The 57,671-nt window shown below is 39.7% G+C and carries 48 protein-coding genes, 2 tRNA genes and 3 rRNA genes (2 of these 53 running past the window's edge); 21 read left to right on the forward strand and 32 right to left on the reverse strand.

What is annotated here, in order from left to right; translation table 11 throughout:
* Both ACSYTE_RS00785 and ACSYTE_RS00790 read right to left on the reverse strand, forming a co-directional pair.
* Positions 1 to 376 carry the 5' portion of an MDR family MFS transporter gene (locus ACSYTE_RS00785; RefSeq protein WP_491716831.1) on the reverse strand. Its footprint begins 800 nt before the window's first position, so only the first 376 of its 1,176 coding nucleotides appear in the window; it begins with the start codon at positions 374 to 376; its stop codon lies off the left edge, out of view.
* 85 nt (positions 377 to 461) lie between these two features.
* Positions 462 to 1,226, reverse strand: a complete 765-nt coding sequence (locus ACSYTE_RS00790) for an Ig-like domain-containing protein (protein ID WP_491716832.1) — start codon at positions 1,224 to 1,226, stop codon at positions 462 to 464.
* Between the two features lie 269 nt (positions 1,227 to 1,495).
* Between ACSYTE_RS00790 and zwf the strand changes: the two genes are divergently transcribed.
* The 3 genes from zwf to ACSYTE_RS00805 all read left to right on the forward strand — a co-directional run bounded on the left by zwf (position 1,496) and on the right by ACSYTE_RS00805 (position 6,227).
* A complete protein-coding gene (zwf, locus tag ACSYTE_RS00795) occupies positions 1,496 to 2,971 on the forward strand; it encodes a glucose-6-phosphate dehydrogenase (RefSeq protein WP_491716833.1) in 1,476 nt (491 codons plus the stop codon).
* Between the two features lie 130 nt (positions 2,972 to 3,101).
* Positions 3,102 to 4,526, forward strand: coding sequence for an NADP-dependent phosphogluconate dehydrogenase (gnd, locus tag ACSYTE_RS00800; protein ID WP_491716834.1), 1,425 nt, complete (start codon positions 3,102 to 3,104; stop codon positions 4,524 to 4,526).
* 156 nt (positions 4,527 to 4,682) lie between these two features.
* Entirely contained in the window at positions 4,683 to 6,227 is a 1,545-nt protein-coding gene (locus tag ACSYTE_RS00805; protein WP_491716835.1) for a multicopper oxidase family protein, read from the forward strand.
* 533 nt (positions 6,228 to 6,760) lie between these two features.
* Here ACSYTE_RS00805 and ACSYTE_RS00810 read toward each other — a convergent pair.
* From ACSYTE_RS00810 to ACSYTE_RS00835, 6 genes are all read right to left on the reverse strand, one after another.
* Positions 6,761 to 8,035 carry a dicarboxylate/amino acid:cation symporter gene (locus ACSYTE_RS00810; protein WP_491716836.1) on the reverse strand — a complete coding sequence of 425 codons (1,275 nt, stop codon included), beginning with the start codon at positions 8,033 to 8,035 and terminating at the stop codon, positions 6,761 to 6,763.
* A gap of 156 nt (positions 8,036 to 8,191) precedes the next feature.
* A 5S ribosomal RNA gene (rrf, locus tag ACSYTE_RS00815) occupies positions 8,192 to 8,308 on the reverse strand.
* 71 nt (positions 8,309 to 8,379) lie between these two features.
* Positions 8,380 to 11,294 (reverse strand): 23S ribosomal RNA (locus ACSYTE_RS00820).
* Between the two features lie 177 nt (positions 11,295 to 11,471).
* Positions 11,472 to 11,544, reverse strand: a tRNA-Ala gene (locus ACSYTE_RS00825).
* A 39-nt stretch (positions 11,545 to 11,583) separates the two neighbouring features.
* A tRNA-Ile gene (locus ACSYTE_RS00830) sits at positions 11,584 to 11,657 on the reverse strand.
* 86 nt (positions 11,658 to 11,743) lie between these two features.
* Positions 11,744 to 13,319 (reverse strand): 16S ribosomal RNA (locus ACSYTE_RS00835).
* Together the 16S, 23S and 5S rRNA genes with 2 tRNA genes alongside form the textbook arrangement of a ribosomal RNA operon.
* Positions 13,320 to 13,780: 461 nt before the next feature.
* Here ACSYTE_RS00835 and ACSYTE_RS00840 point away from each other — a divergent pair.
* The 5 genes from ACSYTE_RS00840 to ACSYTE_RS00860 all read left to right on the forward strand — a co-directional run bounded on the left by ACSYTE_RS00840 (position 13,781) and on the right by ACSYTE_RS00860 (position 19,920).
* Positions 13,781 to 14,947, forward strand: coding sequence for an acetyl-CoA C-acetyltransferase (locus tag ACSYTE_RS00840; RefSeq protein ID WP_491716837.1), 1,167 nt, complete (start codon positions 13,781 to 13,783; stop codon positions 14,945 to 14,947).
* A gap of 92 nt (positions 14,948 to 15,039) precedes the next feature.
* Positions 15,040 to 16,617 (forward strand): Ppx/GppA phosphatase family protein, encoded by a 1,578-nt coding sequence (locus ACSYTE_RS00845; protein ID WP_491716838.1) that lies wholly within the window; start codon positions 15,040 to 15,042, stop codon positions 16,615 to 16,617.
* A complete protein-coding gene (locus tag ACSYTE_RS00850) occupies positions 16,605 to 18,749 on the forward strand; it encodes an RNA degradosome polyphosphate kinase (protein ID WP_491717265.1) in 2,145 nt (714 codons plus the stop codon). Before ACSYTE_RS00845 ends, ACSYTE_RS00850 begins: the two co-directional genes overlap by 13 nt.
* Positions 18,750 to 18,752: 3 nt before the next feature.
* The gene (locus tag ACSYTE_RS00855) at positions 18,753 to 19,736 is read left to right on the forward strand and encodes a Ppx/GppA phosphatase family protein (RefSeq protein WP_491716839.1); all 984 of its coding nucleotides are present in this window, start codon (positions 18,753 to 18,755) and stop codon (positions 19,734 to 19,736) included.
* A complete protein-coding gene (locus tag ACSYTE_RS00860) occupies positions 19,729 to 19,920 on the forward strand; it encodes a hypothetical protein (RefSeq protein WP_491716840.1) in 192 nt (63 codons plus the stop codon). Before ACSYTE_RS00855 ends, ACSYTE_RS00860 begins: the two co-directional genes overlap by 8 nt.
* A 34-nt stretch (positions 19,921 to 19,954) precedes the next feature.
* On the opposite strand, the gene ACSYTE_RS00865 is transcribed toward ACSYTE_RS00860, so the two are convergent.
* Together ACSYTE_RS00865 and ACSYTE_RS00870 are read right to left on the reverse strand one after the other, a co-directional pair.
* The gene (locus tag ACSYTE_RS00865; protein WP_491716841.1) at positions 19,955 to 20,551 is read right to left on the reverse strand and encodes a L,D-transpeptidase; all 597 of its coding nucleotides are present in this window, start codon (positions 20,549 to 20,551) and stop codon (positions 19,955 to 19,957) included.
* A 109-nt stretch (positions 20,552 to 20,660) separates the two neighbouring features.
* Positions 20,661 to 22,124: a sucrose-6-phosphate hydrolase gene (locus tag ACSYTE_RS00870; protein ID WP_491716842.1), complete on the reverse strand. Its 1,464-nt coding sequence runs from the start codon at positions 22,122 to 22,124 to the stop codon at positions 20,661 to 20,663.
* Positions 22,125 to 22,247: 123 nt separating this feature from the next.
* Here ACSYTE_RS00870 and ACSYTE_RS00875 point away from each other — a divergent pair, with 123 nt between their 5' ends.
* Positions 22,248 to 23,228 carry a biotin--[acetyl-CoA-carboxylase] ligase gene (locus ACSYTE_RS00875; protein WP_491716843.1) on the forward strand — a complete coding sequence of 327 codons (981 nt, stop codon included), beginning with the start codon at positions 22,248 to 22,250 and terminating at the stop codon, positions 23,226 to 23,228.
* Positions 23,229 to 23,309: 81 nt separating this feature from the next.
* The gene (locus ACSYTE_RS00880; RefSeq protein ID WP_491716844.1) at positions 23,310 to 23,867 is read left to right on the forward strand and encodes a biotin transporter BioY; all 558 of its coding nucleotides are present in this window, start codon (positions 23,310 to 23,312) and stop codon (positions 23,865 to 23,867) included.
* Positions 23,868 to 23,898: 31 nt separating this feature from the next.
* Here the strand turns inward: ACSYTE_RS00880 and ACSYTE_RS00885 are convergent, their stop codons facing one another.
* From ACSYTE_RS00885 to ACSYTE_RS00905, 5 genes are read right to left on the reverse strand one after another with little or no spacing between them, the layout of a single operon-like run.
* Entirely contained in the window at positions 23,899 to 24,360 is a 462-nt protein-coding gene (locus tag ACSYTE_RS00885) for a hypothetical protein (RefSeq protein WP_491716845.1), read from the reverse strand.
* Positions 24,361 to 24,379: 19 nt separating this feature from the next.
* Positions 24,380 to 28,135 carry a helicase-exonuclease AddAB subunit AddA gene (gene addA / locus ACSYTE_RS00890; RefSeq protein ID WP_491716846.1) on the reverse strand — a complete coding sequence of 1,252 codons (3,756 nt, stop codon included), beginning with the start codon at positions 28,133 to 28,135 and terminating at the stop codon, positions 24,380 to 24,382.
* Positions 28,122 to 31,709 carry a PD-(D/E)XK nuclease family protein gene (locus ACSYTE_RS00895; protein ID WP_491716847.1) on the reverse strand — a complete coding sequence of 1,196 codons (3,588 nt, stop codon included), beginning with the start codon at positions 31,707 to 31,709 and terminating at the stop codon, positions 28,122 to 28,124. Before ACSYTE_RS00895 ends, addA begins: the two co-directional genes overlap by 14 nt.
* A gap of 51 nt (positions 31,710 to 31,760) precedes the next feature.
* The gene (locus ACSYTE_RS00900; RefSeq protein ID WP_491716848.1) at positions 31,761 to 32,114 is read right to left on the reverse strand and encodes a hypothetical protein; all 354 of its coding nucleotides are present in this window, start codon (positions 32,112 to 32,114) and stop codon (positions 31,761 to 31,763) included.
* Positions 32,114 to 32,701: an NAD(P)H-binding protein gene (locus ACSYTE_RS00905; RefSeq protein WP_491716849.1), complete on the reverse strand. Its 588-nt coding sequence runs from the start codon at positions 32,699 to 32,701 to the stop codon at positions 32,114 to 32,116. Before ACSYTE_RS00905 ends, ACSYTE_RS00900 begins: the two co-directional genes overlap by 1 nt.
* A gap of 143 nt (positions 32,702 to 32,844) precedes the next feature.
* On the opposite strand from ACSYTE_RS00905, the gene ACSYTE_RS00910 reads away from it, so the two are divergent.
* The 5 genes from ACSYTE_RS00910 to ACSYTE_RS00930 all read left to right on the forward strand — a co-directional run bounded on the left by ACSYTE_RS00910 (position 32,845) and on the right by ACSYTE_RS00930 (position 38,069).
* Positions 32,845 to 33,795, forward strand: coding sequence for an aldo/keto reductase (locus ACSYTE_RS00910; RefSeq protein ID WP_491716850.1), 951 nt, complete (start codon positions 32,845 to 32,847; stop codon positions 33,793 to 33,795).
* 124 nt (positions 33,796 to 33,919) lie between these two features.
* The gene (locus ACSYTE_RS00915) at positions 33,920 to 35,230 is read left to right on the forward strand and encodes an NCS2 family permease (RefSeq protein WP_491716851.1); all 1,311 of its coding nucleotides are present in this window, start codon (positions 33,920 to 33,922) and stop codon (positions 35,228 to 35,230) included.
* Between the two features lie 298 nt (positions 35,231 to 35,528).
* A complete protein-coding gene (locus ACSYTE_RS00920; protein ID WP_491716852.1) occupies positions 35,529 to 36,269 on the forward strand; it encodes a metal ABC transporter ATP-binding protein in 741 nt (246 codons plus the stop codon).
* On the forward strand, positions 36,266 to 37,102 hold the full coding sequence (locus ACSYTE_RS00925; RefSeq protein ID WP_491716853.1) for a metal ABC transporter permease: 837 nt from the start codon (positions 36,266 to 36,268) through the stop codon (positions 37,100 to 37,102). The genes ACSYTE_RS00920 and ACSYTE_RS00925 overlap by 4 nt, the downstream gene beginning before the upstream one ends.
* A 22-nt stretch (positions 37,103 to 37,124) precedes the next feature.
* A complete protein-coding gene (locus tag ACSYTE_RS00930; RefSeq protein WP_491716854.1) occupies positions 37,125 to 38,069 on the forward strand; it encodes a metal ABC transporter substrate-binding protein in 945 nt (314 codons plus the stop codon).
* 58 nt (positions 38,070 to 38,127) lie between these two features.
* On the opposite strand, the gene ACSYTE_RS00935 is transcribed toward ACSYTE_RS00930, so the two are convergent.
* On the reverse strand, positions 38,128 to 38,535 hold the full coding sequence (locus ACSYTE_RS00935; protein ID WP_491716855.1) for a DUF2000 family protein: 408 nt from the start codon (positions 38,533 to 38,535) through the stop codon (positions 38,128 to 38,130).
* A 127-nt stretch (positions 38,536 to 38,662) separates the two neighbouring features.
* Between ACSYTE_RS00935 and ACSYTE_RS00940 the strand changes: the two genes are divergently transcribed.
* Positions 38,663 to 39,541 (forward strand): LysR family transcriptional regulator, encoded by an 879-nt coding sequence (locus ACSYTE_RS00940; protein WP_491716856.1) that lies wholly within the window; start codon positions 38,663 to 38,665, stop codon positions 39,539 to 39,541.
* A gap of 39 nt (positions 39,542 to 39,580) precedes the next feature.
* On the opposite strand, the gene ACSYTE_RS00945 is transcribed toward ACSYTE_RS00940, so the two are convergent.
* Together ACSYTE_RS00945 and pnuC are read right to left on the reverse strand one after the other, a co-directional pair.
* Positions 39,581 to 40,201, reverse strand: coding sequence for a deoxynucleoside kinase (locus tag ACSYTE_RS00945; protein ID WP_491717266.1), 621 nt, complete (start codon positions 40,199 to 40,201; stop codon positions 39,581 to 39,583).
* A gap of 31 nt (positions 40,202 to 40,232) precedes the next feature.
* Positions 40,233 to 40,955: a nicotinamide riboside transporter PnuC gene (pnuC, locus tag ACSYTE_RS00950; RefSeq protein WP_491716857.1), complete on the reverse strand. Its 723-nt coding sequence runs from the start codon at positions 40,953 to 40,955 to the stop codon at positions 40,233 to 40,235.
* 257 nt (positions 40,956 to 41,212) lie between these two features.
* On the opposite strand from pnuC, the gene ACSYTE_RS00955 reads away from it, so the two are divergent.
* The 3 genes from ACSYTE_RS00955 to ACSYTE_RS00965 all read left to right on the forward strand — a co-directional run bounded on the left by ACSYTE_RS00955 (position 41,213) and on the right by ACSYTE_RS00965 (position 43,757).
* Complete coding sequence (locus ACSYTE_RS00955) at positions 41,213 to 41,398, forward strand: hypothetical protein (protein ID WP_491716858.1); 186 nt, start codon at positions 41,213 to 41,215, stop codon at positions 41,396 to 41,398.
* A 123-nt stretch (positions 41,399 to 41,521) separates the two neighbouring features.
* The gene (locus tag ACSYTE_RS00960; RefSeq protein WP_491716859.1) at positions 41,522 to 42,682 is read left to right on the forward strand and encodes a DNA cytosine methyltransferase; all 1,161 of its coding nucleotides are present in this window, start codon (positions 41,522 to 41,524) and stop codon (positions 42,680 to 42,682) included.
* A gap of 16 nt (positions 42,683 to 42,698) precedes the next feature.
* The gene (locus tag ACSYTE_RS00965) at positions 42,699 to 43,757 is read left to right on the forward strand and encodes an HpaII family restriction endonuclease (protein WP_491716860.1); all 1,059 of its coding nucleotides are present in this window, start codon (positions 42,699 to 42,701) and stop codon (positions 43,755 to 43,757) included.
* Between the two features lie 99 nt (positions 43,758 to 43,856).
* Here the strand turns inward: ACSYTE_RS00965 and ACSYTE_RS00970 are convergent, their stop codons facing one another.
* On the reverse strand, positions 43,857 to 44,207 hold the full coding sequence (locus tag ACSYTE_RS00970; RefSeq protein WP_491716861.1) for a fluoride efflux transporter FluC: 351 nt from the start codon (positions 44,205 to 44,207) through the stop codon (positions 43,857 to 43,859).
* Positions 44,207 to 44,587 (reverse strand): fluoride efflux transporter FluC, encoded by a 381-nt coding sequence (locus tag ACSYTE_RS00975; RefSeq protein WP_491716862.1) that lies wholly within the window; start codon positions 44,585 to 44,587, stop codon positions 44,207 to 44,209. The genes ACSYTE_RS00970 and ACSYTE_RS00975 overlap by 1 nt, the downstream gene beginning before the upstream one ends.
* Positions 44,588 to 45,038: 451 nt before the next feature.
* Here ACSYTE_RS00975 and ACSYTE_RS00980 point away from each other — a divergent pair, with 451 nt between their 5' ends.
* Positions 45,039 to 46,049, forward strand: coding sequence for a zinc-dependent alcohol dehydrogenase family protein (locus ACSYTE_RS00980; RefSeq protein ID WP_491716863.1), 1,011 nt, complete (start codon positions 45,039 to 45,041; stop codon positions 46,047 to 46,049).
* A 24-nt stretch (positions 46,050 to 46,073) separates the two neighbouring features.
* Complete coding sequence (locus ACSYTE_RS00985) at positions 46,074 to 46,469, forward strand: VOC family protein (RefSeq protein WP_491716864.1); 396 nt, start codon at positions 46,074 to 46,076, stop codon at positions 46,467 to 46,469.
* A gap of 51 nt (positions 46,470 to 46,520) precedes the next feature.
* On the opposite strand, the gene ACSYTE_RS00990 is transcribed toward ACSYTE_RS00985, so the two are convergent.
* From ACSYTE_RS00990 to ACSYTE_RS01045, 12 genes are all read right to left on the reverse strand, one after another.
* Positions 46,521 to 47,318 (reverse strand): transporter substrate-binding domain-containing protein, encoded by a 798-nt coding sequence (locus tag ACSYTE_RS00990; RefSeq protein ID WP_491716865.1) that lies wholly within the window; start codon positions 47,316 to 47,318, stop codon positions 46,521 to 46,523.
* A 1-nt stretch (position 47,319) separates the two neighbouring features.
* Positions 47,320 to 48,081: an amino acid ABC transporter ATP-binding protein gene (locus ACSYTE_RS00995; protein WP_491716866.1), complete on the reverse strand. Its 762-nt coding sequence runs from the start codon at positions 48,079 to 48,081 to the stop codon at positions 47,320 to 47,322.
* 24 nt (positions 48,082 to 48,105) lie between these two features.
* Entirely contained in the window at positions 48,106 to 48,777 is a 672-nt protein-coding gene (locus tag ACSYTE_RS01000) for an amino acid ABC transporter permease (RefSeq protein ID WP_491716867.1), read from the reverse strand.
* The gene (locus ACSYTE_RS01005; protein WP_491716868.1) at positions 48,767 to 49,339 is read right to left on the reverse strand and encodes a GNAT family N-acetyltransferase; all 573 of its coding nucleotides are present in this window, start codon (positions 49,337 to 49,339) and stop codon (positions 48,767 to 48,769) included. Before ACSYTE_RS01005 ends, ACSYTE_RS01000 begins: the two co-directional genes overlap by 11 nt.
* Complete coding sequence (locus ACSYTE_RS01010; protein ID WP_491716869.1) at positions 49,340 to 50,674, reverse strand: MmgE/PrpD family protein; 1,335 nt, start codon at positions 50,672 to 50,674, stop codon at positions 49,340 to 49,342. It lies immediately after the preceding gene.
* Positions 50,664 to 51,749 carry a glutathione S-transferase C-terminal domain-containing protein gene (locus tag ACSYTE_RS01015; RefSeq protein ID WP_491716870.1) on the reverse strand — a complete coding sequence of 362 codons (1,086 nt, stop codon included), beginning with the start codon at positions 51,747 to 51,749 and terminating at the stop codon, positions 50,664 to 50,666. Before ACSYTE_RS01015 ends, ACSYTE_RS01010 begins: the two co-directional genes overlap by 11 nt.
* 15 nt (positions 51,750 to 51,764) lie before the next feature.
* A complete protein-coding gene (locus tag ACSYTE_RS01020; protein ID WP_491717267.1) occupies positions 51,765 to 52,910 on the reverse strand; it encodes an amidohydrolase in 1,146 nt (381 codons plus the stop codon).
* A 515-nt stretch (positions 52,911 to 53,425) separates the two neighbouring features.
* Positions 53,426 to 54,625, reverse strand: a complete 1,200-nt coding sequence (locus tag ACSYTE_RS01025) for a GH25 family lysozyme (RefSeq protein WP_491716871.1) — start codon at positions 54,623 to 54,625, stop codon at positions 53,426 to 53,428.
* 22 nt (positions 54,626 to 54,647) lie between these two features.
* The gene (locus ACSYTE_RS01030) at positions 54,648 to 55,289 is read right to left on the reverse strand and encodes a hypothetical protein (RefSeq protein ID WP_491716872.1); all 642 of its coding nucleotides are present in this window, start codon (positions 55,287 to 55,289) and stop codon (positions 54,648 to 54,650) included.
* A 72-nt stretch (positions 55,290 to 55,361) separates the two neighbouring features.
* A complete protein-coding gene (locus ACSYTE_RS01035) occupies positions 55,362 to 56,159 on the reverse strand; it encodes a metal ABC transporter permease (RefSeq protein WP_491716873.1) in 798 nt (265 codons plus the stop codon).
* Positions 56,159 to 56,821 carry an ATP-binding cassette domain-containing protein gene (locus tag ACSYTE_RS01040; protein WP_491716874.1) on the reverse strand — a complete coding sequence of 221 codons (663 nt, stop codon included), beginning with the start codon at positions 56,819 to 56,821 and terminating at the stop codon, positions 56,159 to 56,161. Before ACSYTE_RS01040 ends, ACSYTE_RS01035 begins: the two co-directional genes overlap by 1 nt.
* Before the next feature lie 2 nt (positions 56,822 to 56,823).
* Positions 56,824 to 57,671, reverse strand: the 3' portion of a protein-coding gene (locus ACSYTE_RS01045; RefSeq protein WP_491716875.1) for a metal ABC transporter solute-binding protein, Zn/Mn family. Its footprint extends 58 nt past the window's final position; the window shows 848 of its 906 coding nt (coding positions 59-906); its start codon lies off the right edge, out of view; its stop codon occupies positions 56,824 to 56,826.

The following is a 57,671-nucleotide window of genomic DNA, read 5'->3' on the forward strand; positions in this document are numbered from 1 at the left end:
ACTTAATCGTCGTGGCGTAAGAATTGATCAAGGTCAAGCTGCCCCCATCCCCCAGTCCATGGATGAGCAATAAAATTGCAAACATTGGCCAACCGTGAAAGAAGACCAACGTAACAATCGATGCTGTTGAAATAAAGATACTGATAAGGGCGGTTTTATAAGCCGACCAGTTATCGAATAAGAACCCACCAATATAATTTCCTAATATCATAAAGGCTGACATTAAAAATAAGATCAACCCGGATTCAGTTAAAGAGCGATGTAAGTAATCGTGCATATACATGGTTGTTAGCGGCCACAAACATGATGAACCTGCGTTTAACAGCGTTGAATAAATCAATACTGATTTCATTCCAACTTCTTTTGGCTTTCCCATTATCTCACCCCATTCCACGTTAAAACCCATTCTAACAAAAAACCACCCTCGCGTTTACTAGGGTGGCCAAAAAGATTAAAATTAATTATTTAATTTTAGTGAACGTATAAGTAGCAGCCGGTGCTGATCCAAACTTAACCTTAGCTAACTTATTATCACTGGTTACCAAGTAGAATTTATTCTTACTTACTAACCGAATGTACATTGTACTGGTCTTCTTAATGCCTTTACCACGATAAGTTAAGGTAATTACGTTCCCATTGACGTTTTTAACGTTAAAAACGGCGTTGTTAAGCAATTTACTATCATAGGTCTTGCTCTTGTATAGGGTTTGATTTAAACCAGTTTCATTATTAAATACCCAGAGTTGTGTGTATTTACCACTGGCACTGGACTTCCAACTGCCCATTAATTCATTGACCTTTGCTGTATTGACACTACTTGAAGAAGTTGAGCTACTAGTAGTCGAACTTGATGAACTAGTGGTTGAACTACTAGTATCCGTAGATCCATCCTTAACAGTTACGATTCGGTAAAAGTAGTTATATGCATTGGATGCCTGGGCATAAACGTAAAGTTTAGTATTAACTGCATACTTTTTAGGAAGTTTGATCGTGTAATTACCCTTACTATCAGAGGTAGTTGAGGCAACCTTTTTACTATTATTCAACTTAACATAAACATTGACGTTCTTAGTAGCAGTTCCTGAGATTTCATTATCTGAAGTAGTAACAGTTGGCACTGTAATTGAAGGTTCTTTAGTATTGACCTTAGCAGCGTTTGCGCCATTCCCAAATGCAAAGAAAGCTAGGAACAGTGCGCCAATTGCAAAAAATAATGGTTTTTTCATGATGGTTCTCCTTTTTGTCATTCGTGACTAGTATATACTTTTATTATATATTAATCATTTTAGAAATTAATAGCAATATAAAAATGGCAAAATCGTTCTTATATTATGTAAATTTAATTAATTTTACTTCCCCTTATTATTTAAGATAGCGTTTACATATTATTAGTGTAAACTCTTTCTTTGATTTTGCATGTGGTATATAATAAGCAACGTGTATTCTGTATGATAAATATTGAATTAATAATTTAAATCTAGGGAGTGTGACAGTATTGGCAACTGAACAAACTGCTTTGCTAACGCTTTTTGGTGCAACTGGTGACTTAGCTTCACGGAAGTTGTATCCTGCCCTTTTCAATTTATATAAAAAGGGAGAAATTAAGGAACATTTTGCATTAATCGGTACTGGTAGAAGAGAATGGGATGATGATAAGTTTCGTTCCGTTGTTTCTGATTCAGTTAAAGGCGCTGCTGAAAATGATCAACAAGTAAGTGACTTTGCTAGTCATTTTTATTACAAGGCACACGATGTTACTAATCCTGAACACTACAAGGTATTAAAGGGATTAGCAGATCAATTAGATGCTAAGTACGACTTAAAGGGTAATCGGATTTTCTACATCTCATTAGCCCCTCGTTTCTTTAGCTTAGTTGCTAACAACTTAAAACAACAAGATGTTTTCTCAGATAATGGTTTTAACCGCCTCATTATTGAAAAGCCATTCGGACACGACTTTGAATCTGCTCAAGAACTAAACGATTCATTGAGTTCCGCTTTTGATGAAGACCAAGTATTTAGAATTGACCATTACTTAGGGAAGGAAATGGTTCAAAACATCGCCGCCCTTCGTTTTGGTAACCCAATGATCGAATCAGTTTGGAACAACCAATTCATCGATAACGTCCAAGTGACCCTTGCTGAAAACATGGGGGTTGGTGAACGGGCTGGATACTACGATACTTCAGGAGCCCTTCGTGATATGGTGCAAAACCACATCATGCAAATCCTAAGCCTATTGGCAATGGACGAACCTAACAAGTACAAGGATACTGAAATCCGTGCTCAAAAGGTGAAGGCATTACAATCACTTCATATTTACGATGAAGAAGAAGTTGCTAAAAACTTTGTTCGTGGCCAATACGGTTCTAAGGGTGACCAAAAGGACTACCGTCATGAAGACAACGTTCCAGAAGACTCCAACACCGAAACATTCGTTGCTGGAAAGCTTGAATTCCAAAACAATCGTTGGGCTGGCGTACCATTCTACGTTCGGACTGGAAAGCTATTAGCTGATAAGTTCGCACGAATCGACGTTGTATTTAAGAAACCTGCATTGGATGACTTTGCACGCGCAAATGGCACTGATCCTCAATTGGTACCAAGTGTAATTACGATTAAGATCGAACCAGACTCTGGTTTTGAAATGCAATTAAACAAGAAGCACGTTGGCCAAGGTTACACGACCGACAGCTTCAAGTTCACTCATGATCTTACTGATGATGAAATGAAGGAAGTTCCACTTCCATACGAACGACTGATCAACGACGCAATGAAGGGTGACCACACTAACTTCGCTAGTTGGGCTGAAGTTGGTCAAGCTTGGAAGTTCGTTGATCAAATCGAAAAGCTTTGGAACAGCACTAAGGCTGATTTCCCTAACTACACACCAGGGACAATGGGCCCTAAGGCTGCTGAGGAATTACTCACCCGTTCCGGTCGGAATTGGGCATTCAGAGCTGAAGATTAATGATTTGAATAAGTTAATTCACTTTTAACGCTCTAAATGTTAAAATAGAGTTGTATTAAAACAAATAATCATATCAAAGTAAGCGTTTACGTTACTTGATGAATTCTTTTATAAAGGAAGGTTTATTTCAATGGCTGATCAAAAAGCAAATATTGGTGTTGTTGGGATGGCTGTTATGGGTAAAAACCTTGCCCTTAACATTGAAAGCCGCGGCTACACTGTAGGTATCTACAACCGTACTGGTGCAAAAACTGAAGAAGTTATGAAGGACCACAGTGACAAGAAGTTAGTTCCAAGTTACTCAGTGGAAGACTTCGTTAAGTCACTAGAAACTCCACGTCGGATTCTTATCATGGTTAAAGCTGGTAAGGCTACTGATGCTGTTATCGATGAATTATTACCACTTCTTGACAAGGGTGATGTTTTAATCGATGGTGGTAACACTAACTTCCACGACACTATGGCTCGTAACGCTCGTCTAGACAAATCTGGTATTAACTTTATCGGAATGGGTGTTTCAGGTGGTGAACTTGGTGCATTGCACGGTCCATCATTGATGCCTGGTGGTCAAAAGTCAGCTTATGACTTAGTTGCCCCAATCTTGGAAAAGATCTCTGCTAAGGCCGAAGATGGCAAGCCATGTGTTGCTTACATCGGACCTAACGGTGCAGGTCACTACGTAAAGATGGTTCATAACGGTATCGAATACGGTGATGAACAATTAATCGACGAAAGTTACGACATTTTACGTCGAGTTGCTGGAATCGATGTTGATGAACTTTCAAACATCTTCAAAGAATGGAACAAGGGTGAACTTAACAGTTACTTAATCGATATCACTGGTGATATCTTAAGCCGTAAGGATGACCTTGGTTCAGGTAAGCCAATCGTTGACTTAATCTTAGATGAAGGTGCTAACAAGGGTACTGGTAAGTGGAGTTCAGAAGATGCTTTAGCATTAGGTGTTCCTCAATCAGTTATCACTGAATCAGTTTACGCTCGTTTCATCTCAATGCTTAAGGATGAAAGAGTTGCTGCTTCTAAGGTTCTTCCAAAGCCAGGTCTTGAATTAGACTTTGACAAGAAGGAACTTGTTGAAAAGGTTCGTGAAGCACTTTACTTCGGTAAGGTTATGAGTTACGCACAAGGATTCGAACAATTACGTTTCGCTTCCGAAGAATACGACTGGGCCCTCAAGTTTGGTGAATTAGCTCAAATCTGGCGTGAAGGTTGTATCATTCGTGCACAATTCCTACAAAACATTACTGATGCCTTTGAAAAGGATCCTAAGTTAACTAACTTACTATTAGACCCTTACTTCACTGACATTGCTAAGAAGTACCAAGACTCAGCTCGTGAAGTTGTTGCACTTGCTACTAAGGCTGGTATTCCAGTACCTACCCTTTCAGCAGCTGTATCATACTACGACTCATACAGAACTGAAGTTCTTCCTGCTAACTTACTACAAGCTCAACGTGACTACTTCGGTGCTCACACTTACAAGCGTGTTGACCGTGAAGGTACTTTCCATTACCCATGGTACAAAGAACAATAAAATTAATTTATTAATTTTAAAAAAGATCTCATCTCTGATGGGATCTTTTTTTTATGCATTTATCTAAAGTATTTCTTAATTTATAAGCATTATAAATTAAATTTCAGCGCAAAGGGTGTAAAATACAGTTGAACCCAAATTGAAAGGATGATCAAAATGAGTGACAGACAATTATTTACTGATTATTTTTACAATAAGGAAGATTATGACACCCAAGATGGTGGCTACGTTCCTTTAGAAGAACCTAAAGTTCCTCAACAAAAATTGAAAATTCCTGAAGTATTAGCTCCTGACAAGGAAACTGATACTGATATGTACTACACCGTCGTTTCTCAAACTGGTGAAGTTCAATTATTACCAGGGGAAAAGACTAAGACGTGGGGTTACAATGCTCCCCTTCTTGGTAAAACAATTATTTTCAAACGTGGTAAGCATATCCATATTACATTGAAAAATGAATTACCAGAACTAACTACATACCATTGGCATGGTTCTGTAATTCCTGGGGTTGCTGACGGTGGTTGTCACACCCCCGTTTACCCTGGTGAAACCAAACAAATTGATTTTGATATCGATCAACCAGCTGCTACCCTTTGGATGCACGCCCATCCATGTCCATCCACTGCCGAACAAGTTTGGCACGGTTTAGCTACCGCTGTCGTGGTTAAGGATGAAGAAGAAGCTAAGCTCCCATTACCACGGAACTACGGTGTTGATGACATTCCTTTGATTTTACAAGACCGTCGTTTCCACGAAGATAACCAATGGGATTACCAAGCTGATTATGATCCAGATGGTGTTGCTGGACCAACCCCAATGATTAACGGAACCATCAATCCATACTTTGACGTTACTACCCAAAAGGTTCGTCTGCGGGTTCTTGATGGTGCTAACCGAAGAGAATGGAGACTCCACTTTAGTGATGATTTGAAATTCACCCAAATTGCAGGGGACGGTAGCTTGTTACCCCACCCCGTTGACTTTACGAAGGTTTTAATTGGTTGTGCTGAAAGAATGGAATTTGTTGTTGACTTTGGTCAATACAAGCCTGGTGATGAAGTCGCCCTATACTCTGATAACGTTCCAATCGTTCGTTTTAGAATCCACGAATTCGCCAAGGACGATACTGAAATTCCAGAAACACTGACCAGCACCCTTCCAGATCCAGAAGTAACCCCTGATGCACCAATTCGGAAGGTTGTAATGTCTGGAATGGACGAATCCGTTGCCCTTAATGGTAAGAAATTTGATATGAGTCGGATCGATACCAAGACCAAGTTGAACAACGTTGAATACTGGGATGTTACTAATTCTAATGATATGGAGGGTGGGATGCTTCACCCTTACCACATGCATGGATGTGTATTTAAAGTCGTTTCTCGTGATGGTAAAGCTCCTCATCCAAATGAACTTGGCCTTAAGGATACGATTGAAGTTAATCCTGGTGAAACTGTCCGTCTTAAAGTTTGGTTCCCATGTGTTGGAGTGTTTATGTACCATTGCCACATCATTGAACATGAAGATGGTGGGATGATGCTTCAATTTGAAGTTCCAGATCCAAAACATCCAGATGAATTACCACAACCATTAATGGATCACCATACATTAATGAGCGCCTTCGCAAAGGAACGGGGCGTTAAGATGGAAGATCTTCATTTAGGTGGAATGGAATCTTACCATAAAATGAACATGAAAATGTAAAAATTGTTTGACATTCCATTGAAAAAATATTATAGTAATAAAGATGGAAAAAAGAAAAGATTACTAAATCGGAGGTGGACAAAATGACAGAATTAACATTTGATCCTGGAGCGACGAGTGAGTCGATGATGGGAAAGTCGAAGTCATTTAATAAGTCGCCAAGGAGTTTTCATGGTAGATAATTAATGACAGCCGATTTTCCCGAAAAACATTAATTTAATTGTTTTAATCTAATCAATCTTTTTCATATTGAAAGAGTAATTATCCAGCAATCGATGGTTAAAATAATTACGAAGCGTGTCCTATAGGAAAATTAGTTGTTGTTGATTATCTCGGTGTCTTCAATTATTCTAAGGTATTGACGTACTTATAATTGAAAAGGTAATCACGTTGCTTATGATGCTCTACTAGATGGGGAACCATTTGGGGAGGTACTGAACAACAATTTTAATTTTAAACTAAATTTTAATTTTACATTTTATCTGATAAACTAAAAAAGCATTCAAACTTTTGTTTGAATGCTTTTTTAGTTCTTAATTTTTAACTGGTAAGTATTCTTGAACATACTTATCGGACTGTTCTGAATTGAATTCTCCTTCAGACTTTCCAATAATAACGGTAGCAAGTGAATTCCCAACCACATTAACTGCGGTCCGCCCCATATCAACAATTCGATCGATTCCAGCAATAAACGCAAGGCCAGTTACTGGAATCCCAACTGTAGAAACAGTTGCAAGCAACACCACAAATGATGCTCCAGGGACTCCTGCCATTCCCTTAGAAGTAATGACTAATACCAATAACACCATGATTTGTTGGCCAATTGATAAGTGAATATTATAGGCTTGGGCAAGAAAAATAACTGCTAATGATTGATAAATTGCGGATCCATCAAGGTTAAATGTATATCCAGTTGGAATTACAAATGAAACAATCGATTTATCAACCCCGAATTTCTGCATTTTATCAATTAACCTTGGTAATGTTGCTTCCGAACTAGCAGTTGAAAATGCTAATACAATCTCATCTTTAATTACAAATAAAAGGTTTTTAAGGCTAAATCCGAATAGCTTTGCAGCTAATCCCATAAATACTAAGATAAATACTAACATCGTCGCATAGGCTAAAAATACAAAGTAACTAAGTGGCGCTAATGCCCCTACCCCCATTTGTGCAAGGGTCGCACCAATCAGTGCACAGACCCCGATCGGTGCTAAACTCATCACCCAGTTAGTAACCTTAAACATTACTTCTGAAACAGCAGTTAGAAAATCAATAATGATCTTACCACGTTCACCAATTGCGGCAGTTCCTAGTCCAAAGAATACTGAGAAAACAATCACTGGCATCATATTGCCATCACTTAATGATTTAAAAATATTCGTTGGAATCAAGTTCATAATCGTTCCCCAACCGCCACTTTCCTTAGCAGCATTGGCAGTTGATACATACTTACTAATGTCCTCACCCTTTAAGGCATGAATATTAATAAAGTCACCTGGATGCGTAAAATTAGCAACTACTAACCCCAATGCAATTGCAATCGTGGTCATAACTTCAAAGTAGATGATGGTTTTTCCACCAATTCGCCCTAGCTTTTTAATATCACCAATACTGGCAATTCCAACAGTTAAACAAGAAAGAACGATCGGCAACACAATCATTTGAATCAGATTAATGAACATCGTTCCGATATTAGACATTGTAGTAATCGCCGTTTGATTCTGGTAAAAGACAATTCCTAATACAATCCCTAACACTAATCCAATCATGATTTGCCAACCAATCGTTAGCTTAAACCTCTTCATAAAAATCCTCTTCCCATATTAATATACTATATGTAAATTATTATCATTATAATTTGCATGACTTATTATATTTTATCATAAATAGGTGATATTTTTGTATATTTATTAAAACAAATAAAAAACATCCGTAAAATTAATTACGAATGTTTTTTGTTTGCGTGGCAACGTCCTATCCTTGCAGGGGGCGATCCCCCAACTACTTTTGGCGCTCAAAAGCTTAACTTCTGTGTTCGACATGGGAACAGGTGTATCCTTCTGGCCATCATCACCACACTATTTATCTGTGAGAACTTCGTTCTCTCAAAACTAGATAATATTTTATTCTTCCATGAGAACAACCTTACTTGGTTAAGTCCTCGACCAATTAGTACTGGTCCGCTCCATGCATCACTGCACTTCCACTTCCAGCCTATCTACCTGATCATCTTTCAGGGGTCTTACTTCCATAAAGGAATGGGAAATCTCATCTCGAGGTGGGTTTCACACTTAGATGCTTTCAGCGTTTATCTCATCCATACATAGCTACCCAGCGATGCGCCTGGCGGCACAACTGGTACACCAGCGGTATGTCCACTCCGGTCCTCTCGTACTAAGAGCAGCTCCTCTCAAATTTCCTACGCCCGCGACGGATAGGGACCGAACTGTCTCACGACGTTCTGAACCCAGCTCGCGTACCGCTTTAATGGGCGAACAGCCCAACCCTTGGGACCAACTACAGCCCCAGGATGCGATGAGCCGACATCGAGGTGCCAAACCTCCCCGTCGATGTGAACTCTTGGGGGAGATAAGCCTGTTATCCCCAGGGTAGCTTTTATCCGTTGAGCGATGGCCCTTCCATACGGTACCACCGGATCACTAAGCCCGACTTTCGTCCCTGCTCGACCTGTATGTCTCGCAGTCAAGCTCCCTTCTGCCTTTACACTCGTCGAATGATTTCCAACCATTCTGAGGGAACCTTTGGGCGCCTCCGTTACTGTTTAGGAGGCGACCGCCCCAGTCAAACTGCCAACCAGACACTGTCTCCCACCACGATCAGTGGTGCGGGTTAGAGTGTTCATACAGCGAGGGTAGTATCCCACCAATGCCTCCATCGAGACTAGCGTCCCGACTTCTATGGCTCCTACCTATCCTGTACAAGCTATACAAACACCCAATATCAAGTTACAGTAAAGCTCCATGGGGTCTTTCCGTCCTGTCGCGGGTAACCTGCTTCTTCACAGGTATCTCAATTTCACCGAGTCTCTCGTTGAGACAGTGCTCAGATCGTTACGCCTTTCGTGCGGGTCGGAACTTACCCGACAAGGAATTTCGCTACCTTAGGACCGTTATAGTTACGGCCGCCGTTTACTGGGGCTTCGTTTCTGGGCTTCGCCGAAGCTAACTCATCCACTTAACCTTCCAGCACCGGGCAGGCGTCAGCCCCTATACTTCATCTTACGATTTTGCAGAAACCTGTGTTTTTGATAAACAGTCGCCTGAGCTTTTTCACTGCGGCTGCACGTAGTGCAGCACCCCTTCTCCCGAAGTTACGGGGTCATTTTGCCGAGTTCCTTAACGAGAGTTCACTCGCTCACCTTAGGATTCTCTCCTCGACTACCTGTGTCGGTTTGCGGTACGGGTAGTTAACTACTAACTAGAAACTTTTCTCGGTAGTGTGACATCAACGACTTCCCTACTAAATTTCGGTCCTCATCACACCTTGTCAACACGGTATTAAGCATTTGACTCAACACCTGACTTAGTGCTTGAACATCCATATCCAACAGGATGCTACGTTTAGCCTCCTACGTCCTTCCATCGGTCAAACATAGTTAACTAGTACAGGAATCTCAACCTGTTATCCATCGCCTACGCCTCTCGGCCTCGGCTTAGGTCCCGACTAACCCTGGGAGGACGAGCCTTCCCCAGGAAACCTTAGTCATTCGGTGGATCAGATTCTCACTGATCTTTCGCTACTCATACCGGCATTCTCACTTCTAAGCGCTCCACCAGTCCTTACGGTCTGGCTTCATTGCCCTTAGAACGCTCTCCTATCACGCAACATAGTTGCGTCCACAATCTCGGTAATATGCTTAGCCCCGGTAAATTTTCGGCGCAGAATCACTCGACTAGTGAGCTATTACGCACTCTTTAAATGGTGGCTGCTTCTGAGCCAACATCCTAGTTGTCTATGCAACTCCACATCCTTTTCCACTCAGCATATATTTAGGGACCTTAATTGGTGGTCTGGGCTGTTCCCCTTTCGACGGTGGATCTTATCACTCATCGTCTGACTCCTGGATATAAATCAATGGCATTCGGAGTTTATCTGAATTTAGTAACCCAAGACGGGCCCCTCACCCAAACAGTGCTCTACCTCCATGATTCTCGACTCCAAGGCTAACCCTAAAGCTATTTCGGAGAGAACCAGCTATCTCCAAGTTCGTTTGGAATTTCACCGCTACCCACACCTCATCCCAGCACTTTTCAACGTACACGGGTTCGGCCCTCCGGTGTGTTTTACCACACTTTCAGCCTGGACATGGGTAGATCACCTGGTTTCGGGTCTATCACAACATACTATGGCGCCCTATTCAGACTCGCTTTCGCTACGGCTCCGACTTTTCATCTTAACCTTGCATGTTATCATAACTCGCCGGTTCATTCTGCAAGAGGCACGCTATCACCCATTAACGGGCTCTAACTGCTTGTAGGCACATGGTTTCAGGAACTATTTCACTCCCCTTCCGGGGTGCTTTTCACCTTTCCCTCACGGTACTGGTTCACTATCGGTCACTAGGGAGTATTTAGCCTTGGGAGATGGTCCTCCCGGATTCCGGCAATGTTTCACGTGTATTGCCGTACTCAGGATCCTGAACTGAGGGAATTAGATTTCGTCTACAGGGCTATCACCTTGTGTCGCAGAACTTCCCAGATCTTTCGACTATCTAATTCTTTGGTAACTCAAATGTTCAGTCCTACAACCCCATCGAGTAAACTCGATGGTTTGGGCTGTTCCCCGTTCGCTCGCCGCTACTGAGGGAATCGAATTTTCTTTCTCTTCCTGTGGGTACTTAGATGTTTCAGTTCCCCACGTCTGCCTTTCAATGAGTATGAATTCGTCATTGAATAATAAACGATTAAATTTATTGGGTTTCCCCATTCGGAAATCTCCGGATCAAAGCTTACGTACAGCTCCCCGAAGCATATCGGCGTTAGTCCCGTCCTTCATCGGCTCCTAGTACCAAGGCATCCACCATGCGCCCTTAATAACTTAACCTATTACCACGGAGTGGTATTTGGTTAATTGAGTAAATACGAATAAAACTAATTTAAAAAACTCAAAATAACGCGGTGTTCTCGGTTGAAATTGTATTTAATACAATTCAATAATTTGGAAAAATTAAAATATTATCTAGTTTTCAAAGAACCAAGTATTATGACACTTACGTGTCAATGGAGAATAGCGGGATCGAACCGCTGACCTCCTGCTTGCAAAGCAGGTGCTCTCCCAGCTGAGCTAATTCCCCATACCATTTAAATTAAATTAATCAACAAGTGATTAATAATGGGCCTAAATGGACTCGAACCATCGACCTCACGCTTATCAGGCGTGCGCTCTCACCAACTGAGCTATAGGCCCAAAGAAGCGTGGTTCCATAGTTTGAGAGTAGACCTCTCAAAACTAAACAAAACTATGACTGTGTAAGGTTCCGAATTATTCCTTAGAAAGGAGGTGATCCAGCCGCAGGTTCTCCTACGGCTACCTTGTTACGACTTCACCCTAATCATCAGTCCTACCTTAGGCGGCTAGCTCCTCAAAAGAGGTTACTGCACCGACTTTGGGTATTACTAACTCTCATGGTGTGACGGGCGGTGTGTACAAGACCCGGGAACGTATTCACCGTGGCATGCTGATCCACGATTACTAGTGATTCCAACTTCATGCAGGCGAGTTGCAGCCTGCAATCCGAACTGAGAACGGCTTTAAGAGATTAGCTTGACCTCGCGGTTTTGCGACTCGTTGTACCGTCCATTGTAGCACGTGTGTAGCCCAGGCCATAAGGGGCATGATGATTTGACGTCGTCCCCACCTTCCTCCGGTTTGTCACCGGCAGTCTCACTAGAGTGCCCAACTTAATGCTGGCAACTAATAATAGGGGTTGCGCTCGTTGCGGGACTTAACCCAACATCTCACGACACGAGCTGACGACAACCATGCACCACCTGTCATCCTGTCCCCGAAGGGAACGGCTAATCTCTTAGCTTTGCAGGAGATGTCAAGGCCTGGTAAGGTTCTTCGCGTAGCATCGAATTAAACCACATGCTCCACCACTTGTGCGGGTCCCCGTCAATTCCTTTGAGTTTCAACCTTGCGGTCGTACTCCCCAGGCGGAATGCTTAATGCGTTAGCTGCGGCACTAAAGGGCGGAAACCCTCTAACACCTAGCATTCATCGTTTACGGCATGGACTACCAGGGTATCTAATCCTGTTTGCTACCCATGCTTTCGAGCCTCAGCGTCAGTTACAGACCAGACAGCCGCCTTCGCCACTGGTGTTCTTCCATATATCTACGCATTTCACCGCTACACATGGAGTTCCACTGTCCTCTTCTGCACTCAAGTTTCTCAGTTTCCGATGCACTTCTCCGGTTAAGCCGAAGGCTTTCACATCAGACTTAAAAAACCGCCTGCGCTCGCTTTACGCCCAATAAATCCGGACAACGTTTGCCACCTACGTATTACCGCGGCTGCTGGCACGTAGTTAGCCGTGACTTTCTGGTTAAATACCGTCAAAGCTTGATCATTTCCTATCAAACTTGTTCTTCTTTAACAACAGAGTTTTACGAGCCGAAACCCTTCTTCACTCACGCGGCGTTGCTCCATCAGACTTGCGTCCATTGTGGAAGATTCCCTACTGCTGCCTCCCGTAGGAGTATGGGCCGTGTCTCAGTCCCATTGTGGCCGATTACCCTCTCAGGTCGGCTACGTATCATTGCCTTGGTAGGCCATTACCCCACCAACAAGCTAATACGCCGCAGGTCCATCCTAAAGTGATGCAAACGCATCTTTCAAACAAAAACCATGCGGTTTTTGTTGTTATGCGGTATTAGCACTTGTTTCCAAATGTTATCCCCCGCTTTAGGGCAAGTTACCTACGTGTTACTCACCAGTTCGCCACTCACTTCGATGTTAAGTCAAGTTAATGCAAGCATCAACTATCATTAACGGAAGTTCGTTCGACTTGCATGTATTAGGCACGCCGCCAACGTTCGTCCTGAGCCAGGATCAAACTCTCATCTTATGATGAAAAGCTTAACGTTAGCTCTTCTTAATATTTGTTACTTTAAAGCGAATTGACTTCGCATAAGTTTTTTTGTACTTCATTTAAAATGAAGTTCCTTACACATTTTTTGTCATAATTTTGTTCAGTTTTCAAAGATCTACTTTTGTGCGTCGCTCTTAACGACAACTATTTAATAATATCAAATTGCTAACTAGATGTCAACGATTTTTTAAAATTAAATTTTGAATTATCAATCGCAATCGCTTTAACGCGTTGCTCAAATGACAACGTTTTATATATTATCAATTATTCAAATATAAGTCAACATGTTTTCAAACTTTTTTTCAAATTTATTTTCAAACTGATAAATCAATACTCTATTAACTTTTTACAAACTTGTATTTTAATCCAATCGGCAGCTTAAAAAATAATGTATACTAAAAAATAATTATCACGATTGAAATTGAAGGAGAATTTAAATGGAAGAAGTTGTAATCGTTAGCGCAGTTAGAACCCCAATTGGTAAATTTGGCGGCAGCTTAAGTAAATTATCAGCCGTCGAGCTTGGAACCATCGTTACTAAGGAAGCAATTAAACGTGCGCACCTTAACAATCATCAAATTGATCAAGTCATCTTTGGAAACGTCCTTTCAGCAGGAGCGGGACAAAATATTGCCAGACAAATTCAAATAAACGCTGGGATTAGTGAAACTAAAACTGCATTCACCGTAAATCAAGTCTGCGGTTCCGGGCTTCGTGCAGTTAGATCGGGACAAGCAGCGATTGCAGTCGGTGATGCAGACATCGTCGTCGTTGGTGGAACAGAAAGCATGTCAAATGCACCATTCATAAACAAAGAAATGCGTTTCGGCCATAAACTTGGTGCAATTACAATGGAAGATACTATCCAAACAGACGCTTTATTAGATGCTTTTTCTGGTCAACCAATGGGTGCTACCGCAGAAAAGGTAGCTGAGCAATTCAACATCTCAAGACATCAGCAAGATGAATTTGCTTATCAATCATATCAAAAAGCAATCCTGGCACAAGATAATAAATACTTTAAAGACGAAATCGTTCCCATCAAATTAAAAAATGGCGTAATCATTAAAGATGATGAAAGCGTTCGCCGTGATACAACCATGGAAAAACTTGCTAAACTGAAACCAGTATTTAAAAAAGATGGTAGCGTCACTGCTGGGAACGCAGCCAGTCTAAACGACGGTGCTTCTGCACTCGTTTTGATGACTAAAAATAAGGCCGACCAATTAGGAATTAAGCCGCTCGCTACCATTAACGGCTACCAAGAAACTGGCATTGATCCATCCATAATGGGATACGCACCATATTATGCAATCAAACAATTGGTGGATGCTCAAGGAATTAACGTTAGTGACTTCGAGCAAGTCGAACTAAATGAAGCGTTTGCAGCTCAATCACTTGCAGTTATTAATGATCTAAACATTGATCGTAACCGTGTCAATGCAACGGGTGGTGCCATTGCCCTGGGCCATCCCCTTGGTGACTCCGGTTCTAGAATCATCGTTACATTAATCAACAACTTAAAACGTAATCATCAAAGTAGAGGTCTTGCAACCTTATGTATTGGTGGTGGAATGGGAATGGCAATGGATATTTCCATTTAGTCTATAATTAACCGTTAAATCTTTTTGATTTAACGGTTTTTGTTTAACTAGTTTCTGTTAAGAGTCATTACTGCATGGTAAAATTAAAGTAGTTGAGTGACTCAATTATATTTATCGAGGTGATTAAGTACATGCCAGTCAACACAAGTTTTTCAGCAATAATCGTAATGGGTGCTCAAAACATATATGTGCAAATTATTGATTTAAATAATTCCCAAATTGTGGAGAACACTCGTTATGATATCGACCTTGGAGAAGATGTTTTCTCCGAAAGAGTTGTTCATAGTAATACCGTAAACGAAATCGCAACTGCTTTAAAGGTAATTCGGAACCTACTTGATGAATATCAAGTTAAGTCCTATCAATTCTATGCGACCCATGCATTTCACGAAGCCAAAAATTCGGAATTCGTTAGGGAACAATTAGAAGAACGGAGTCATTTCGATATCCAATGGATTAGCCAAAGCCAAGAAGCACTTTATCGTAATCTGGCTACTAATACTTATCTAAAGGATTTTGACCAAATTACCCAGAAAAATACTCTTTTGATCGACATCAGTTCAGGAAGCGTGGAGCTGATCGCCTATAAACATGGTAAATTCACATCATCTAGGACCCTTAAACTAGGCCCACTTCGGGTTTATGAATCAACACGTGATATTAAGGAGTCTGCTCCCGACTACTTTGCAATCTTACGGGACTACATTGATAGTAGATTAATTGATTTTGTTAGATTCCTCCCTGATATCGAAAAAACTGAAAATGTTATTTTAATGGGTTCATCGATATCAATTTTAAAGCCACTAATTAGTGACCTGCATAAAACACTCAAAATCTCAATTAACGAATTTAATGTCCTTTATAATGAAATCAAGAAAAGCAACGACCAGATGCTGGTACAAAAATACGATGTAGATGAAAGCGACGTTCCGCAAATCTTGCCCATTATGACAATGTTGCACGAACTATTTAAAAACTTTAACACTAAGCATCTATGGGTATCTGATCTGAAATTCATCGATGGCTTATCTTATGATTTAATTTCTAAAATTAGTGGCAATAAGAAAAACGATGCGTTGAAAGATCAAATTTTAATTTCAGCTCACAATTTAGCTAAACAATATCGGGTCGAGGCGCGCCACCAAGAATTTGTTGAAAAATTTGTTATGAAACTCTTCGACGAACTCAAGTTTCTCCATGGTTTAACCGCTAGAGACCGCCTCTTATTAGAAATATCGGCCATTGTGGATGACGTTGGTTCTTTCATCAACAATCACAATCACTATGTTCATTCAGAATATATTATTCAAAACTCAGAAATCATTGGACTCTCGGAATCAGAACTCCGCATGGTTGCAGCAATTTCTAGATACCACAGCCATAAGGCAACCTCATCAGCTTTAAAGCATCTTGATAATCTAAATATTGACCGTCGAATGAGGATCATGAAAATGGCTGCCATTTTAAGAATTGCTGATGCATTAGATGCTAGTCGGAAACAAAAAATCAAGTCCATTGAAATTGGTACTGGCGATCCCACTCAAGTAATCATTACCGCAACTGCAGATCAAGAAATTGAATTAGAGAAGCTCAATTTTAACCGTAAGGGAGCATTCTTTGAATCCGTATTCGGTGTTAAACCTACATTGAAAGGAAGATTAAAAATATGAAGTTCGATAATCCAGAATACTTCAATAGCCGTGAACTAAGTTGGCTCGATTTTGACAGCCGCGTTTTAGATGAAGCCAATGATACTACTAACCCCCTCCTTGAAAGACTAAGATTCTTGGGAATTACCCAGAGTAATCTAGATGAATTTTTCAACATTCGGGTTGCATCCCTGCATAAACTCGTTTCAGTTGGCTACGAAAAACCAGATGCAGCTGGTCTTACCCCATTACAACAACTAAAGGGGGTTTCCAAAAAGGCCCATGCGTTAGTTGATAACCAATACAACATCTTATTTAAGGGCATCCTTCCTAAGATGGCGAAACGCAACATCCACCTGCTTAAAATGGATGAACTCAATAATCGCCAAAAGGATTTCTTGGATGACTACTTCCACCAAAAATTATATCCAGTTTTAACCCCCCTTGCAGTCGATGTTTCAAGACCATTCCCATTCATTGCCAATAATACGTTGAACATCGCATTGATCATTACCAAAAAGGGCCACAGCAAACAGGAATCATTTGCTACCGTTCAAGTTCCAGATGTTTTCTCACGGGTCATCAAATTACCAGATGCCGTAAACGACTTCGTACTCCTTGAAGAAGTTATTAAATACTACGCTGGGGAATTATTTGTTGGCTATACTGCACATGATTTAGCATGCTTTAGAGTTACTCGGGACATGGATATCGAAGCGGATGAAGATACATCTGACTTAATGCGTGAAATCAAGCATGAACTGCGTCAAAGAGAACGGGGGCAGGTAATGCGACTAGAGATTGAATCTAGTATGAGCAACCGCCTTCGCGATCGTTTGATCAATGAATACCACCTTGATTACGATGCAATTTACGTTGTCGATGGTCCAATTGACCTTACATTTGTCAGCAAGTTGATTAAACAAGTTACTTACCACCCGAACTTGCTCTTCCCTAAATTTACACCGTACTTTCCTGCTCCACTTAAGGATGAAACGATGTTTGAGGCAATTTCTAAAAGTGATGTCTTTGTCCACCATCCCTATGATTCCTTCCAACCAGTATTGAATTTCATTAACCAAGCAGCTAACGATCCAGATACTTTAGCAATTAAGATGACTCTCTATCGGGTTTCACCTAATTCACCAATTATCAAATCACTAAAGCGGGCTGCACAAAATGGTAAACAAGTTACCGCATTGGTGGAACTAAAGGCTCGATTTGATGAAGCTAACAACCTTCATTGGGCAGATGAACTAGAACGGGCTGGTTGTCACGTTATCTACGGACTAGTTGGTTTAAAGGTGCACAGTAAATTAACCTTGATCGTTAGAAAAGAAGAGGATGGAATCAAGCGTTACATGCACATGGGAACTGGTAATTACAATGATGTTACCGCTAAGCTATATACCGATATGGGAATCTTTACCGATAACCAGGAAATGGGAATTGATGCTACTAACATCTTTAACATGTTATCAGGATTTTCCGAACCCCCTTACTTCCATAAACTGACCATCTCCCCTAACGGAATCAGAAATTACCTAATGGAACGTATCGATGATGAAATTGAAAACGTGAAGGCTGGTAAGAAGGGATTCATTCAAATGAAGATGAATTCACTTTCTGATACAATTATCATTAAAAAGTTATATGAAGCCAGTGCTGCTGGAGTCAAAATTAACTTAATCGTTAGAGGAATCTGTAACTTACGGGTTGGAATCAAGGGAGTTAGTGATAATATCACCGTCCATTCACTAGTTGGCCAATTACTTGAACACAGCCGAATTTATTATTTCTACGCTGATGGTGAAGAAAAGGTATTCCTCTCTAGTGCCGATTTAATGAAGCGAAACCTCAGCCGAAGAGTGGAATTATTATTCCCAATTCTGCAGGATGATATCCGTGAACATATTATCAGAATTTATGATATCCTTTGGAATGACAACGTTAAAACGCGGGTGCTACAACCAGATGATACTTGGCCACATGCGAAAGCAGACGATCAAGAACCATTAAACGCACAGTCATTCTTAATCGAAAATCGTAAAAAGATTGCTGATTCATTGTTCGATCATGACTTTAAAAAACCTGCTAAACGGAAAAACACTAGATTCATGCCAATTCGTAACCATAATGGAAGGAAGCTTTAGTTAATGGAATATTTCGCAGTAATTGATTTAGGTTCAAACTCAGCTAGATTAGCCGTTACCAAGATTAAAGATGATGGCACATTTGAAAACGTCATTGAAAGAAAAGAAGCCGTTCGCCTTTCCGAGAACATGGGTGAAGAACGCACGTTAAAACAACCTGCAATTGATAGAACGATTACCGCTCTTAAGTCTTTCAAGGATTGTTTCAAAGACTTCCCTAATTTAAAGATTCGGGCCGTGGCCACTGCCGCTACTAGAATGGCAGCTAACCAGGCCGATTTTTTAAAGGAAGTTAAGGATAAAACTGGAATTACGTTAGAAGTCATCGCTGGAACAGAAGAGGCTTATTACGATTACCTTGGGGTCATCAATTCCTTACCCATCGTTAACGGCATCATTATGGATACCGGTGGCGCCAGTACCGAACTAATCCTGGTCCAAAATAAGCGAATCGTTAACCTGATCAGTTTACCAGTAGGTTCGGTCACCCTTTCTGAAGAAGATGTCAATCCAGATAAGGTCTCAGCTGCACAAATGTACCGCGTTTTTGACCAACTCAATGATATTTATAATGATATCTGGTGGCTTTACCGTGGCACTAACCTTCCAATCATTGGGCTCGGTGGTTCTAATCGGACCCTTGCTAAAATTAAGCGACGGAATGATCCTGATAGAAGACACTGGGATGACATCCACGGCTTCCACTTAAGTGCTAAGGAAGTAAAGGAAATTTTCTTAAAGCTAGTTGACTCGACCCTTGAAGAACGTAAGAACATCCCAGGGCTATCCAAGGAACGAGCTGACATTATTGTGGGTGGACTTGCTCCTGCAATGTCATTGATCTGGCGGCTCAATTCCGATCGGATGATTTTCTCTAAGCAGGGATTACGGTTCGGGGTTCTTTATGAACACATTGAAAAACTAAGAAACGTAGAAACCCAAGAATTTATGCAAATGCCAAAGGAGGATCAGGAAAACGATGATTAAATCAGACTTTGATGTTCAAATTAAGTTAATGATTATGTACATCATCGGAGTCATCGTCGTATTATCCTTACTGGCCTATCTCATTTACCGACGCAAAAAGCTATTTACGAAGTTCACCACTCCGCTAATGGTCGTAGAACTAGTTATGATTTATATATTAGTAACGGTCATTCGATTATCATAATCAAAAAGCAGGCCCGCGGGTCTGCTTTTTTAATTTATTTAATTACCACTTTGGTTCCCATTGGAACGTTTTGGTTAATCCACTTTGCATCTGGAATCGATAACCGAATGCAGCCGTGTGAATTAGCGGTTTTGCCTAATTCTTCAGCTTCAGACTTAATATATTGACCGTTTGCGTTCGTTGGAACGGTATGGAATAGATAAATCCCATGGTCCTTCCATGAAGTCCAATAACGCGCACCTTCTTTAGATTCCTGATTATAAAAGAAGTTCCCCCGCTCAGCTTGAATATAGTAGGTTCCGCGCGGCGTTGAATTATTGGCCCCCGTTGAAGCATTCATGGTATACAAGACTTTATTAGTAGCACTCATAATAAAGACCCGTTGTTGCTTAATCGACACTTTGATCCAATTGTGACGACTTAATTGCATGTTTGGATATGGTTTATTTTCGGATGGTTTGCGCCAATTAATCTTCGTTTGTTTAACCGTCGATTTAGCAGTACCTAATTTCTTTTGGTGATAGCTATAAGCACTGACCGAATTAGAACTAGCATGTTGATTGTTATTACTGCTACACCCACTTAGCATTAGGATCAATAGCAGCGGGAATAATAAAAATCGTTTTGGCATTTAAACACCTTCTTTTACCATTATTTTATAATTGATTCAATCAATAAATCAATAAGCACTTACTAATCATCATCATTGATTCGGACTAGCAGGTGCTTATTATTTAGGTTTATTTATTTTCAGAACCATTAATATTAATGTTATCCAACTTAGTGACATTAATATCTTCAACTTCTGTCCAATTTAAGTTCAAATGATTTCCTTCGTGGAAGAAGAATCCAGTCATGGTCTTATAGCCATCATTAATAAACAATTCAAATACCGTATTATCAAGGTATAGTGAACAATTTTCAACCTTATCATTGTTAAAGCGAATGCTTCTTGTTTCATCTTGACCATCGTTTTCAACATCCTTACGATGAAGGGTCAACTTCTGACATTCGTTATCGATATCAATTACCAAGTGTGTATTGCCAGCAGTAATTGCAACTTGGTTATCAGATTCTGGATTTACTTTGAAGTTGATCAAACTTTGCTTTCTAACTTCCATCCCATTAAACGTATCCTCGGAGCCCAATGCTAATGACTTCATTTCATGAACTGGTTTTTGAATCAAGTGACCATCTTTCACACTTAATTCACGAATCATGGATAAACCACCTTCCCAACCTTCGTCATCGGAAGGATAGGTAGTATCTGGGAGCCCTAGCCATCCACAGATCAAAGTCCGTCCATCGGGAGCATTAATCCCTTGGGCAGCATAAAAATCAAAACCATCATCTAATTGACGCATCTTAGATGGATTAATTAATTTCATCGTTTCCCAATTAATATCATCGGCAACAATATAAGCATTTGGATGAACATTATCGTACTTAAATGAGCTCTTATCAGCTCCCTGTGGACAAAAAGTCAGTACTGGATGCCCATCAACGAACAATAAGTTTGGACATTCTGCCATATAGCCCAAGTTATCGTTCCCAATATCTAGTTTGCTATAGAATTCCCAATCACGATCAACGTTAGCAGAACGATATACAACCACTTCTCCATTTTCATCAGTGGTTTGCGCACCGATAAATGCATAGTAATAATCATCATGCTTAATTACTTGTGGATCTCTGAAGTGTCCAGTGACACCCTTTGGTGGGTTGGCAATTAAGGGCTTTGCTAATTTTTCAATATTATTATCCTTGTCCATCCAAGCCCCATCTTGATATGGATGACGAACTTCATTCATCTTTTCCCAGACGTTTCCAGTGTACATTAAGAATAACTTGTCTCCGACTGGAATCGCAGAACCTGAATAACAACCATGCCGATCATACTTAGTATCAGGGACCATTGGTTTATCAGTGTTCTTCCAGTGTACTAAATCATCAGACACCATATGCGTCCAGCTCTTTAACCCATGAATTCCACCAAATGGAAACGCTTGAAAGAACATGTGCCATTGACCATTAAAGTATGAAAAACCGTTCGGATCATTTAATAATCCAGTTTCAGTTTGAATGTGATATCCTAAACGCCAATGTGACTTTGCGATTTGTGCCTTTAGCTCATCAATTCGTTCACTTGGCCAGTCTTTATACAAACGATTTAAGCGTTCTGTATTCCAATATTTTTTATCCATAATTTAAGCTCCTTTATCAAAAATAAATTTAATTATATTTTACCATAATTATGTTTTATACCTATACTGATAAATTGCATATGATATGATTATAATATAAAAAACATTGCGGGAGGGGTTCCAGTGCCAAATAACGAATTGTTAAAAATATTCTTAAATCATCAAAATAAATGGTTATCAGGAAATAGTCTAGCTGAGCAGTTAAACATTAGTAGAACGATGATTTGGAAGCACATCAATGCGCTAAGGGAAACTGGGTATCAAATTGAGCGTAAACATAATCTGGGGTATCGTTACATCGGCACTGATAAATTAAGTGCGACAGCAATTGAACATTTTTGTTTACAATCAGTCCAGGTCCACGCTTTTAATCAACTCCCCTCCACTAATAAATACGCAAAAGAACTAGTTAACCAAAACGTCATCGAACAGCCATTTGCAGTCATCGCTAATCAACAAACAGCTGGTTATGGTCGACGGGGACGGCAATTTTATTCACCAGCTAATTCAGGACTCTACCTGACAATTGCCGTTCCAGTTGGTCATGACTCAACAATCGATCCAGGATTATTAACTACTACGACCGCAGTGGCAATCGTAAAAGCATTAAAACAAAGTTATCCAGATGTTTCATTTCAACTCAAATGGATCAATGATATTTGGGTTAATAATCACAAGGTGGGCGGCATTATGACCGAATCAATTATGGATATTGAATTAATGCAGCCTTCGGTAATCATCGTTGGAATTGGGATCAACCTTGCGACTACTGATTTTCCCGCTGAAATCGGCCAACCAGTTGCATCGATTGGGACCCAATTAATCGATCGAAACAAAATCGCTGCTGACATCATTAATCAATTCCTAAAGAGCTATCCCACCTATCAAACGGGACAAGCAATGGCTGATTACCGTAAATTGTCGGTCGTCATTGGCAAGCAAGTCACCATTAGTACTAAAAAACAACCATTAGTTGGGATCGTTGATAATATCGCAGATAATGGGGCGTTAATTTTAAAAACCGCAGATGGTAAAAAACATCAAATCATGACCGGAGAAGTTACCAAGGTTAGAATTACGACTAACAAAGAAACCGATTCATAATGAATATGGTTTCTTTTTTTGTAAATTCATGTATAATAGTTAACCGTTAAATAAAAAAGGTTAACTATTATGGAGGAACCCATGAAAACTAGGGATTTATCACAGATTGCAATTATGATTGCTTTAATTATCGTTTTAGGAATGATTCCAGGAATCCCGATTGGCATCATCCCAGTTCCAATTGTTTTGCAAAATTTTGCGATCATCTTAGCTGGACTACTATTAGGCGGCCGCAATGGAACGATTGCAGTTGCTATCTTTATTTTATTAGCAGCACTGGGGCTGCCGATTCTATCTGGATTTAGAGGTGGGCTGCCAGTTGTGCTAGGCCCAACGGGGGGTTATATATTAGCATGGCTACTGACGCCTTGTTTAATATCACTGGGTATCAAGATAATTAGTAAATGGCAAAAAAAGCCGCTTAATTTTAGCGAACTATTATTAGTAACACTGTCAGTTAGTATTATATGCATCTACCTAATTGCGGTTAGTTGGCTCAGTATTCAATCTCACATTCCATTCATGGTTGCATTATCGGCGAACGCTCTGTTTGTTCCGGGGGATGTGATTAAAGCAGTGATTGCAGTGATCATTGCCATGCGCTTAAATCAATCACTTCACTTAAATAAACCATATTAAAAAAGCGACCATTTATGGTCGCTTTTTATGGCTAAAGTAAATTTAAAATTAAACCAATGTTGACAAACATCAAGGTAATTGCAAATGCATTAAATAATATACTCCGTTTTTCAATAAAGATTCGCACCACATCGGCATCTAAATCATCATCAGATTCAAAAGCATGAATATCAACTTGATGATGTTCACGATAAATTGCAATTAACGTTTTTGATAGTGTTCCAATAATTACAATTACAAATACCATTAAGGCCAAAAATTTAGTCAGTTTCGTAAATGGGACCACGGCCATGATCAATCCCGAACATAACAAACAGGCAATTTGGGCGATAAAGCTCCAAAGGCGATGCTTACCAATAAAATCAACTTTGTGAGCATTGAGACCAGTGGCTCGCATAAATTGCCAATACTTAATTCCCAATGCAGCTGAAACCAAAACCGCTACTACGGGACAAACGAACGTTAACGTTAATAAGATTAAATAAAATAACAAGTTATTCCTCCTAACTGATTTATGAATCGTGAATTGGAACTAATTGATTGATTGAGAGTAGATACAAGAATCTTTTTTCAACGGGGCGCCCTAAAATTTTAGATAATGCTAATCCATATAAATTAACCTGTCCGCGGTACTTATCAATGATTCGTTTCAACTGCGCATCCCGATTACGTTGCCCAACATAATCAGTCTTATAATCAAATAAAATTACCCCATCTTCAAGCACCAAATAACCATCAATAATTCCATGAATTAAAATCTTTTCATCAGCAGCAGGATTAAATCCATCGAAAATCTTATTTGCAGACATGATCAAAGAAAACGGCGCTTCCCTGTGTAGCTGATTGGGATGTTCTAGGATCAATTGCCCTAATTTACTATCAAAGAACTGCAAAATTGATTGCCGATTGATTTGGTCTGCAACCCGATCAGCAATTACTCGATCAACGACTAACCGTTTGATCAACTTATCTAGTGATTCCTTTGTTGGGGCCGCGTTCAGATCTATTTGCTGTAAGATCAAATGCGTTGCCGTCCCAATCTCAGTAGGCTTGGGTTTAGCAACAGTTTGTAAGAATTCTGGCTGGGCAAAGTTGCTGGCAACATAACGATTAGTTTGTTTATCAGCATCACTCAATCCTTCGAAATCCCCCATTTGAATTGCATCAGGATCATCAAAAACCTGCTTTATCTCTGAGACCGCCTGATAAGCGGTTGTAGTTGTTGCTGTGCGATTGGGGTATTGATAATTCATAATGGAACGGATTTGTGCAGCATTATCAACGTCCAGCCCATTAGCAACCTTTTGATTCATTTGTTCAATGAATTCATGACGATCATTTTCTAATTTAGCGGGGGCATTTTTATATAGATCAGATGGATGGACAAACTGAAGTGATAAATTAGTATCATCATCTTTCAACCCATCAAATGTATCACGATTATTAAATGCAACTTTTAAATGGGGGTGGCGCACAACAGCAGGCAAAATCCAATCTAAATAGGTTTTTGCACTGCTTCTCAGGGCTGGGCGCAATAGTAGTTGATCGCTTTGTGCCGCCTTATGCGACCACTCCGCTAAGATATCAGCATCCTTTTTTTTCGGCTTCAAAGCACCCACAATAAATAGCTGCTGTTCCGTTCTCGTCAATGCAACGTATAGTTTCCGCATCTCTTCATCCAACGTATCATTATCAATTTGGCTTTGTACCACTTGCCTTTGGAGGGTGGAAATTTTTTCACGATTGTCGGCATTAAAATAGGTAATCCCCAGCCCCAAATCATCATCCAATACATATTCACCCCTGGAGTCTTGCATATTGAACTGGTGATTAGCATCGATCAAAAATACGATTGGGTATTCCAGCCCCTTACTTCCGTGAATCGTCGTTACTTGAACCGTATTATCATCTGGATTGGCAGCGGGCTCAGCAAGGTCATTATTACCATCGCGCATCCGTTCAATAAAGCGCACGAATTGGAAGAGCCCCTTAAAACTACTATTCTCATATTGGGCTGCTCGATCGTAGAGGGCGTGAAGATTAGCTTGTCTTTGTTTTCCAGCTGGCATCCCACCAATATAATCTAAGAACCCCGTTTCTTCATAAATACTCCAGATCAATGGCACTAGTTCCTTTTGTTGAGCAATATTTCTGAATTTAACTAACTGTTCCAAGAAGCGATTGACCCGTTCAAATACCTGATCACCAAACTCGGTTGGCGATTGTTTATGATAATTCCGCACAAAACTAGTTACGGCATTATAATAGTCACCAGTTTTGGAGTTGATTCTTAGATACGCAAGCTGGTTTTCATTTAATCCTACGATTGGTGAGCGCAGGACTGCAACCAAGGGAATATCTTGATATGGATTATCAATGATCGTAAGCAACGACATCATGATTTGAATCTCTGTCGTTTTAAAATAACTCTGGGTGTTGTTGATTGTCACTGGAATATTGTGTTGGGCGAAAACATCTGAAACCACCAAATTATTCTTTTTTGTCGCAGAAATCAAGGCAACATCTGAGAACTTCATTGGGCGCGTTTTCTTTGCACTTCGATCATAGACTAATTGACCACTATTCTTAAGTTCAATGATTTTTTGGGCAACTAGTTCTACTTGCCCATGGATTCCATCTTCAATTTGAAACTGCTCGTTCAATGGTTCTGAGTCATTAGAACTAGGATCATCTTGATTGAGGTAGAGCAAAATCTCAACATTTGATTCTAAATCATCGGGATAGTAATCAGCTCCCGCAACTAAATTATTATCACCCTGGTATTCAATTTTACCGACTTCCCGACTCATAATTTGATTAAAAATTAAGTTCACAAAGTTATCCACATTTTTCATTGAACGGAAATTTTCCTTTAATAGGATGATCCGATCTGGATTGTCGTCCAATTGATAACGGTCCATCCGTTCCAAAAACATTTCAGGAGCAGCTAGTCGAAAGCGATAAATCGATTGCTTGACATCCCCCACCATAAACATATTTTGCGTGTTGCCAGATTGATCATGGGTAGCAATCGTAGTTAAGATCGCATCTTGGAGCCGATTATTATCTTGGTACTCATCGACCATAATTTCATGATATTGTTCTTGCAAAGTAGCACGTACGTTTTGTTTACCATTGGGATGATTAAAAATATCAAGAGCAGCATGTTCGATGTCAATAAATTCCATCAAATGACGTCCGTGCTTCAATTCTTGATAAGCATCACTAAAGCGCTTCACCACTTCCACTAATTTTTCAATTAACTGATTCGAAGCCTTCATCACCGCCAAATTGGTCTGCTCGTCGCTTGCAAAGTAACGATCCGCAACTTTTTTCAACTGATCTTTGGCGATGTTACGTAAATTCATCACCTGCTTATGGGCCTGCTTTTCTATTTCATTGGCCCCCCGAATCTGTGGAAATGTACCAAGCTTACTATTGAATTGAGCCCTTAATTGATTCCAAGATTCAGTATCTAAATCCGCCTTTAATTGTTCAATGTAGGCGACTTCACTTTCTTCAAAAGCAGCCTCTTTTGCTAGTTGTTGATCCTTCGCAAAATCAACCGCTGCTTGAAAATTAATTTGCACTTGATTCAACTGGTCCAATAAAGTTGGTTTCAAATCATTTTGGTAAAAGTCGCTTTCAGTAATCGTCCCGTCAACATGATAAAAATTAGGTAAATTAGTCAACCACTCACGCGGATCTCGATTAACATTCGCATATTCGTAAAGATTATAGACTAAGTTAGTCAGTCCATCGTCTGAACGGTCATTAGAAAAGTTTTCAGTCAACCGTGCAAAGCTGCCGTCCTTATCATTGGCATAATAGTCTTCACGGATATTATCCCAAACTAAGTCCCGTAACATTTCGGTTTCCGTTTGATCAATTAAAATTCGAAAGTCGGGATCTAGATCAATGATGTAGTAATAACTTTGGACGATCTTTTGACAAAATGAATCGAGCGTACTAATGTCTGCAACTGGTAGTTTGCGAACTTGAACATTAAGATGGTTTTTCAACTTTTGATCATCAGTACTGCGGATGGTTTCTTGAAGAGCAACTAAAATCCGATCCTTCATTTCCTTAGCAGCAGCACGGGTAAACGTAACGATCAGCATTTTATCAATCTCTTCATAATTAACTAACTTATTGATGACGCGATCAACTAGGACCCGCGTCTTCCCAGAACCAGCAGATGCAGAAACTAATACATTCCCCTCAAAGTCATCATAAACCGCTGTATGTTGGGACTTAGTGTATTCCATTTTCTCGTTCCTCCCTTAATTTCTTAATTACATCAGCCATACTTAATTCCTCAACATTACGATAGTTATTTTCAGTTAACAACGGGTCGAACTGCATGATCGACTTGAATGGTGAATACTGCAGTGCGGTCCCTTTTTTATCCTTAAACGGAGCTAAACTAACGTCACCACTAAGAATCCTAACCCCAGCATTTTCAATTAACCTTTCGGTATGTTGTAAAATCAAGTCTAAATCTTCAGCAGAAATAACATTATTGCCCTTTCTTAAACTACTATCCTTATTGATTCCAAACGGATAAATTAATGAGTTTCCGCCCCCTTTAATTTGACTATCAATTAAATGCAGGAGCTCATCATCATTGACTAAGAGGCCTTTATACTTCTGCTTTTTCATAATAGCAGTTTCAAAATTAGTCTTATTAATATCAGTTTGCGACAATTTAGGGTTAAACACGTGGAAGTATAGTGCACCTGCTAATTCAGCCTTTTGGTCATCAGTAAAGCGCGCCAAGTTCTTTTTAATCACATCCAAGTAGGTAAGCAACTGCATGGCGGTTCCATCATAAGCTTTCCCAATTTCAAAGTCCTTATCTCCAGACTTGTAATCAACGAGTTCCAAATAACGTTTGTCAGGAGCATCCATTGCATCGATTCGATCAATTCGGCCCCGCACACTCACCTTTTGACTTCCAAGAATCAAGATTCGCTTAGAAATATCGAACGTCAACGGGGCTAAATCATTCGCCGTGCCATCACGGCCAAACGTAATTTCGGTTTTTTGAGGTCGCATCGGCGTCCACTTACTTTGCCAGTGCATCGTCAATGCCATTCGTTCCACAGTCTTGATCAATTGTTGTTTTAAATACCCCATTCGATAGGAGCTTTGTAAAATGGCATATTGATAGTTATTGGGATCGTTCAGTATTTGATCAGCAATCTCATTAACGAATTGGTTTAAGTTCTGCTCATCAAGATCCTTAATATCAATATGCTCATCGCGGATGCGTTTCATCAGCAGATCTAATGAAGCGTGGTAAAATTCACCTGCACTGTTCGGCGTTAATTCAAATACCTCCCGTTCATGAAGCTTTAGCCCATATTTTAAGAAGTACTCATACGGATTAGCGTAGAATTTCTCTAATTGAGAGATTGAAGTTTCAATTTCATTGCCATACAGTCCAGTAATAATTTCATTGGTCAACTTAGTTGGGGTATTGTTGTAATCCAAGCCCCCTAATAGTTTTTCGGTCAATGCCTTAAAGGATTCGTTCTCGTTGATCAAGTCATGGTATACCAATAACCATTCCGATGACAGCGGGCGTTGATAATATTTGTGATCATAACTAGCCTGAACTAAATAACTTAATGTCGTCCGCATCGTCCCCACGTACGGCAATATTTCTGTGCTATTAGCAACTGGAGTGCCAGCATAACGGAATTCTTTAATTTCAAAATGCTTTTTAATCAGAGCAACATATGGTGAAATCTGGACCCCAGTTTCTTTATCGCTATCATTTGCTAAACAGTATGAAAAGATCAACCGTTCGCTCCCCGTCATGAACGCAAGGTAGTTCAAATAGGGATCGTTTGCCATCTGGTTTTCACTAGTATCACGAATATATTGATTACTCGAAAAGTATTTTGTTAAATCATCACGATCACTATCGTTAAATAAATTATCATTTGTAATCCGATCAGGCATCACATCGTCAGTTGAACCAACCATGAACACTACTTTATAGTCTGGCATTTGTACGATTCCACTTTCTGAAATCGTTACTTGGTCCAACGTGGACGGAATTTGTGAATAATTAGCCCCTTCGAACCCCGCCTTTAAGAGTGCCAAAAAGTCATGCAACTTGAATTCGTTGCGGTCCCCTAAAACGGTCACAAAATCATCCAATAAATCACAGAACGTCTGCCAAACTTGCTCTGGCTGGGCTGCCTGTGATAAATCGCCATCAGCAATCGAATCTGCTCGCCATTGTTGCATGCGCTCGACCACGCCTTGATCAACTAAAAATTGGTACAACACCTTAGCAGCGCTCTTAATATCCTTTGCTCGTTTGATCTTTTTAAAGAACGGGGGCAATGTCTGTTTTACATAGTTGCGAATTCGATTAATCTTTTTATCAATAAATTCATTAGGCCGTTGCTTCGTTTTAAAATCACTTTCGTTCAACCAAACGTAGTGCCAGTCGTCATCTTGCAGCCACCGAAAGCCCTCGTAACCATTCTTTAGAATAATATTTTCCGTAAGGGCCAGATCATCCCTAAAGGCCTGAATATTCATAAAGTGACCATCGGCTTCGCGTGGCACTAATAATTCTGTTTTTAAAAGGCGCATTATATCATCATAACGGTAATTTCGGTGCCCATCACCTGGATCCACACTAAAGAGCGCATCGATCAATTGGACTAATGGATGGTCGACCATTGATTTTTGCACATCGTTAAAATATGGAATTTGCTGCATGTTAAAAATGGGTTCAATGATATTTTGGTACTTGTCCAAATGCCTCGTTAAAACTAAAATATCGCGGTATAAGTATTTACCACTGGCCACTAATTGCCTAATTTTAATTGCGACTGCTGATAATTCTGAGTAAAAATTATCAGCTTTAACCACCTGAATATTGTCACTATGAATTGGATGATTTTTTTGATTATCATCTACGCCACCGGTTTGAATCCAATAATTGCTCAAATCAGATAACTCTTGATTAACACGCATTACATCTGCAGATTGATCCATCATGATTGGAATATTATTATCACGGGCAAATTGATATAAATGATGGTACAGCTTAGCTGGTTGAAGGAATAGGTCAGGTTCACTTGGAAGATTAATTGCAGGACGATCTAGATTTAAATCAATCACAACGTCAGCTGATTTTTTCATCATGATCGTCACTAGTTCACGTTCTTGGGCGGTGAGTTGGGAAAAACCGCTGATCAAAAAGTGCATATTTGATAAGTCATTACGCTCTAAAAACTCACATAGCAGCTTCAACGTATCATTTTGATGAATAAACTGACCAATGGTGGCCGACTCAAATGCTTTATAAATAATAACGAAATCATGTAGTTTATCCCGTAGGTTGGGATTCAATGATTCACGATTCGTATTATAAAGGTCTTCAAGATCATCAGCGCTTAATTGGCCAGCTTCCATTTCTGAAATCTGGCTTGCAATTTTATTAATGAATCCAGGTTGGCCACTTTCTCCTCTGAACACGGTTAACTCATCTTGATGATCATTGATGATTTGATAAATCAACATGTTAACGCCTGCAGCGCTTAATCTAGGAATCTGATAAGCTGACTCATGGCTTAAAAAATACCAAGCCAATCGGGTCAATGAAAAAATTTGAACGTTCGTTTGTGCGTATACATCATCTTGATTATGGTTAAGTCGTTTCAATGTCTTTACTTCTGATTCAAATTTAATATGGTTCGGAACCAAATAGAAGTACCTGTCATTAGGCTGACTTTGTAATTTTTGTAATAGCCAATCGGTTAATTTTGCAGCATGATCCATATCAGCAGTTCCCAGAATAAATTGCAGTGCCATTATCATTCTCCCCTTCAATTATGTAAAAAGTCATTGACGATTTGCCAATGACTAATTAGTTGCCAATTTATTTTCAGCAAGGACTTCATTAATACATTCATCCATTGTTTGAACCAGTTCTTCCATATTTTCAGCACCCTTCATGCTGGCAGAAGCGGCATCATGTTCAGCAACCGCCCAGCGAGCCAGTGCATCAGTGACAGGAACAAAGTCGCGAAGGATCCGCATTGGCGTTTCACTATTGCGTGCCTGTTTCATATTTTCGTATCCATTGCGGTCAATCACCAATCGAACATTTCCATTCAGCATTGGGTCAAAGGTTTCAAAAATAATAAAATGCGAAACTTGTTGTGCTCTCGATAATTGTTCTTTTACTTGATCTAGCTTTTCACGAGTTAAATCCATTATTTAAACACCTCTTTAGTATTTTGCACCAGTCCAATTGACTGATTAACATATTTATTGTCAATTGCTGCTGAAACAGCAATTTTTGCAACTGTTTCACGTGAAACAATCCCTGCTGGCATTGGCTGCCCTTCATTATAAATCTGTAACTCACCATCCGCTTGGTTAACTAACGTCACTGGCCTTAAAATGGTGTATGGAATTTCCTCCTCATCAACTATCTTGATTGCATATCGTTGTTGATTCAGATATTGCCTTACGTCGCTAACTTTCTCCGGATACTTCAAACTACCTTGCACTTCGTTATCAATCCCCGCAGTTGATAACATTACAAAATCATCAATTTGACTATTACTGGAACGAATTGCATCAAATAGACCTTCAAACGCAATATCCACATCTAGTGGGCCTAGGAACGAGATGATAATATCAACTTTTTCGATAAATGGTAAATAGATTTTTTCATAAGTCACATCCACTTTTTGATCATCTAATTCAATCACTTTCACATCATCAATGTGCTTTAATTCTTGAACTGCTAACTTGGCAATTGACCTTTGACTTCCTAATACCAAAACGGTCTTCAATTCAATTCCTCCTCATTAATTTCACTAGTTTAATTATACCTAATATGCTAACCAGATTTAAATAGCAAAATGTTTTTAAATTGCGTTAATTGGTATCATAATAATATTATTAGTATGAAATATTTTTTTAGGAGGAATTATTTATGAAGGAAAGAAATGTTCAAATTGGTAAATCAGGGGTTCTCAGCACGCCCCTTGGCCTGGGTACCAATGCTGTGGGCGGCAACAACTTATTCCCTAATTTAAACGATAATACTGGGATGGAAGTTGTCAAAACCGCACTTGATTCTGGAATTAAATTGTTAGACACTGCATTTGCATATGGAATGGGTCATTCTGAAGAATTGATCGGCAAAGTTATTAAGGACTATGACCGTGGCAGCTTTGCGATTGCTTCCAAGGGTGCTCAAGATGTGGTCGGTGGCAACGTTCAAGTAAATAACGATCCTAAATTTTTAAAACAAGCAGTTGAAGAAAGCTTAGAACGGCTTCATACCAATTACATTGATATTTTCTATATTCATTTTCCAGACGATCACACCCCTAAAAATGAAGCAGTCGCAGCATTAAATGAACTTAAAACTGAGGGTAAGATCAAAGCGATTGGTGTTTCTAATTTTTCAATGGATCAACTAAAAGAAGCTAATCAAGACGGCTTCGTTGATGTCGTTGAAGATAAATATAGTTTAGTAGAACGCGGGGCTGAATCAGAACTATTCCCATACCTAAAGAAAAATAACATTGCATTCGTTCCTTACTTTCCATTAGCTTCGGGACTGCTAACTGGTAAGTACGATAATGCGGCAGTTAATTTTGCGGAAGATGACATTCGGCACAATAATCCTAATTTTCAAGGAACTCGATTTGCTAAAATCATCGCAGCGGTTAATAAAATCAGACCATTATCTGAGCAACGTCAAAGTACGGTCGCACAAGTCGTTTTAGCTTGGTACATCAAAAATCCTAATATTTCAGTGGTGATTCCAGGTGCTAAGCAACCAGCACAAGTGGCTGCAAATGCTAAGGCCATGGAAATTCAACTCTCTGATGAAGAATACCAAGCAATTGACGATGCGTTTGCCGCATTTAAGTAATTTCCCCCTTTTAGGCCTTAAAAGATAGTTATTGTTCGTGAATTTGCGCAAAAGTTAACATTGTGTTAAGATGTAGTTTGTGATTTTATTGAAAACCGAATATTTAACAAGGAGTGGCCTCATAATGGGAGCTAAAATAGCTAACTTTTTTCACTTTGACGAATTAGGTACGAATTTCAAGACCGAAACGATTGCCGGTCTGACTACCTTCGTCTCAATGGTTTACATCTTATTCGTAAACCCAAACGTATTAAGTGCTTCAGGCATGGAAAAGGGGGCTGTCTTTACCGCAACCGCCCTTGCTACTGCCATTGGGTGTTTCTTGATGGGTCTAATCGCCAACTATCCAATTGCACTATCCACTAGTTTAGGGATGAACGCATTCTTTGCTTACTCTGTTTGTATCGGAATGAAGGTTCCTTGGCAAACAGCTTTAGCTGGGGTATTCCTAGCATCATTGATTTTCTTGATCTTAACCCTGTTTAAGATTCGTGAAATCATCATTGATGCGATCCCGAACGACCTGAAAAGCGCCATCAGTGGTGGGATCGGGTTATTCATTGCCTTTCTTGGTTTGAATCAAGGGGGTATCGTTACCGCCAGCAAGAGTACCCTGGTTGAACTAGGGTCCTTCCACGTTGGGAGTACTTGGTTGACCATCTTCGGATTGATCCTAACGCTGGTCTTGATGTCAGCAAGGATTCCTGCTTCCATCTTTATTGGAATGGTTGCTACGGCAGCCCTAGGGATGATCACTAAGTTGATTCCGCTTCCTGGTCAATGGGTATCTGCAGTGCCAAGCTTGAAACCAATTTTTCTACAATCGATCAAGCACATCACTGATATCAACACCGCCCAGTTATGGATCGTCGTATTAACCTTCTTATTGGTTAGTTTCTTCGATACTGCCGGGACGTTAGTTGGCCTCGCTGAACAAGCTGGCTTCATCAAGAATAACAAGATTCCGAGAATCGGGGGCGCATTGCTTGCTGATTCTACTGGAATGGTGGCTGGTTCATTACTCGGGACTTCCCCAGTGGGTGCGTTCGTTGAATCATCCGCCGGAATTGCCGTGGGTGGTCGATCAGGATTTACGGTAATCGTTACTGGGATCCTCTTCATCTTAGGAACGTTCTTCTCACCATTGTTGGGAGTGATTACTGATCAAGTTACCGCCCCAGCATTGATCATCATCGGGATTCTAATGGCCCGCTCACTTAAGAACGTCCATTGGGAACACTTTGAAATTGCTGCTCCAGCATTCTTGATTACATTGGGGATGCCGCTGACTTACAGTATTTCAGATGGAATCGCCCTTGGGTTCGTTATCTACCCAATCACCATGCTTGCTGCAAAGCGTGGCAAGGAAGTTAACCCAATCATGTACGGATTGGGAGTTGTCTTCCTAATCTTCTTCTGGGTCTTAAATGAATAGTTAATTTAAAAAACCACGAAACGGAAAATTTCCGCTTCGTGGTTTTTATTTTGCCCGCTTTAATACGTCATTCGCTACTCAACCACTAGCTTTAATACTATCAGTAACATCATTTTTTATACAAAAAGTTAAAATAAATCATTAATAAATTCTAAAGATGATTGTTAATCAATATCTATGTATGTATACTACTAAAATGTAATATTTATTAGGTTATCCTAAAAATATGATTATTAACATATAACTATGTTCATAATGTCTAATTACCCCCTGTAGCAAATACAAAGGAGTGTATTGAATGCTTAATGTTAGGAACCTGTCCGTTTCCTACGGCGAAACGCCGGTATTTTCGGACCTATCAATTCAAATTGATTCTGGTAAGATCACTGGAATCATCGGCCCCAATGGAGCCGGTAAATCAACGTTCATCAAGGCAGTCCTCGGCTTGATCAAATCCCAATCAGGAACCAGTGACTATGATGGCAAACCGATTAAGGCAATTCAAAAACAGATTGCCTACGTAGAACAACGGAAGGACATCGATTTGACCTTCCCGATCAGTGTGTTTGACGTCGTATTGACTGGTAGTTACGCCCAGCTCGGGTTGTTTAACATGCCTGGTAAAAAGCAAAAAGCAGCGGCAATGGATTCGTTACAACAGGTTAAAATGAACGAATTTGCCAACCGCCAAATCGGCAACCTCTCCGGTGGCCAGTTGCAACGGGTCTTCGTTGCCCGCGCCATTTTACAGAAAGCCGACATCGTGATCTTAGATGAACCGTTCGTTGGGATCGACCTGCAAAGTGAAAATGCCATTATGGAAATCCTAAAACAATGGCGCGACCAAGACAAAACGATACTGGTCGTACACCACGACTTGAACAAGGTCCATAACTACTTCGACGATTTGATCATTATGAACCACGGCATCGTTGCTAGCGGCCCTACTGAGCAGGTCTATACACCTGAAAACATCGGGAAGGCATTTAGTGCTGACCTTTCCGCCGTCTTATTCGACTCAAAGGAGGCCCAATCATGAAAATTGCAGCATTTATTGAAGCGCTTGGTAAGTATGACTTCTTACAAAGTGCCATGCTCACCGCCATTATGGTCGGGGTCATGTCCGGAATCATCGGTAGTTTCATCATCCTGCGTGGAATGTCATTGATGGGCGATGCGATTTCTCACTCCATCCTCCCAGGGGTTGCGGTCGCCTACATGTTAGGCATCAACCTATTAATCGGTGCATCGCTTTTCGGGGTGTTAGCCGCCCTCTTAATTGGTTTCGTCTCGACGCACAGTAAGATTAAAGTCGATACCTCGATTGGAGTCGTGTTCAGTTCGTTCTACGCCCTCGGATTCATCCTGATCTCGCTGACCGAAAGTTCGACCAACTTACACCACATCCTATTCGGGAACATCCTAGCGGTCAGCAATTCCGACATGGTAACGACTGCGATCGTATTGGGAATCGTGCTCCTCTTCGTTGTGATTGGCTACAAGGAACTCTTAATTACTTCGTTCGACGAAACGTTCGCTAAAACTTATGGCTTGAAGACGCAACTAATTCACTACGCCCTGATGTTGGTATTAACGTTAGTAACGGTGTCAGCTCTGCAAACCGTCGGAATCATCCTAGTCGTTGCAATGTTGATCACCCCTGCTGCGACCGCATTCTTCTGGACGAACCGCTTGTCCGTGATGCTAGTCTTCTCCGCAATCTTCGGGACAGTGGCTTCCATCGTGGGACTATACCTCAGCTACACGTTCAACTGGGCATCTGGTCCTGCCATCGTAATCGTGGCAGCAATCCTATTCTTAATTTCATTCGTCTGCTCACCTAAGCAAGGGTTCATCCGTTTAAAAAAATAACATCCAGAAAAGAGGAATTTAAATGAAGCGCATCTTAATCGCACTGGCATCCGTTATCGTCCTAGTTGGTGGAATCTTGTTATTCATCAACCAACGCAGTGCTAGCAAATCGGCAAACTCCACTAATGATAAAAAAGAACTCAGCGTCGTTACCACCAATTCGATTTTAGAAGACATGGTCAAAAACGTTGGGAAGGACCGCATTCACGTCTACAGCATGGTCAAACGTGGGACTGATCCGCATGAATATGAACCACGTCCAGAAGACATTGCAGAAACCACCAACGCTGACGTTGTTTTCTACAACGGCCTGAACTTAGAAACCGGTGGGAACGGTTGGTTCAAAAAGCTGGTCAAGACCGCCCATAAGCAGTTCGGCAAACAGGTCTTTGCAGCCAGTGAAGGCGTGACCCCACTGCATTTGACCACCAACAAGAACGAAGTCGACCCCCACGCTTGGTTGGACCTAGCTAATGGGATTCAATACGTCAAAACCATTACCAAGGTCTTAAAGGAAAAGGATCCGCAAAATGCAGATTACTTCCAGAAAAACGCCGATGCTTACATTGCTAAGCTATCCAAGTTGAACGAGGAAGCTAAGGCCAAGTTCTTAGACATCCCCGCAAAACAACGAGTCTTAGTTACTTCCGAAGGCGCATTCAAGTACTTCTCCAAGGCCTACCACGTTAAGCCAGTCTACATTTGGGAAATCAACACCGAATCCCAAGGGACCCCAGAACAAATGCGGCGCGTCCTAGCTGCCATCAGAAAGTACGATGTAAAACACCTCTTCGTTGAATCATCAGTTTCACCAAAATCAATGGACAAGGTCTCATCCGAAACGGGCATCAAGATCTATTCCAAGATTTTCACCGATTCACTTGCGAAGGAAGGCACCGATGGTGACACCTACTACTCCATGATGAAGTGGAACCTAGATCACATCCACGATGGATTAGCAAAATAAGCAATAACTAAAAATAGATTGGTCCTCAAAAATGAGTGCCAATCTATTTTTTCAGTTCCTATTTATGTAACGGCAGTTTCTTAAATAGTTTATCAACTTGATTTTTCTTACCCCTAACTCCAATGCCCACTAAATCAAGATCGTTTAAGTCATGACTAGCAATCTCAGCACGATTATCATCATCGTTGAAGGTATTAAAAAGCGGCTTGGTAAAAATAGAAATTGCAAAGTCCTTATCAACCGCTTTTTTAAGCAACTCGTTTAGTTGTTCTGCACTGGCCGAATGAATCATTATTGGTTGCTTAGACATTGGTAAGAATTGATAGCCATCCTTAGTAACATAGTTATCACCAACAATGTTATCAGAACTAGTAATTCCACTCATCAAAAAGGAATTTACATTTAATTCTTGCCAGGGTTCCAAATCATCCCTAAGCGCAATCTTGATCTTTGTATCAAATGCCATAATAACCACTCCTATGTTCCTATTTATAAATTAATGGTTTCTATCACCAAGATTATCATGCTATTATATATCAGTAAAATAGATATATTGAATGGTTTACTTCAATAAAATTGAAGGAATGTTAAAAATGGAAATTAAAAATTTATACACTATCAAAAAAATAATTGAGACTGGATCGTATAGTAAGGCTGCTGAAGAATTGAAGTATGCCCAATCCACCGTTACATTTCAGGTTCATCAAGTTGAACAGGAATTAGGGATTCACATTTTCGAAAAGATTGGTAAATCAATGCAACTCACTAGTGCCGGTAAACAATCGATTCCATTAATCGATGACGTTATTAATCGGTTTGAAAGATTAAAGAGCATTAACGAAGAAAGATTAAGCGGCACTTTAGCTATCGCCGTTCCTGAATCACTAGTAACTTATAAGTTACAACCAGTTTTAAAAGCGTTTAAACAACAAGCACCAAATGTTGAGTTATCAATTAAGGTCTTAAATTGTTATCGCATATTTGATGAGGTTATTAAGAACCAAGTCGACATTGGGATTGCATACCATGTCAAAAATAATGATCAGTTAGTAATCAAGCCACTAGCAGAATATGAATTAACTTTAGTCGGCTCTAAAGGCCTTAATTTAGAGGATCGCGATTTCATCACCCCTAATCAAAAGAAACCAATTTGTCACATCCAAAATGATCCAGATGCGTTGTATTTAAAATACTTTAATCAATACCTGGCAGCTCAAAATATTAATTTAATGCCCAGCCTTGATTTATGGAGTATTGAAGCAATTAAAAAAAGTGTCATCAGCAACATGGGCGTAGCATTCCTCCCTAAGTTTACTTTGCAACAAGAACTGGCTAGCGGTGATTTAATAGAATTAAATACTGAAATTCATGATTATCAGTTCCAAGCAGTCGTGCTTTATAATCAAAATAAGTGGATAAATCCGGCAATGAATTTATTTTTAGATTTATTGAATAAAGTTGGCATTAACTAAAAATAGATTGGTCCTCAAAAATGAGTGCCAATCTATTTTTTAATGTTTTAATTTAGCATCAATTTGCTTCAACACCGCTTGTAAATCAGCCGAATTATTCACAAAGTCGTACTTGTCACCATTAATTTTCAACTTGGGACTAATTTCGTAGTTCTCAAACCAATGTTGATAAGCCACCCGCAGTTCGCGATAGTAGTCCAACAGGTCATCAGACTGTTCAAAGTCTCGTCCCCGTTGACGAATCCGTTTCAACTGGGTCTCCAGACTGACTTCAATGTAGACCAACAGATCGGGCCGCTTCTTTTTGGCTGCGTATGGCAATTCTTCCATCATGTTGTCCAACAAGTCATGGTAAACAGCGGCTTCAGTGTCATTGATGTTGCCCAACTTGTGATTCAAGTCGGTGAACAACGCATCTTCGTAAATCGAACGGTCTAACACGTTATTATCATCTTGTTGCGCCTTTTTGATCATCTCAAAGCGTTTGTTCAAAAAATAAATTTGCAGCAAAAAGCCGTACTTTTGCTTATCCTGATAGAACAGTGGCAACACAGGATTGTCGCCAACTGGTTCATAAAACGCCTTGGTGTCCAGGTGTTTGGACAGCCGTTCGGTCAACGATGACTTGCCCGCACCGATAGTTCCTGCTAATACGATCATTGTCATAACCTACCCCTTTCAAATTAAGTGATTACTTAGTTGCTAAACGCTTGGCAAACCATGGACTCTTGGTAAATGCCAGAATATCATTACCAATGTAGAGCATGTAAGTTACAAATAGGACTGGCGAAGCACTCCCCTGCGCGGCAGTAATCCCCCACAGAATCACTGATAGCACCCCTTGTGCCAACCAGAAATAGTAGGTTTCGCGTTTCTTCAACGTGGTTAGAATCGCACCCATGATTCCAGTCGTTGCTGAAATCGAGTCGATCAATGGACGTGGACTATCAGTTAGGCTCGTTAACAGGGTATGCATAATCAACACCACCACGACAAAGCCAATTACGTATGGCAACCAGTTCTTGAAAGTCTGAGCAGTAGTTTCGCCCCGCAGACCAGAAATCTTGTTTTCAGCATCTTGATTCCAGCTCGGCATTAGCAGGACTGGCACATCTAACAATACGATGTAGCTGAGCTGCATCACAATTTCCATGTAGTTCTTGGCGCTAAACGCTACCGCAATTAGTAAGATCGCACTAATCAATCCTAACCAACCATTGATCGGTTTGGCGTTGTTAATCGCTAGCACGCAGGTTAACCCGAGTGCCCCAGCAATGAACGTTACGATACTAATCGTAGTGATGGGACTACTGAGCGTTAGTGCCAAGTTAAATCCCAATCCAAAGAATAGTAAAATGTATGATTGGACGTTCCAGCCCAATAATTGGCTCCATAGCCACTTAAAATAATTCATTCTAAAAGCCCCTAACACAATATATAGTATTTAAATAACTATCTATATCTATATATAGTTATTTTAATCAACTCGTTCTATTATACAGAATTTAAAATCGATTTCAATCTTAGGGATTGAACGATTAGATCGGGAACGGAGTATTTTTTTAAGCATGCTAATTTTAAAATAACCAGGATAAGAATTGTCATGCATATTAATATTGGAGGGAACAACATGAATTTTATCAAGGGAGTCGCCTTCTCTGGCTAATTTTAATGATGATTGCCTGCCTAATCATTTTTGTAATGCGGGGGTGTTTCGATTTGATCGTCAATCACACTTACGACATTCATTTTTATATTTCTGAAATGGGCAAATATGCAATTCAGGGATTAGTATCTGCCATTTTGATTCAAATCGGTGAAAGTATTATTGAAAGACACAAACGGAAACAAAAATAAGTGGTGAACTGCCCTTCCAATTTGAATCAATATTCATACGGAACTTTTTTAGCCGTTGGTGGTTTGTAATCTTTCAACATTGCTGATATAATGGCTTTTATAATCTCGCAGGAGGGATGCCCTATGGCTAAAAAAGACATTAATAGTAAAAAACCCCATACTGTTTATTTAAGCGATCTAATTTACCAAGAAATTAATGGCACTAACATAAATGGCATTAAAACATTCTCTGAAAAGGTAAATTACATTTTAAATAAATACACAAACCAAGATCAGAAAGTAGCAAACAATGATGATATCGAAGACCGTCATGACCAAAAAATAAGGTATATCGACCTTTTTGCTGGAATCGGTGGAATTAGATTAGGATTTAGTGAAAACGATAAACAAACTCAGTGTGTTTTTTCAAGCGAATGGGATAAATTTGCAGTGCAAACTTACGAGGCCAATTTTAAAGAAAAACCATTCGGTGATATTACTAAAATCAAAGCTGAGGATATCCCAAATTTTGATGTATTATTAGCCGGCTTTCCTTGTCAGCCATTCAGCAGTATCGGTAAAAGAGAAGGGTTTAAGCACAAAACGCAAGGCACATTATTTTTTGATGTCCTAAGAATTATTAAGCACCACAAACCCAAGGCATTTCTTTTAGAAAACGTTCCCGGCTTATTAACAATCCAAGAGGGGCAAGCGTTCGAGATAATTAGGCAATCATTAGTAGATAGTGGATATAAAGTCTACCACAAGGTCTTGCAAGCAACCGATTATGGATCTCCCCAATCCAGAAAAAGAGTAATAATTGTCGGTTTCAGAAAAGACATCGATAGCTCTAATTTTTACTTCCCAGATAGCAATGATCAAAACACTTACGTTGGGGAAATATTAGAAGATAACCCCACTGGATATTCAATCTCTAAAAATTTGCAAAAAAACTACTTATTCAAAAAGGATGACGGGCATCCATTTGTCGTAGATAAAAACACTAAAAAATACGCAAAAACTTTAAACGCTAGCTATCACAAAATACAACGATTAACGGGGACGTTTGTAAAGGGTGGTGAAACTGGAATAAGGTTACTTTCAGAACTAGAATGTAAGAGGTTACAAGGTTTTCCAGATAATTTCATAATTCCAGTTTCAAGAACCCAAATGTACAGACAAATGGGAAACAGTGTTTCAATCCCAATGATCAAAGCAGTTTCCAAAAACATAAAAGATGTTTTGCGAAACAAAAAAATAGACGTTAAGGGAAACCACGCTACTATCCAGTTAAATCTAATATAGAAAGCCATGATTAATAATGCCAAACTATAAAAAATTCAATATCGGAGAATGGTCTGAATCCTATGTTTTCCTTAGGTTGTTATCCTCAAACGGAACTTTAAACATAGCCGATAACAACTTAAATTCTATTCCTAATCAATTTTTCACAATCAAGGCAATTATTAAACCAGAAGTTATTTATGAAATAAACAGCCAAGATCCAGAAATTCACATTCAAGAAAAAGACAAGCCTTCATTTTCAGTTAACAAAAATCAGTTCTTATATTATTCGAATTTTTTATTAGACAAATTATTAAGCAAAAAGGGAAATTTCGAAGTTCCAGCCGTTGAAGATTTTCTTAAATCAGTAAAGCTAGATAGTTTAAAAGCAAAGAGCAAGTTAAAAAGTGATATCGATATTAAAATACACGATCCATTCACAAATACAGAACCAACAATCGGTTTTAGTATTAAATCTTATTTAGGTAGCCGCCCCACCCTTTTAAACGCCTCACAACAAACAATTATTAATTACAGGCCTTCTAAGGAGCTAACCAATAATTTAACCCCCACCGAATTGGACGCTCTCAACGCCAAGGGAACTATATTAGACAAAATAAATCGATTAAAAAGCAAAAATATCAATTTAACATTTAACAATCTAAACTCAAACACCTTTGAATTTAATTTAAAAATGATAGATACGGAAATGCCTAGCATTTTAGCTGATTTATTTTATTGTTCTTATTTTGTACGCGGCAAAAGGATCTCTAAGGTTGTAGATTATTATTGTGATAATTTTCATAAAAATCACGATTTAATAGAATACAAGGTTAAAGAACTTTTGATCAGCATTGCATTAGGAATGGTGCCCAATACCAAATGGGACGGTTTGGATCAAGCTAACGGCGGCTATATTGTTGTAAAACAAAATGGCGAAATCGTGGGTTACAACATATACGAAAGAAACAAGTTAAAGGGTTATCTCTACAATTCAACAAATTTCGACACCCCCTCTTTAAGTCGATATAACTGTGGAAACATTAACGAAAGAGGAGCAATGAGCTTAGGCTGTATGATTAGATTTTGGCAATAATAAAGAAACGACCCCGATCGGTTGAACAGAAAACGTTCAGCATATCGGGGTCTTTACTTTGTGGGAAAATAATACTTATTGATGTGGTCTAATCGATTTTTAAATCGCCATGCCAACAAATGCTGCTAAAATCCCTAACAACGTGGTTGAAATGAAATATAAGCTAGCCCATGTCGGACGCTTAATCTGAAGCCTTACCGTTTCATTCATAAACGTGGAAAACGTGGTATACCCACCTAAAATTCCACTGCCGATTAGATAAGCCATTGAGCTATCAACAAGTTGCCCAGCTAACAAACCCAGGAGAAACGATCCTGACACGTTGATTACCACGGTAGCGAGTGGAAATTCCTGCCACCCCATTTTGTTTCCAATCAATTCGATCATCGCATAACGAATCACCGCACCGAACGCAGCAGCAAGTCCGACAATTATAATTTTAGATAACATTATTTTGCACCTGCCTTTGCAATTAAGTAGTTCGCTAATTTAATTCCAACTAATGCGAATATATATCCAAAGACTAAACTAATTGAAAGATACCAAAAAGAATTAATTAGTGAAGTTTTGAACAGCTTTACAAAATCAACCGTAAACGTTGAAAAAGTGGTAAAACTACCAATAAAGCCAACGCTAATCCCACTAAGGAGTTCACTTGAGATTTTGAATAACAAGGGCAAAATGCTAACCAGAAAGGCTAGTAAGAAAGTCCCTAATAAATTAATTGCAATAATCATTGCAAAGTGATCGTTTCCAGATAAAAGCGTTAACCATTCGCGAAGTGCCCCGCCAAAGAAACCAAAAAAGATAATATAAATAACTTTCCGCAATTTAAATTGCCTCCTTATTATCCCCTTATCGTATCACAATTAAGATATCTTATACTTTAGTTAATAAATTCACAAAATATTTAAAAATTATATCAATTAATTTTTTATTCATGCAATCGGTTTAAATGTGAATAAATATATAAAAAGCCATAATTTGAGCTAAAAAGTTTGTGAAACTGTTAACTATCATTAGCATTAAATCAACATTTAACTTTGCTTACATCATGTTATAACAATGTGACTTTATTCATTTATAAATCCAATTATCTTTATATTTAGATAAAATGGCAGTTGATTATTTATCAATAATCATTAGTATTATAGGTGTAATCAATTGGTGCTAAACGCTAAATGTTTGGAAACAAATGGTTATTTCATATAAAATAGTTATTGAAGCTGGGTCATCCGATCTGGTTAAAAAATTTATATTATTTAAAGGGGATATTTACACATGAAAGCATTAGTATTAACTGGTACTAAACAAATGGAAATCCAAGATTTAGATACTCCAACTCCAAAGCCTGACGAAGTCTTAGTTAAGACTGCTTACGCTGGTATCTGTGGTACCGACGACGCACTTTACAATGGTCTTCCAGGTTCAGCAGACGCTGTTCCTCCAATCGTTTTAGGTCACGAAAACTCAGGTGTTGTTGAAGCTGTTGGTGCTAACGTTACCCAATTCAAGAAGGGTGATCGTGTTGCAGTTGACCCTAACATCTACTACCCTAAGGACAAGTACTTCCGTGTTGACCGTCCACAATTAGCTGAAGACCTTTCAGCTGTTGGTGTTACTCGTGATGGTGGTTTGGAAGAATACTTCACTGCTCCTGAATCAGTTGTATACCACGTTCCAGCTAACCTTTCATTAAAGGCTGCTTGTTCAACTGAACCAGTTTCATGTGGGGTTCACGGTATCCGTCGTCTTAGCTTACAACCACATTACAAGGCTCTTGTTATGGGTGATGGTTACATGGGTCTTCTATTCGTTGAATTATTAAAGGCATACGGTGTTCAACACGTTGACTTAACTGGTCGTCACGATGACAAGTTAGCCGAAGAACAAAAGCTTACTGGTGCTGATCACGTAATCAACACTGAATCTGGTGACATTAACGAAGAATACGACATCGTTATCGAAGCCGTTGGTCGTCCAGAAACTCAAGAAAAGGCAATCGAAGTTGCAGGTAAGGGTGGTCAAATCCTTATGTTTGGTGTTGGTCGTCCAGATCAAACATTCACTGTTAACACTTACGAAGTATTCCAAAAGGAATTAGACATCAAGGGTTCATTCATTAACCCATACTCATTCGATGACTCCCTTGCATTAATGGCAAGTGGTAAGATTGATGTTGAACCACTTATCAAGAACGTTCTTAAGCTTGACGAAGTTGTTGGTAAGCTTGATGGTTCTGACAAGCGTCCTGGTAAGTCAGTTGTTGAACTTGACGGAAGCTTGAAATAATTAATTTCTACGGAGGCAAATAAAATGGCTTTACAAGATTACTTTACTGGACTCCAACACGTTGGAATTCCTTCCAAAGATTTAGACAAGACAATTGCTTTTTACGAAAAGCTTGGCTTTGAACAAGCTGGATTATTCCACAATGGCGAAAACCGTTGTGCTTTCATGAAATACAACAACCTTACCATTGAAACTTGGGAAGGTGACCCCGTTACTATGAAGAACGGTGCCATCAACCACTTCTCAATGAACTGTACTGACGTTGACAAGGCTTTTGAAGCTGCTAAGGCTGAAGGCTTTGACATGGTCAACGATGAAATTCAATCCATCCCTTCATTCTGGGATCATGGTATTCGGTTCTTTAACATCTTAGGACCTAACCATGAAACAATTGAATTCTGTCAAATTCTTGACAAATAACAACTAAAAAAAGCGCTGGTGATTTTTCACCAGCGCTTTTTTTGTACATAATTACTTGATGCCCTGAACCGCATTATAGCCAAAGTATTTTTCAGCTAACTTGGTAAGGGTCCCATCCTTCTTCATTTCAGCAATTGCCTTGTTCAATTTAGCAATCTTACCAGTATTATTCTTAGCAAATGGTAGTGCTACGTTGACGGTTGCAGCACTTCCCTTTAGGATCTTCCATGAATAATGCTTTTGTTTGATGATCGCAGAGAGGTTGTTTCTAGTGTTAACCACCCCATCAACGTGTCCTGCCAATAGTGCTTCGTACGTTAAATCACGGGCATCAAACATCTTAAACTTGATCTTATTATTGTAGTTCTTTAGGTTTTGCGAGTTATTGGATGCTGAAGCTCCTGAAACGGTTTTACCTGATAATTGATCAATGTTGTTCAAACTTGATTTCTTATCAACGGCAACTGCAGTTTCTTCCTTGTTGTAAACATCAGTAAACTTGTACTTCTTGGCCCGTTCTGGAGTTACTGCGATATCATTGGCCACCGTGTCTAATTGACCATTATCCACTTGCCCTAAGAGCCCATCGAATTCCCCAGTCACCCATTTGACCTTGTAACCAGCTCTTTTAGCCGCATCATTTAAGACATCAACATCAAAACCAGTTAATTTGCCATTGGCCTTATAAGTATTGGGATAACTAGTTCCCGTTACCCCCGCTTTAATTACATTCTCACTATTTTTGGAACCGTTGCTAGTTTGGTTGAAATAAAAGAACCCTCCAGCAATTACTACTAATACAGCTACGATTACACTAATGATAATTCCACGATTTCCAGTTTTCTTCATATTAAGACAACTCCTCTACTTTTTTAAAATGCATTTCTTTCGTAAAATTCTTAATTCTGTCTGGACCATGTTCAGAAAATAATTCATCAGTTGATCCATGGTACTTAACTGCGCCATCTTCTAAAAAAACGGTACTGTCGCTAACCTCTCTGGCAAACTCAATTTCATGCGTCACGATCACCATTGTGATGGATTGTTGAGCGAGCTTGGAAATAATATTGAGTACTTCTTTGGACATTTCTGGATCGAGTGCGGAAGTAGGTTCATCAAAGAGGATGATCGATGGTTGCGAAGCGATGGCGCGGGCGATTGCGACCCGTTGTTGCTGACCACCTGATAAACTCACCGGATAGTTGTTAGCAACGTTGGCTAACCCCATCTCGGTCAATAACTGCTGGGCCTTAGTATGTGCAGCGTCCCATTTCAGTTTATTATTTAACAATTCTGGGGCCATTACGTTCTCTACCGCCGTCATGTTCCTAAATAAGTTAAAGCGTTGAAACACCATTGCTGATTGCAACCGATATTCATAAATTAATTTTTTCGTGGCTGTTTTAGGGGTCAGCTCCACATCATTCACCGTAATCGATCCACTAGCGAATGGTTGTAAGTAATTAAAAGTCCTCAGAAGCGTGGTTTTTCCTGCTCCACTGGGCCCAATGATTGCTGTGACCTTCCCCTTTTCAATCTGGAGGTTAATATCTTTTAAGATCGGCGTGCCGTTGATCACAACCGATAAGTCCTTCGTATTAATTGCATTCATAAGCTTAAATTCACCTCCACTGGATTAACTCTGGTATGGAATTGAAATGTGTTTTTCAATGATGTTCTGTAAAAATGTATAGATAATAATTAAAATCCAATATAAAATCCCAACCGCTAAGTATGTTTCAAAATACTTAAATGAAGCTCCAGCTAATAGCTTCCCTTCGGAAAACATTTCGGTAATCCCTAGCGAAAAGGCTAACGATGTTTCCTTTATCAAGCTGATAAAACTGTTCCCCGTTGATGGCAATGCGTTCACGAATGCCTGGGGAAAGACGACGTATCGAAACAACTTCGCAGGCTTGATGTTCAGCGTTTTTGCGGCTTCGATCTGGCCACGATCGACTGAATCGATTGCTGCCCGAAAGATTTCTGCCAGGTAGGCCGATTGCTTGAAGCCCAGCCCAATAATCACGGCAATGAATGCTGGCAACCCTCTAAAGAAGGGAAATATCTGCGGTAATCCATAGTAGATGATAAATAACTGTACTAAGCTAGGCATCCCCCGAAAAAATGAAATATAGACGTTCGCAACATAATTCAAAGGATGGTTTTTAGAATATTTCAATAACATGATCACTCCACCTAAGACCGTTGCTAAAATCATCGACAACAATGCGAGCAGCAATGTAATTGGAATAAACTCAATTAACGTTGGAAAAACTTCAATAAAATATTTAAAATCAAAATTCATCTTTCAACTCTCCTTTGTTCAGAGTAGCTAACCCCAAATTATTTAATTGGGCTGCTCTTTCAAGGATCGTCTGATCTAGGATCTTCACCATATAAACCGTTAAGTGATCAGCGTATTTACGTTGTGTAGCAATTGGTTCATAGCCAATCCCGTTATAAAAAGAAGCAAGCCATGGGTGTTCAACTGCCGTTCCTAATGTAACAGCGGGCGAATGCATCTGTAATTTAATCACGTGTTCTTCGACCCAATGAATGAGCTTTTTCGAATAACCCTGGTGTAAATAATCACCATTAGTGGCCACCCAGCCTAGATGGGGTACTAAATATGGGCTTTTATTCAATGACCATGGCAAGCGAACCGAAACCGTTGCAATAATCTTGTCATCATCAACCGTCACAAACGTTTTCATCGTCGCCATTTGCTCTTTCATTTCTGCCATTGTGATCGTTGCTGCTTTAAAATGAATCCCTAATTCTTGATCAGCTTGATATGCAGAATGCAGTAAATCATTCAGTTGTTCTAACTCTGTCGCTTTAATTTCCCGATTGATCGTTGTGATCACTCACACCCCCCTTAAAACGTGATTCAAGTCCTTGACGCTACCAGTTTTTAAAATCGTGAGTAGTTGTTGCACATCTAAATCGACCCCGTTATTAGCAATTGCGTTTTGTAATTTGGCTAAGATTTGAGCATTTGAAAGGCGATTTTTGGGAGACCCCTTAGGCGTATTAACCGCAATTCTTTTAACGGGCCCATTTTTTAAATGGACTTCCAATTCGATTGGTCGGTCATCAGAGGATTGAGCAACTAAGTCGTTTTGCCTTGCGAACAGGGATTTCGTTTCAGTTTTAAATAAGTTGGTTGACACCTGATCATCGAACAATTGATCATCAACATCACCATTTTTCAAAATTTGCCAAAAGATATATTCGATCGAAAACTTCCCCGCTTGGCCAGTATCGGGCGTGGTGTAACGCAACACCTTATCGCCACCCGCTACGAAATGAAAGATGACTTTTTGAATGTCAGCAAGCCGCGTCCCCTGTTGATAAAGCAACTTTGCAGCATCATAACCAGACATCGCTGCTGAACAGAATTGGTGGAGCTTGAACCAGATTCCAGGATCAATTATTTGCGGAGGGTTGAACCATTGAGCAGTAATGCGCTCGACATCGAGTGGTTGGTTTGCAACCACGATGTTCCAGCCGTTTTCATTGTTAAAAACATCCTGGTTCGTGGTTAAGCCACCATTTAAAAATAAAGCAGCTTGAACGGCATCACTGGCTGCTAACCCAGCATGTAGTGGTTTGGTATCACTCCCCGCTTCGATTCCTAGGCCTGCAGATTGGGTCGCCGCAAATGACAGTAAGCTCACGATCTCTGCCACTGATAATTTTTGCAACTTCGCAATCGCAACAACCGCCCCAAACACCCCGAGCGTTGCAGTCGTGTGGTAGCCCATTAACTTATAGGCTGGGTTTAATTGCGCGCCTAGTTGCGCGGCAAATTCGACCCCGACCACGGATGCGAATAAAAAATCATTCATGGTAACCGTTGCATCGTTCAAACTCAACAAAGCTGAAAAGATGACCACGCTGGAATGGCCCCTTAAATTTGATTGGACATCGTCAAAATCAAGATAATGGGCGGCAAAGCCGTTGAACAAGGCGGCCCGTTCAGGCGTTGTAGTTAGGGATTGACCAATTAGTTGTGCCTGCCCATCCTTCAACGCTAACCGTTTCGCAAACCGAGTCACCGTTGGTTGCTGACTGGCACTCACCAAGCAGCTAATGTAGTCGATCAAACACTCCCGAGCAATCGGCAGCGTCTGTAAATAATCCTCCTGGTGGGTATTAAAGATTAACTCTGCCAGCCGTTTCGTATTATTAGTTGCCAAATTTCTCAGCTCGATCATTTTCTTCTTCCCAAATACTATCATCGGGGCCGAGTGGAATAATTCTTGGTAGGTCACTTTGTGGAGTATGGTCAACTTCATAGAACCGTTTTCTCATTGAATCAAAGTCGGTATTGTTCCCGAATGCGGGGATCGAATAGAGATCCTTGGCATAGTTCCAGAGATTTGGATAATCAACTAGCCGCTTCTTGTTCACGTAGTATTTTTGGTAGAACACGAGGTCGAATCGGGATAGCGTTACGAACAGGTTAATATCCACTAGGGTCACCTTGTCGCCCAACAAGTAGCGTTGCTTGGATAAGCGGTCTTCTAACCAATCTAATCGATTGAAAATGCGGTCGTACCACTTCTTATAATCAGCTTGTGAGCGCCCGTGACCCGCTTCATTGACGGCGTAGTTCACGTCCATCAAAATAATATCGCTCAAATTATCAATATCCTCTTTTAAATCATCAGGATATAAATCAACGTCTTGATTAGTTTGGTAATCCTTCCAGGCATCGCTCAATTCCTTGATTAGATTGTTGTAGTCGTTATTAACGACCTTGCCCGTTTGAATATCAACAAGTGCTGGAACGGTATTGCGTTTTTGATAATCGGGGTCAGCTTTCTTGTATGCTTCGCCTAGTGAATGAATCTTAAGGACTGGATCTTGGTGATTCTCATCTAGATCAAAGAACCAATCTCCGACAACCCCGGCTGGTCTCAATGGATCAACAACGCCCTTTGAGATGACCTGGTCTAAGCCGAGATAATCAATGGCGATCGCAATCCGATTTGCCCATGGACAGTGGCGAGACCAGATTAATCGATAGCGCCCTGGTTCAACTGGTAGGGTCCCGTCTGTAAATTTATTTTGAAATGCTGGACCTTGATATGCCGCAAACTTAGCCCGTTCATTAAAGTTCGACTTATCACCTGCATTCGCATAGTCCTTTTGTTTTTCGTTGGCCCTCGGGTTAGCTACCTTCGACTTCGAAAAATCAATTGGACATGCTTGTAAATCTTGAGATACTTCAATTTTGGCTGCTTCTGCTTTTAGTTTGTTATCACTCATGTTTAAATCTCCAATCTATTGATTAATAAATTCATCCTGTAATCTAAGTGCGCCGTAGTAATACCATTCATAGGCCGTTTGAATCGCCTTGTCACTAATCACTAAGTCTGAATGGTGCCAGTCTGAATTCCCCTCACTGCCGATAAAGGCGAAAACACTCGGCACTTTGTCGGTATAATCAGAAAAATCTTCACCAGCATTTGATGGATCCCCTTCAACGAAATTAGCATGGCGCTTCGTTTCATCAATGATGACATCGGTCAGTTTCGGATCGTTCAAAACCACCTTGGGGCCGTTGATCCATTGAATATCAACAGCCAAGTTAAACGATGCTGCCTGACCATTTACGACTTGATAGAAACGTTGCTTCGCTAATTTTTGAGCATCTAAATTAAAATTACGATTAGTCCCCTCAAAGCTAGCTTGTTCTGGCAACACGTTCCAAGTATTACCAGCTGAGACGTGGGTAACTGATAAAACCGATGTATCTTTAGGATTTTCATTTCTGCTAACAATCGTCTGGAGGGCGGTAATCGTACTTGCTAAGCCAACGATTGGGTCATTTCCTAAGTGCGGCATCGCAGCGTGGGTTCCCTTCCCCTTGAAGGTCACTTTAAACTGATCAACGGCAGCCATTTGACCACCCTTTAAAATACTAACTTCACCAGCTTTTAAGTCGGGTTTGTTGTGAAAACCAATGATCGCTGAAAGCCCGTCAATCCCACCAGCATCAATCACCTGCTTTGCCCCTGTATGAATTTCTTCACTGGGTTGAAAGATCAACCTTAGTTTGACCTTTAAATCATTGCGGTGTTCTGCGAATAAATAAGCAGCCCCTAGTAAACCAGTCATGTGTAGGTCATGGCCACAGGCATGCATGACGCCTTGATTAGTAGAGGCAAATGATAATCCAGTTGTTTCTTGAATTGGTAGGGCATCAATATCAGCCCTAAGTCCAATGATAATTTTAGAATCACGTGGGCCGATTTCCGCAATCACCCCAGTATTTAAACCTTTTGGAGTAACAATCCGATAATCAAGTTGCTCTAAAATATTTTTAATATAATCAGTTGTTTTGAATTCATGATCAGATACCTCTGGATGCGCATGTAGGTAATGACGAATGTCAACTAATCGCTGATCTAAATCACTAGTAGAAATAAAACATCAACCTTCCTCCAAAAAATTTCAAAAAAAAGACCAATTAGACTGATAAATCGTCTAACTGGTCTTTTTTAAGATGGTGAATATTTTAAAGTTTCAATTCGGCCACAAAAAGAAGCGAATTTTCTTAAAATTAATTTCAACTAGCCCGTAAACTAATCAAAACCCCAGTTAGACTTAACTTATTGCATCTAACTGAGTTCACTAAAATAACTTCACTTAGATACAGACGACGCAACGCCTGTATCCAAGAATACAAACGTTGCTAAATCATGCAGCAAGCAAAGCAACAGCAACTAAATTCGAAGTGATTAGTTATTTTAGTCATAAGAAAATTCCTCTCTTTTATTTGATGAGTACATTTAAACACACATAATATAATCTTGTCAACATATATTTTTAATTTTTTCTAACCTGAATGCAATCAATTATTCATAACCATTGCTAAATCAACGTTAAAAATGATAAAAAAAATACATTTAGTTATTTAATCATAACTAAATGTATTGATGTTACTTAACTGCTTTAATAAAACTCTTATTCGATGTAAAGTGAGTTCCATCTAAGCCAATTGTAATTGTCTTAGTTCCCTGTTGCTTAAAGGAACTAACGTCTAGAATCGTACCGCTCTTAACGTGTTTTACACGGTGATTTGAGCTATTGTAGATATAAATTCCATTTTTAGCAATTACCTTAACTTTTTTAACCTTCTTCGAAGAGTAATAAACCTTACTATTAACTTTTGGTTTCATGACGTTAATCGTAACTTTCTTCTTGGTACTGATCGAATGTTTACTTACACTAGAACCATCGGTAGTTGTGTTATTACTGTATGAAGTGGTCCCAGAACTAGATTTAGAAGTTGAACTAGCACTTGAAGAAGCAACTGCAGAACTAACGGAAGAAGCTACAGATGAACCAGCAGAGTTAGCGGATGAAGCCGCACTACTGGTAACAGGTGCAGAGCTACTTGCTGTGGAAGTAGTTGCGCCACTACCAACCCAAAATGACATTGGCTTCCCACCATCTGGAATCACAGAGGCATCGACCTTTTGATTCAAAGCAGTACTATATTCACTATCAGTGAATTGCCATAATCCATAGGTATATGAAGGATCAGGTTCACCAGCTCCATAAGATGCTAACCATAAAGTATCATAGTCATTTTTAGAATTACCAATGGTATTACTCATAAAGTAAAGTCCACTGTATAAAACGATTGGTCTAGTCGTTAACGTCCGCATTTCTGCTGCCCAAGATGATGTCGCAGCATCCAGTGTGGCACTATTCATTCCGTTCGTTTGTTCCAAATCATTAACGTAGAATCGTGCATTCGGCACCCGATTATAAAGTGTCTGGGCCTCACCCTGTGCTTGAGCCACAGAATTATACAGGCTATAGCTATACACACCATATGGCACATCGTATTTATCTAACAATTTAAGGTTATTTTGATAAACGCGATCAGCATAATTACTGCCATATTGAACTCGAATAATCACAAAACTAGCTTCATTTTTTAACTTTTGAACTTGTGAATCGGTTAGCGCATTTTGCCATTCGGACAAATCATACGCTGGATTCATTTGAACAGAAGCGTGTGCTGTAAAGCTGGGTTTTCCTAATTTCGCAACGTTAACCAGCCCTAAGGTTACGATTCCAGTTGATAATACTAGTCCTGCTTTCGTTAGTACATGTCTTATCTTCTTCATATCTAGGATCCCTTTTTATTAATTATTTAGCGTCAATTGCCGATTGCATTGCTGTTTCTGGAGTACTTCCAGTCGCGGTGTGAACAGTCTTGCCTTCTTGCCATTTAACTGTTGTTTCATTAGAGTCAATATCCGCACTTACATGACCATAACCGCTTGGAATTGGTAATGTATGGCTTTGTAAGTAAGCCACCATCTGCTTAGCTGCAGGAGTAGCGGTATCGCTGGTGTTCACTTCAGTCCCACGTACTGTTAATGACCACCGTCCCATGTTAAAACTAACGAACACTTGTCCGGCACCAGCATCCTTAACACCAGTAATTCCACTGCCTAAATCAACAGTTGGTAATCCAGAAGTTGAGGCCTTTGATTGATAACCGACCTTGTTCTTAGCAGCCTCTTCGCTTGCGTAAGTCTTTGAAGAAACCTGGCTATCACTACCTGCATTTTCTGATGAACTGTTGCTCATGCTGTCACTTGTGCTTTCTGAGCTAGAAGAACTAGAGGATGCTTTTGATGAATTCTCTGCACTCTTCTTAACCACGTGTGTCTTGCTACTGCTATTTTTCATTGAAGCATTTTGATTATCACTATTCTTACTTCCACAGCCAGCTAATAGTAAACCTAGCATCGCTACTGGAATTAATTTTTGGTATGTTTTCATCTTTAAATGTTACCTCCTGAACGGTAAAAGAACTTTGTAATTAGTATACCAAATTGTGTTATAAAATAAACCTTAGTCACGATTTTTTAATTTATCGTAACCAATTGCAATTAGGTAAAAAGCGCTTTCTATCGCTGCTATAAAGAAACTGACTGGCCAATCTGTAATATAACTGAAATATAATCCAGCCCAGGTTCCAACCAATGAAAAGATAAAAGTTAGCAAAATCATTCCCCAAACATTATGCACAAAAAACTTTGCAGCGGATGCTGGAATCGTCAATAACGCAAAAATTAATAATGATCCAACGATTTGAGCAGTTACACTAACCGTTGAAGCTAATAGGATCAAAAAGATAATTGAAATCAGGGTGTCATACCCTGCATTAAAATGAGAACCCGTCCCATCAAAAGAATTGTATTTTAGTCTTCGATAGATTAGTAAAATCGCAATAATAATAATCATGCTTAAAATAATTAACGTTTTTAAATCATTAACCCCAATCCCAACGATGCTACCAAATAAGATATTCGTTGCATAACTAGATTGGGTATTGGCTAATGAAAGAAATAAAATCCCTAATCCAATGAATAATCCAGAAAACACACTGATTGAAGATTCACGTCGACTAACTCGATTACCGACAGTCCCAATCATTAAGGAACTTAAAATTGTGAAGATCAGCATTCCAATTACAGGTGAAGTACCCAGAAATAATCCAAATGCTGCTCCAGCAAATCCAATTTCTGACAAAGTATGGGTAAAAAAGGAAGTTTTTCTGGAGACAACAAAAACCCCCATGAACCCACATAAAATCGATATAAAGAAGCTAGCAATGAAGCCATACCTCATAAATGCGTAAGCTAACATTATGCTTGGCCCCCCTTTACTTCATGCATCACACCATGCTTATTTGCAATTTCTAAATTATAATCACCAAACCGTTTAATCAATTCAGGATCGTGGGTAATAAACATTACAGCAGCTCCAGTTCGTTTAATAATATCTACCACCACTTGAAGAAGATAGATTCTAGAATCCTTATCCAAACTAGCAGTAGTTTCGTCTAAAATTAATAGTTTTGGATTAGTAACTAACGCCTGTGCTAAATAGGCCCGTTGCTTCTGTCCACCCGAAGCCCGTCCCAAAGGTTCATTTTCAATTTCAGTTAGTTTAGTCATATCAAGCACTTTTTGAATTCGGCTTTTTTCTGATTTAGTCAACCATGGCAAAAAAGAATTTTGCAAGCTAAGGCTCACAAAATCCTTTATTTTAATCGGATAATCATCGTCAATGTTCCGAAATTGTGGAACATATTGGACTTGATCCGGCCGAACCAAAAAGTGAACCTGTTTTGTCTGATGCCGTTTACACTTTAATAATGCCTTTACCAAGGTTGTTTTCCCAACTCCATTTTCACCAGTCACGCAAGTAAGTGCGCCACCATAAATAGAAAATGAAAGGTCATTAATCAAAGTTTGGTCATCAACAGCAACATCAAGATGTTGAACAGTTAACACTTTTGATTTCAATACTATTTCTCCTTTTGAATTGCTAATAGATTCTTGTATTGAGAAGCCATCCAATCCTTGTAATCCATTCCATCAGGCATTGTTTCTGTAACCTTAAGAACGGGTACTTTGTATTGGTTAGCCATCTTAACGAGGTTTTGAACAACCTTGTCGCTGGCTTGGCTATTATCAACAAAGAATGCAATCTTCTTGGACTTGATATCATTTTGAATTTCCTTGATATCGGATGGTGATGGATCAGTCCCCTTTTCAACTGACTTAGCGTAGCCGTTATCAGCAACCTTGTAACCAATTTCTTGTAATGAGTAATCGAAAACTGGTTCACTAACCCCAACTAGCTTATTGTTAGCCTTATTAGCATTATCCTTAAGCTCATCAATCAACTTCATATTTGAGTCAAGTGACTTAATATACTTAGCAGCATTCTTCTTGAATTCATCCTTGTACTTAGGTTCTTTCTTACCGAATTCAGCTGCTAACTTATTAGCTAACGTAGGCATCGTCTTGCTGTTATACCAGATGTGTGGATTGTCACCAGTTTGTTTGCCCATCAAACTACCGACATTAACAGATGTTAAATCATCTGGTCCGTTGCTAGTTAACTTCTTCATCCATGAATCGTATCCCAATCCATTGTAAATAACGAAATCAGCTCCAGCAACTTGTTTTGCGGTCTGTGCAGTTGGTTGGAAATCATGTGGATCGATCGTTGATTTGGTGATGATCGACTTAACAGTCCCGTGGTTACCCAAAACAGCACGGGCAGCATCACCATAAAAATCAACGGAAGACACAACGTGAATTCCCTTACTACTTTCACTCTTAGAGCTACTACACCCTACTAAAACAA

It is taken from the genome of Nicoliella sp. ESL1120, from assembly GCF_058508515.1.

What these genes read in the sequence shown, in the direction of transcription:
- ACSYTE_RS00790 (WP_491716832.1), bottom strand. Translation starts at nt 1,226, where the DNA reads ATGAAAAAACCATTATTTTTTGCAATTGGCGCACTGTTCCTAGCTTTC.
- gnd (WP_491716834.1), top strand. Translation starts at nt 3,102, where the DNA reads ATGGCTGATCAAAAAGCAAATATTGGTGTTGTTGGGATGGCTGTTATG.
- ACSYTE_RS00805 (WP_491716835.1), top strand. Translation starts at nt 4,683, where the DNA reads ATGAGTGACAGACAATTATTTACTGATTATTTTTACAATAAGGAAGAT.
- ACSYTE_RS00810 (WP_491716836.1), bottom strand. Translation starts at nt 8,035, where the DNA reads ATGAAGAGGTTTAAGCTAACGATTGGTTGGCAAATCATGATTGGATTA.
- ACSYTE_RS00840 (WP_491716837.1), top strand. Translation starts at nt 13,781, where the DNA reads ATGGAAGAAGTTGTAATCGTTAGCGCAGTTAGAACCCCAATTGGTAAA.
- ACSYTE_RS00855 (WP_491716839.1), top strand. Translation starts at nt 18,753, where the DNA reads ATGGAATATTTCGCAGTAATTGATTTAGGTTCAAACTCAGCTAGATTA.
- ACSYTE_RS00860 (WP_491716840.1), top strand. Translation starts at nt 19,729, where the DNA reads ATGATTAAATCAGACTTTGATGTTCAAATTAAGTTAATGATTATGTAC.
- ACSYTE_RS00865 (WP_491716841.1), bottom strand. Translation starts at nt 20,551, where the DNA reads ATGCCAAAACGATTTTTATTATTCCCGCTGCTATTGATCCTAATGCTA.
- ACSYTE_RS00870 (WP_491716842.1), bottom strand. Translation starts at nt 22,124, where the DNA reads ATGGATAAAAAATATTGGAATACAGAACGCTTAAATCGTTTGTATAAA.
- ACSYTE_RS00880 (WP_491716844.1), top strand. Translation starts at nt 23,310, where the DNA reads ATGAAAACTAGGGATTTATCACAGATTGCAATTATGATTGCTTTAATT.
- addA (WP_491716846.1), bottom strand. Translation starts at nt 28,135, where the DNA reads ATGGAATACACTAAGTCCCAACATACAGCGGTTTATGATGACTTTGAG.
- ACSYTE_RS00895 (WP_491716847.1), bottom strand. Translation starts at nt 31,709, where the DNA reads ATGGCACTGCAATTTATTCTGGGAACTGCTGATATGGATCATGCTGCA.
- ACSYTE_RS00900 (WP_491716848.1), bottom strand. Translation starts at nt 32,114, where the DNA reads ATGGATTTAACTCGTGAAAAGCTAGATCAAGTAAAAGAACAATTATCG.
- ACSYTE_RS00910 (WP_491716850.1), top strand. Translation starts at nt 32,845, where the DNA reads ATGAAGGAAAGAAATGTTCAAATTGGTAAATCAGGGGTTCTCAGCACG.
- ACSYTE_RS00915 (WP_491716851.1), top strand. Translation starts at nt 33,920, where the DNA reads ATGGGAGCTAAAATAGCTAACTTTTTTCACTTTGACGAATTAGGTACG.
- ACSYTE_RS00920 (WP_491716852.1), top strand. Translation starts at nt 35,529, where the DNA reads ATGCTTAATGTTAGGAACCTGTCCGTTTCCTACGGCGAAACGCCGGTA.
- ACSYTE_RS00925 (WP_491716853.1), top strand. Translation starts at nt 36,266, where the DNA reads ATGAAAATTGCAGCATTTATTGAAGCGCTTGGTAAGTATGACTTCTTA.
- ACSYTE_RS00930 (WP_491716854.1), top strand. Translation starts at nt 37,125, where the DNA reads ATGAAGCGCATCTTAATCGCACTGGCATCCGTTATCGTCCTAGTTGGT.
- ACSYTE_RS00935 (WP_491716855.1), bottom strand. Translation starts at nt 38,535, where the DNA reads ATGGCATTTGATACAAAGATCAAGATTGCGCTTAGGGATGATTTGGAA.
- ACSYTE_RS00940 (WP_491716856.1), top strand. Translation starts at nt 38,663, where the DNA reads ATGGAAATTAAAAATTTATACACTATCAAAAAAATAATTGAGACTGGA.
- ACSYTE_RS00945 (WP_491717266.1), bottom strand. Translation starts at nt 40,201, where the DNA reads ATGATCGTATTAGCAGGAACTATCGGTGCGGGCAAGTCATCGTTGACC.
- pnuC (WP_491716857.1), bottom strand. Translation starts at nt 40,955, where the DNA reads ATGAATTATTTTAAGTGGCTATGGAGCCAATTATTGGGCTGGAACGTC.
- ACSYTE_RS00955 (WP_491716858.1), top strand. Translation starts at nt 41,213, where the DNA reads ATGATGATTGCCTGCCTAATCATTTTTGTAATGCGGGGGTGTTTCGAT.
- ACSYTE_RS00960 (WP_491716859.1), top strand. Translation starts at nt 41,522, where the DNA reads ATGGCTAAAAAAGACATTAATAGTAAAAAACCCCATACTGTTTATTTA.
- ACSYTE_RS00965 (WP_491716860.1), top strand. Translation starts at nt 42,699, where the DNA reads ATGCCAAACTATAAAAAATTCAATATCGGAGAATGGTCTGAATCCTAT.
- ACSYTE_RS00970 (WP_491716861.1), bottom strand. Translation starts at nt 44,207, where the DNA reads ATGTTATCTAAAATTATAATTGTCGGACTTGCTGCTGCGTTCGGTGCG.
- ACSYTE_RS00980 (WP_491716863.1), top strand. Translation starts at nt 45,039, where the DNA reads ATGAAAGCATTAGTATTAACTGGTACTAAACAAATGGAAATCCAAGAT.
- ACSYTE_RS00985 (WP_491716864.1), top strand. Translation starts at nt 46,074, where the DNA reads ATGGCTTTACAAGATTACTTTACTGGACTCCAACACGTTGGAATTCCT.
- ACSYTE_RS00990 (WP_491716865.1), bottom strand. Translation starts at nt 47,318, where the DNA reads ATGAAGAAAACTGGAAATCGTGGAATTATCATTAGTGTAATCGTAGCT.
- ACSYTE_RS00995 (WP_491716866.1), bottom strand. Translation starts at nt 48,081, where the DNA reads ATGAATGCAATTAATACGAAGGACTTATCGGTTGTGATCAACGGCACG.
- ACSYTE_RS01000 (WP_491716867.1), bottom strand. Translation starts at nt 48,777, where the DNA reads ATGAATTTTGATTTTAAATATTTTATTGAAGTTTTTCCAACGTTAATT.
- ACSYTE_RS01015 (WP_491716870.1), bottom strand. Translation starts at nt 51,749, where the DNA reads ATGAGTGATAACAAACTAAAAGCAGAAGCAGCCAAAATTGAAGTATCT.
- ACSYTE_RS01025 (WP_491716871.1), bottom strand. Translation starts at nt 54,625, where the DNA reads ATGAAGAAGATAAGACATGTACTAACGAAAGCAGGACTAGTATTATCA.
- ACSYTE_RS01030 (WP_491716872.1), bottom strand. Translation starts at nt 55,289, where the DNA reads ATGAAAACATACCAAAAATTAATTCCAGTAGCGATGCTAGGTTTACTA.
- ACSYTE_RS01035 (WP_491716873.1), bottom strand. Translation starts at nt 56,159, where the DNA reads ATGTTAGCTTACGCATTTATGAGGTATGGCTTCATTGCTAGCTTCTTT.